Source organism: Sulfitobacter brevis (assembly GCF_900112755.1).
In the GTDB taxonomy this organism is placed as follows: Bacteria; Pseudomonadota; Alphaproteobacteria; order Rhodobacterales; family Rhodobacteraceae; genus Sulfitobacter; species Sulfitobacter brevis.
In genome coordinates this window covers 114,821-171,404 of sequence record NZ_FOMW01000011.1, presented here as the reverse complement: position 1 = coordinate 171,404, position 56,584 = coordinate 114,821, and the positions used below count along the sequence as shown (strand labels likewise).

The following is a 56,584-nucleotide window of genomic DNA, read 5'->3' as shown; positions in this document are numbered from 1 at the left end:
GGGTAGGCCGGATTATCGGTGCCGACCGAATGCGCGAAATGATGTTGACAGGACGGTCCTATGGCGCCGAGGACGGGTTGGCGATGGGGCTGGCGCATTACGCGGTGGAGGAGGGCGCGGCTTTGACGCTGGCTCGAAAACTCGCCCGCAAGGTGGCGGACAATGCGCCGTTTTCGAACTATCTGATGATACAGGCGATCGGGCGAATTGGCGATATGTCCCGCGCCGACGGGCTGTTTACTGAAAGCATGGCAGCGGCGATGGCGCAAACTTCGGAAGGGGCGCAAGAGGGCTTGCGGGCATTTTTGGAAAAGCGCGAGCCGGTGTTTCGCAAATAGGTGCGGGCAGGTGTGTTAGCTCCTTTCGACGAGGCCGGAGCGTGCGATCCCTCACTGCCGCGCCAACTCGCTTTGAGTGATGCCGGGGGTATCGACGATGGCCAGCGCGGCAAGGCCCGTGGTGACAGCCCGTCATTGCCACATTAAGCGCGACAATCTGCTTGTGAAATCACAGAGGCGCGTTGGGAGTGAAAGCCGAACAGCGGGTCGGCGGTCTGTCGGGGCGGAAGGCGAAATCGCTATTGCAGGGCGTGCTGCGGGGATCGGACATCGGTTCTTTGCGGTCTTGCGAAGGCCAACCGTTGACTTGTGAAACAGTTAAATTCTCCACCCTTTTCCGTCTATGGGGGCAGGGGGGAAGGATCAGCCTAACCTGCGGCTGAGACCCTCAAGCATCGTGAGGCAGGCGGAAAGCTGGTCGATCTCAAGGTACTCGTCAGGTTTGTGCGCCTGTTCGATCGAGCCCGGCCCGCAGACCACAGCGGCGATGCCAAGCTGCTGAAAAATGCCGGCCTCGGTCCCGAAGGAGACTACATCGGTGCCATTGGCACCCGTGAGCTCCATCATCAGATCGCGGGCGGCGTTTTCAGGCAACACCTCCAGCCCGCCGGTTTCACCAACGGTCTGGGTGGTGATATCGGCGTCGGGCCAGACGCGGCGCATTTGCGGCAGCAGCACGTCATGCGCAAAGTCGTGCATGGTCGTCTTGATGTGGGTGAAATCTTTGCCTTGCACGGGGCGCATGTCCCAATCGACAGTGGCAAGGCCGGGGATCACATTGTGCGCCACACCACCGTGTAACGCGCCGACATTGATGGTGCTGTGCGGCGGGTCAAAGGCGCTGCCCGCGGGGGCGCGGGTTTTGAGCTCATCTGCCAATTGCATCAGGCGGGTGATATAGCGCACGGCGTACTCAACCGCGTTGACGCCGAGATGCGGCAGCGAGCCGTGGCCTTCGCGTCCCGTGAAATGCGTGGAATATTCGCAGCAACCTTTGTGGCCTTCGATCACCCGCATCTCGGTCGGCTCGCCGATGATCGCGAGGGCAGGGCGGTCGTGGCGCTTGGCCAGTTGCCGCGCCAGTGCTTCGGCCCCGATACAGCCGGTTTCCTCGTCATAGGTGAAGGCAAAATGCAGCGGGCGTCTCACCGCGCGCTTGGCAAAGACCGGCGCCATGGCGACGGCGGCGGCGATGAAGCCTTTCATGTCGCAGGTGCCACGCCCGTAAAGCCGCCCTTGGTGTTCGGTCAGCGCGAAGGGGTTGCCGCCCCAGACCTGATCGGTGATCGGCACCACATCTGTATGGCCCGCCAACAAAATGCCGCCGGCCACATCAGGGCCGAGGGTGGCGTAGAGGTTGGCCTTGGTGCCCGCGTCGTTGTGGTAGATATCGACTCGCGCACCGACCTCGCGCAGGCGCTGCGCGAGGTCGTCGATGATTGCAAGATTGCTGTCGGACGACACCGAAGGATAGGCGATCAGATCGTCAAGGATCGCGGTGGTGGTTTGCAGATCAGTCATGGCTAGTCTTTGACAAAGAGTTTGCGGGGGATGTTGCAGAACGGCTCGGCGGGGCCATCCTCACGGATCAGAATGCTCTCGGTGATCTCGAGGCCCCAATCGTCCATCCACAGGCCAGGCATAAAGTGGAAGGTCATTCCGGGTTTCAGTATGGTCTGGTCTTCGGGGCGCAGGGACATGGTGCGTTCGCCCCAGTCGGGCGGGTAGGACAGGCCGATGGAATAGCCGCAGCGCGCGCCGCGTTCGATGCCCGCCTTGTCCATCACCGCGCCGAGGGCATTGGCGATGTCGCAGGTGCGGTTGCCCGCGCGGGCTTTTTCGAGACCTGCTTCGAGCCCTTCAATCAAGGCGCCTTCACCGCGTTTGATATGTTCAGGGGGCTGGCCCAGCATGACCGAGCGCGACAGCGGCACATGATAGCGGCGGTAGCAGCCGGCGAGTTCAAAAAAGGTCACCTCGCCCTTTTTCATCACGTCGCCGTTCCATGTCAGATGCGGGGCGGCGGCGTCGGTGCCCGAGGGCATCAGCGGCACGATGGCGGGATAATCGCCCCAGATGTCATCGACACCGGTGTAGCCTGCGGCAGTGATTTCGGCGGCGAGTTCGTTCTTGCGCACGCCGGGTTCGGCGCGATCTATGGCAAGTTGGGTAATCTTGTCGCTGATCCGCGCGGCTTTGCGCATGAAGTCGAGTTCTTCGTCGGATTTGATCGCGCGTTGCCAGTTCACCAGTGCGGTGGCGTCGCGAATGTCGCTGTCGGGCAGGGCGGCGACGAGGGTGGTATAGGCCTTGGCGGAGAAATAGTAGTTGTCCATTTCCACGCCGATGCGAGCAGTTTTGATGTCGCGTGCGGCGAGCTTGCGGGCCAGATCCTGCATCGGATGCCGCTCGGTCGATTGGACAAAATCATCGGTATAGAATTCGACGCCGGTGCGGTCGCGGTTGACGGTTCGCACCGCGCCGTTTGAATCCTGCCTGCGGCCCCACCAGAATGGCATCCCCTCCAGCGGCACCACGACCGCCTGATGCACATAGAACGACCAGCCGTCATAGCCGGTGAGCCAAGCCTGATTGGACGGGTCGGTGACGATCAGCGAGTCCAGACCGGCCTGCGCCATGGCAGTACGTGTCAGCGACAAGCGCCGGTCATATTCGGTGTTGGAAAAGGGCGTGGGGTCAGGCGTTGTCATGAACTGCACCTATCATCAGTGGGGGGTTTCCCGAACGCTAGGCGTTGACAGCTTTCGGCACAATACCATACGACTGAGCGCACATGACCAGCGATGGCGTCGCTTAATGGGTCATGCCTTTGGCGCGCTGCGCCGCACCGTCCTGTACGCCCGGATATTTTCTTTGACCTGGATGCCGCAAGGCCTCCGTTCCAATTGAGGATACTTTGGATGAAAGACCTGACAAACCGCCCGCAATTTTTTACCTGCCATAATGGCGACAAGGCCGTGCTGCCTTTTTCGCACGCAGAGTACGAACGCAGGCTCACCCGTTTGCGCCAGATCATGGCGGAGCGGGATATTCCCGCCGTGCTGCTAAGTTCGATGCATAACATCGCCTATTACTCGGGGTTTTTGTATTGTAGCTTTGGGCGGCCCTACGGCTGTGTTGTGACGCAGGAGGCCTGCACCACGGTCAGCGCCAATATCGACGCAGGCCAGCCGTGGCGACGGTCGTATGGCGACAACGTGATTTACACCGACTGGACGCGCAACAATTACTGGCGCGCCGTGGGCGAGTTGATGCAGGGCGCCGGGCGTCTGGGCATTGAGGCCGATCACCTGACACTGGCCGCGCGTGACACGTTGAACGAAATGCTGGGCACGCCGGAACTGGTGGATATCGCGGCTGACACGATGGCGGCGCGGATGATGAAATCAAACGAGGAGATCGGGCTGATCCGCGAAGGGGCGCGGGTGGCGGACCACGGCGGCGAGGCGATCCGCGATGCGATCCGTGAAGGCGCACGCGAGATTGATGTCGCGATGGCGGGGCGTAACGCAATGGAGTTGGAGATTGCCCGCAGTTTCCCCGACAGCGAAATCCGCGATACGTGGGTCTGGTTCCAGTCGGGCCTCAACACCGATGGCGCACATAATCCTGTCACCACGCGGGCCTTGCAGCGCGGCGATATCCTGAGCCTCAATACCTTTCCGATGATCTCGGGCTATTACACGGCGCTGGAGCGTACGCTGTTTCTTGGCGCACCGGATGCGGCTTCGCTCAAGCTTTGGGAGGCCAATGTCGCAGCACACGAATTGGGGATATCGCTGATCAGGCCGGGCGCGACCTGTTCGGGCATTTGCGAGGAGATCAACCGCTTCTTTGCGGGCGAGGGGCTGCTGCAATACCGCTCCTTCGGATACGGCCATTCGTTCGGAATCCTGTCGCACTACTATGGCCGAGAGGCGGGGTTGGAACTGCGCGAGGACATTGATACCGTGCTCGAGCCGGGCATGGTCGTGTCGATGGAGCCGATGCTCTGGGTGCCACAAGGCACTGCCGGGGCAGGCGGGTACCGTGAGCACGACATTCTGGTAGTCGGCAAATACCGCACTGAAAACATTACGAAATTCGCCTACGGACCGGAGGCGAACATCATTGATTAACTGATAAGGATCACGCGCATGCTGACGAATGACGTACTCGACCAATGGGACCGTGAGAACTTCTTTCACCCATCGACACATCTGGCGCAGCATGCGCGCGGCGAAAGTGCTTCGCGGATTATTTCGGGCGCGAAGGACTGCCATATAGAGGACCGCAACGGCAACCGCGTGCTCGATGGCTTCGCAGGGCTTTATTGTGTGAACGCCGGTTACGGGCGGCGCGAGATCACCGATGCCATCGCAAAACAGGCGAGCGAGCTGAGCTATTACCACGCCTATGCCGGCCACGGCACCGAGGCGTCGATCACGCTGGCCAAGATGGTGATGGACCGCGCCCCTGCGCATATGTCCAAAGTCTATTTCGGTCTGGGCGGGTCAGATGCCAACGAGACCAACATCAAGCTGCTTTGGTATTACAACAATATCCTCGGACGGCCCGAAAAGAAGAAGGTGATTAGCCGCTGGCGTGGGTATCACGGATCGGGTCTGATGACCGGATCGCTGACGGGACTGAGCCTGTTTCATGCCAAGTTCGATCTTCCGCTCGACGGGGTGCTGCATACCGTGGCACCGGATTTCTTCCGCCGTGAAAATCTAGAGCAGTCAGAGGCAGAGTTCGTCGCCTATTGTGTCGAGCATCTCGAAGAGATGATTGCCCTTGAGGGCGCGGATACCATCGCGGCCTTTATAGGCGAGCCGGTTCTGGGCACGGGGGGCATTGTGCCGCCGCCCGAAGGCTATTGGGCTGCGATCCAAGCTGTGCTGCAAAAGCACGACATCGCGCTGATCGCAGATGAGGTTGTTACCGGCTTTGGACGTCTGGGCAGCATGTTCGGCTCGGACCACTACGACCTAAAGCCCGATTTCATCACCATCGCCAAGGGGCTGACCTCGGCCTATGCGCCTTTGTCGGGTTCGATCGTGTCGGACAAGGTGTGGAAAGTGCTGGAGCAGGGCGCGGATGAAAACGGTGTCATGGGCCACGGCTGGACCTATGCGGCGCATCCCATCGGGGCGGCGGCAGGGGTCGCGAACCTGCAATTGATCGAAGACCTCGATCTGATCGGCAACGCCCGCGATGTCGGTGCTTATTTGAACCAGCAGATGCGGGCGGCGGTTGGCGACCATCCGCATGTCGGCGATGTGCGCGGCGAAGGGATGCTGTGTGCCGTCGAGTTGGTCAAGGATCGCGAGGGACGCAAATTCTATGATCCGGCGGATAAGATCGGTGTTCAGGTCGTCGCGGCGCTGCTGTCTTCGGGGGTGATTGGCCGCGCGATGCCGCAGGGCGATATCATCGGATTCGCGCCGCCCTTCTGCCTGACCCGCGCCGAAGCAGATGAAATTGTAGAAAAAACCAAAGCTGCAATCCATCAGGTTCTGGGGGCCTGAAGGCCTCGCAAGGGTTAACCCTGCATGAGCCATCGGCCCTGTCCTGACCGCCTGTCGCTGCCTGAAAATGCAGCAGGGCGGTCAGGACGTCCCTGTGCCAACTGCTGTTAGGTTGCAAAGCATTGGGGCTTGTGTTTGGTTATAATTCAACATGCCAAAAAGGCAGAACAACATAACACCTGGGGAGGTGCGATTTGTCAAAGACAGTCACTGACGACGGTTTCGTCGTGTTTGATCGCGTGCAGAAAAGCTACGATGGTGAGACACTCGTCGTCAAAGATTTGAACCTTTCCATCGGCAAGGGCGAATTTCTGACGATGTTGGGCCCATCGGGTTCGGGCAAGACGACGTGCCTTATGATGCTCGCGGGTTTCGAGACAGCGACCCACGGCGACATCTTGTTGGACGGCAAACCGATCAACAACATATCGCCGCACAAGCGTGGCATCGGCATGGTCTTCCAGAACTACGCCCTGTTCCCGCATATGACGATTGCCGAAAACCTCGCCTTCCCTCTGGAAGTGCGCAAGATGAGCAAGTCGGACCGCGAAGCCAAAGTCGCCCGTGCGCTGGATATGGTCCAGATGGGCAGTTTCGGGGGTCGGCGTCCGGCTCAGCTTTCGGGCGGTCAGCAGCAGCGTGTCGCCCTGTCGCGGGCTTTGGTGTTTGAACCCGATCTGGTGTTGATGGACGAACCGCTCGGCGCGCTGGACAAACAGCTGCGCGAACACATGCAGTTCGAGATCAAGCACATCGCCGACAATCTGGGCATCACCGTGGTCTATGTGACCCACGACCAGACCGAAGCTTTGACCATGTCGGACCGTGTCGCGGTGTTTGAAGACGGACGCATCCAGCAGCTTGCGCCACCAGATCAGCTTTACGAAGAACCGCAAAACTCCTTCGTGGCGCAGTTCATCGGTGAAAATAATACGCTGCAAGGTGTGGTCAAAGAGATCAACAAAGGCATCGCGCTGGTGCAGCTTGATGACGGCAGCCTGATCGACGCCAAGCCGGTGAATGTCTCGAAACCCGGCGAGCGCACACAGGTCTCAATCCGCCCCGAGCGGGTCGAGTTTGATATGTCGCGCCTGAATGAGGGTGCTCATACGCTGAAGGCCGAAGTGCTTGAGTTCATCTATATGGGCGATATTTTCCGCACCCGTCTGCGGGTCGCTGGCAATGACAACTTCATTGTGAAAACACGCAACGCCCCCGATCAGGTGCGTTTGCAACCTGGCCAGACCGTCGAGATTGGCTGGCAGGCAGAGGATTGTCGCGCGCTGGATGCATAATCCGGCACGCGTCATATCGTCCGCAATACGCTGCGGATGATCTGAATGGGCCGTGTCAAATCCGGTGTCACAGCCCGAACCTAAAAACCCGGAAAAAATTGGGAGAATCTTAATGAAACTGACCAAAACATTACTGGCCACCTCGGCGCTGACAGTGGCGTCCGGCATGGCATTCGCCGATGCCCACATGGCAAACGAAATGACCATCGTCAGCTGGGGCGGCGCTTACTCCAACTCGCAGCAGAAGGCCTATAACGAGCCCTATGCAGAGAAGACCGGCGTTAAGATCATCAACGACGAATCCTCTGCCGATGCCGTGGCCAAACTGCGCGCCATGAGCGAAGCGGGCAATGTCTCGTGGGATGTGGTCGATGTAACGGCTGCTGACTCCTTCCGTCTGTGCGACGAAGGCCTTGCGATGGAAATTAACTTTGACGAGATGCTCGCCAAAGGTGACGACGGCTCCTCCGCGACAGACGATTTCGGCGGCACGTTGATCAACGATTGCTTTATCCCGCAGATCGTTTTCTCGACCACCTTCGGCTATCGCACCGACATGGTCGGCGACACGCCCCCAACATCGGTCTGCTCGATCTTCGACACCGAAGCCTACCCTGGCAAGCGTGCACTGGAAAAGCGTCCCATCGGCAACATGGAATGGGCTCTGCTCTGTGACGGCGTCGAAAAAGAAGCCATCTATGACTTGCTGGAAACACCAGAAGGTCAGCAGCAGGCGCTTGATAAGCTGGCAACCATCAAAGACGACGTGATCTGGTGGAACGCCGGTGCGGATACGCCCCAGCTTTTGGCAGATGGCGAAGTTGTCATCGGTTCGACATACAACGGGCGTCTTTTCTCGGTCATCGAAGAGCAGGACCAGCCTGTTGCAATGATGTGGGACGGCCAGATGTTCGACATCGACGGCTGGATCATTCCCGCCGGTCTGACCGACGAGCGTAAAGCCCGCGCATTGGATTACATCATGTTCGCCACAGACACACAGCGTCTGGCGGATCAGGCCAAGTACATCTCCTACGGTCCGGCACGTGCGTCTTCGGCACCGCTGGTTGGGAAGCACGCCGATCTGGGCATCGACATGGCACAGCACATGCCAACAGATCCGGCGAACGCGACCAACGTGTTCAACTTCAACTACGAGTTCTGGGCTGACTACCGCGACGACATCGACGCGAAGTTCCAGGCGTGGTTGGTTCAATAAGCGACCCTATCGGAAGGGGCCCTCGCGGCCCCTTCCACCCCCATTGTTTCATCTGAAACTTCATTCATTCCTCCGACCTAATGCAGCGAGCCTGACATGAGCGATGTGAACGACGCCACCACCGCAAAGACCGCGCCGACACCGGATGACGGGCTGAAGATTGCGGACGGACCCGTGCTTGCCGCCGATGGCACGCCGCTGAAAAAATCACTAAGCCGTGCCCTGCGGGTGCAAAAATTGCGCGCCTTGGCGCTGGTGGCTCCGCTGCTGATTTTCGTATTGGTCACCTTTATCGCGCCGATTGCGGATATGTTGTTCCGCTCGGTCGAGAACGAGATCGTTTCAGAAACCCTGCCGCGCACCACGGATTTGCTAGCCGACTGGGATGCCGAGAGCGGCACACCGCCCGGCGCGCCTGTCTTTAAGGCCCTGTTCAAAGATATCTTCGAGGCGCAGGAAGCCAAGCTGCACACACGGCTGGGCTCGCGTCTCAACTATGAATTAACCGGCGTTTCATCCCTGTTCCGTAAATCCGGCCGCAAGGTCGAGGATATGGCGGAAGTCTATCAGGACCAGTTCGAGAAGCTCGACCGGTTCTGGAAGAAGGGTGAAAACTGGAACACCCTGATGGGATCCGACGCATGGAACGCCGACATGGCGGGCTGGGATCCAAAATCGGACGACAAGCAGCCCAAGTTCGAATTGCGCGACGGGATCGACGTTTTTCTGCCCGCAACATCCGAGAGCTTTGCCAATTATGCCAAGTTCACCCAGGTCGAGGACGAAGATAACCTCGCCAAGAAAGACCCTTGGGCTTTGGTCTATTCCTCGCTTTATGACGATTTGCAGCGCGCCGAGCCTGTGACCTTTGCTGGTCTGAAGGTAGCCGGTGCCGCCGAATTGTCAGAAGCTGCCAGTGCGGTCGCGGATTTCGAGACGGTGAACTTCGCTGAAGCCTTTACCAAGATTGACAAGGATTGGCAGGACGTTGAGGTGTGGCGCACCATTCAGGCCTATAGCCCGCGTTATACCAATGGATATTTTCTTAATGCGATCGACATGCAAAAGGGTGCCGACGGCCCCGAAATGCGCCCCGAGAACCAGCAGATTTATCTGACGCTGTTCTGGCGCACGATGGTGATGTCGATAGTGATCACCGTGTCGTGCATTTTGTTGGGCTATCCGGTGGCGTGGCTGCTGGCGAACCTGCCTGCGCGCACTGCAAACCTGTTGATGATCCTCGTGCTGTTGCCGTTCTGGACCTCGCTTCTGGTGCGGACCAGTGCCTGGAAGGTAATGCTGCAGCATCAAGGCGTGGTGAATGAAACGCTGGTCTGGCTGGGGATTGTCGCCACGGATGACCGATTGGCGCTAATCAACAATCAGACCGGTACGATCATTGCGATGACGCATATCCTGCTGCCGTTCATGATTTTGCCGCTCTATTCAGTGATGGCCACCGTACCGCAGACCTATCTGCGTGCCGCGAAAAGCCTTGGGGCGACGAACTGGACCGCCTTCTGGCGGGTGTACTTCCCACAAAGTGTGCCGGGCATCGGGGCGGGGTCGATCCTCGTGTTCATTCTGTCGATTGGCTATTACATCACGCCCGAAATCGTTGGTGGTACTTCCGGTACGTTTATCTCCAACCGTATCGCCTATCACATCTCGAGTTCGCTGAACTGGGGCTTGGGTGCTGCGCTTGGAGCGATCCTGCTGGCGGCGGTGCTGCTGCTTTATTATGCCTATGACAAGATTGTCGGCATCGACAACGTCAAGCTGGGAGGCTGATCTGATGGCCGCACTCACACCGATTTCACGCACAAAACCCGTGTTCTACCTCTCTGTCGTCGCCGCCTTCGGGGCGTTGGCGGGGCTTTTCGTCGGCACCGCGCAAGGCAGCGGGCCACTGGGCATAGTCATTGGCGCTATCGCCATGGCGGCAGTGGCCTTTGTGCTGACCACCGTCATTTCCAATGAGCGGGTAGGGCGATTGGGCCTGATGCTGCTGATGGCGATTGCGGGCTGGATGTTTGGCGGCATACCGGGGATCGTCGTCGGGTTGGCCTTCGGCTGGTTCTTCGCATGGCTCAGCTACTGGCTTTATGAAGGGCGCTACCGCGCCAAGGTGCCGCCCTATCTGACCGGCGGACAGGTGCTGTGGCACTACACTTTCCGTGTTATTTGCGGTGCCATCTTTATATTTCTCATCACGCCGATCCTTGTGGTCATGCCGCTAAGCTTCAACGCCGAGAATTTCTTCACCTTCACGCCAGAGATGCTGCGGTTTGACCCGGCGGGTTATTCGCTTAAGCATTACCGCGATTTCTTTAGCAATCAGGACTGGCAGAACGCGGTGCGCAACTCGATCCGCATCGCCCCGGCAGCAACGCTGTTGTCAGTTGGCTTCGGCACCCTGGCAGCGATTGGTCTGAGCCAGCCGCATATGCCATTCCGCCGTGTAATCATGGCGATCCTGATTTCACCGATGATCGTGCCGCTGATCATTTCGGCGGCGGGGATGTACTTCTTCTACAGTCGGATCGGTTTGCAGGGCACCTACCTTGGGGTGGTTCTGGCACATGCCGCGTTGGGGATTCCCTTTGTGATCATCACGGTCACCGCAACCTTGGTAGGCTTTGACAATTCACTTACCAGGGCGGCGGCGAATATGGGCGCGAGCCCTGTGCGTACCTTCTTCAAGGTGCAGATGCCGCTGATTCTGCCGGGCGTGATCTCGGGCGGTTTGTTTGCCTTTATCACGTCTTTTGATGAGGTTGTGGTGGTGTTGTTCGTAGGCTCGGCGGGTCAAAAGACGCTGCCGTGGCAGATGTTTACCGGCCTGCGTGAGCAGATCAGCCCGACCATTCTGGCCGTGGCGACACTGCTGGTGGGCATCTCGATCTGCTTGCTGACCACGCTAGAGTTTCTGCGCCGCCGGTCAGAGCGGTTGCGCGGGATGTCTCCGTCCTGACAGACGGAGACCCATCGCTTCTTATAGACCGTCGTATTCGTAGTCGACGAGGAACCGCGCCCGCTGGGGGATATCGCGGCGCTCGAGATCAATTGTCTTGAGTTCTGCGTCGGACATTGCATTCAAAACCGATTGCATGCGGGAAACCTGCATGCGCTTGGACATGCGGTGAATGCCTCTGCCAAAGCCCAACAGGACGCCGCCGACTGCGTTTGCGGTGTATGCGGCGAACCGTTTGGACTGAGCCAAAAAGACGGTGCCTTCGTATGTGTCGTTGGTCGTGCTCATTGCCGTTCTCCATATGAGGGTGGCGCGATGCGGGGGATGCTGCACCGCAGTATTTTTCGCTGCAATGCAGAGATAGCCCTCACCCCTGCCGGTTCCAACCCCCAGTTCGGCATAGGTGCTATGCAGTTTGCGAAAGGGTGCCGAGGCGCTAATGCCTTCAAATCGTGCAATAAAAAAAGTGACGCAGGGTAACTGCCGGAAGAATTAGCACTCTGCGGTTGATTGAGGCAGAGGTTGCCCGACCGGAGCGGGTGGCGGCGGCGGATTGGCGCCTTCTGGAAAGCGGAGGAGATCTGAAGAGGTTCGGCTGAGACGGAGCCTGCCCAAAACGCAGGCACGACATTTTCGCATTCTGAGAGGTTCGCTGAATTGAGTGGCAAATAATTTCAATTCTGGCGGCAATTAATTGCCAATCTGAGTGCGCTCTACGAAATATCTGCAATTTCATCGATCACATGCGTGCCAATCTGGACATTCCTATAATTGCGGATTTAGGTACCGGTGCTGACTAATTTGGTTGGCACACGGCGGCGGGCTGTCTGCCGCTTGGCGTAGGATATACTCAAGGGAGGTCCCGAATGGATCGTCGTTCATTCATCAAACGCGCAGGTGTACTGGGCGTTGGCGCATCGGCTGCGACACTCGCCGCACCGGCGCTTGCACAAGACAAAATTACATGGCGCATGGTTACCACCTGGCCAAAGAACTTCCCCGGTCTGGGTGTCGGCGCGCAGCGTCTGGCGGACCGGATCACGGCTGCTTCGGGCGGGCGTCTGACCATTCAGGTCTATTCGGCGGGCGAACTTGTGCCACCGCTGCAATCGCTGGACGCGGTCATCGACGGCACCGCCGAGATGAGCCACGGCGCTGCCTATTACTGGCAGAACAAATCGCCCGCGCTGTCGTTCTTTACCGGCGTGCCCTACGGCATGACCACCTCCGAGCTGACAGCTTGGGTGCGGTATATGGGCGGTCAGGAAATCTGGGACGAGATCTATGACCAGTTCGGCGTTCAGGGCTTTTTGTCGGGCAACACCGGCACGCAGGCGGGCGGTTGGTTCCGCGACGAGTTGAAGAGCGTTGAAGATGTCAAAGGCGTACGTTTCCGGACTCCTGGTCTTGGTGGCCGGGTTTGGGAAAAGCTTGGCGCGACCGTGACCAACATGGCTGCGGGCGAGATTTTCCAAGCACTTCAGTCCGGTACGCTGGACGCGGCAGAGTTCGTCGGCCCCTACAACGATCTGGCGCTTGGCTTCCATCAGGTTGCCAAGAACTACTACATGCCAAGCTTTGTGGAATCCGGTCTGGCGACCGAGCTTGTGGTCGATAAGGCCAAGTATCAGGCGCTGCCCGAGGACCTGCAGGCGATCATTCGTGATGTCAGCCAAGCGGAGTACGATCAGGTTGCGGCGGATTTCTACGCCAACGATCCCCGTGCCCTGCAGACGCTGGTGAACGACCACGGCGTCATCGTGCGCGACTTCCCTGAGGATATTATGGAAGCCGGTGCCAAAGCCTCGATCGAAGTGGTTGAAGAATTGCGGGCGAGCGATGACCCGCTGGTAAAAAAGACCGCCGAGAGCTTTGTCGAGGCGCTCAACCTTGTTCGTACGCGGACCGAGAAGATCGACATGCCCTATCAGATCGCGCGCAACAAGTTCCTCAAGTACTGAGCAACAGCGCCACTTACACAACAAAGGCCCGGTGTTTGCGCACCGGGCCTTTTCTTTTGTGTTTTTGCTGGCGGGGCAATTTAGCCTGCGATCAGCCTTGGCAACCACGTCACGATCTGCGGGAAGGCAAAGAGGATCCCGATGGCGATGACCTGCAGCACGACGAAAGGCAGGATGCCTTTGTAGATCGCCGACGTCGGCAGGTCCGCCGGCGCCACGCCGCGCAGGTAGAAAAGCGCAAAGCCGAAGGGCGGGGTGAGGAAAGATGTTTGGAGGTTCACCCCGACCAGCACGCCCAGCCAGACCGGATCAACATCCAGCGCCAGCAGGATCGGCGCGGTGATCGGGATCACGATGAAGATGATCTCGAAAGTGTCGAGGATGAAGCCGAGCACAAACATGATCAGCATCACCACAGCTACTGCCGCCAGCGTGCCGCCGGGCAGGTTGGACAGGAATTCATGCACCAGATTGTCGCCGCCCATAAGACGGAACACGATGGAGAAGACCGATGCCCCCAGCAGGATCACGAACACCATCGAGGTGATTGTCGCCGTAGCGATGGCGGTTTCCCGCAGGATGGCAAATGACAGCCGCCAGCGCAATGCTGCGAGCACCATCGCGCCGACAGCCCCGACCGAGGCCGCCTCGGTCGGCGTCGCGATGCCGCCGAGGATCGAGCCGAGCACCGACAGGATGAGCAGGAGCGGCGGAACCAGTGAGACGATAACTTCTTTCCAGAGGTCTTTTTTCTCATCTGCAGGGACAGGGGTTGCAGGGCAGCTTTCCGGATCGGTGATCGCTTTGAAGATTGTGTAGAGCAGGTACAGCCCGACCAGCATAAACCCCGGCAATATGGCCCCGGCAAACAGATCGCCGACCGACACCGCCGTGGGGGCAAAGTTGCCCTTGGCCATTTGCACCTGCGAATTGATGCCCGACAGCATATCACCCATGAAGATCAACACGGTTGACGGTGGAATGATCTGCCCCAAGGTGCCGCTGGCGCAGATCACGCCGGTCGCAAGCTTGGGGTCATATCCGGCGCGCAGCATCGCAGGCAGCGAGATCAGCCCCATCGTCACCACTGTCGCGCCGACAACACCGGTCGAGGCGGCAAGCAGCGCCCCGACGATAATTACCGACATGCCAAGCCCGCCGCGCAGGCTACCGAAGAGTTTGCTCATGGTTAGTAGTAACTGCTCGGCGATGTTGGAGCGTTCCAGCATCACCCCCATGAAGATGAACAGCGGCACCGCAACCAAGACCTCGTTGGTCATGAAGCCGATATACCGGTTCGGCAGCGCGCCAAAGTTCGAAGGATCAAACACACCCATCGACATGCCGACCGCACCAAACAGCAGCGACACTCCTGCCAAGGTAAAGGCGACAGGAAAGCCCAACAGCAAAAAGCCGATGATGCCAAAAAACATGAGCCCCGCGAGAAGCTCACCGATCATAACCGGATCCATCAGACGACTCCCTCTTGGTCTTGCAGATCGCTTGGCACGTCATAGCGTTGCGCGGCGGGGAGCAGATCGCTGTGCCCTGCCAGCACGAGGATCGAGCGCAGGATCATCGCGATGCCCTGCAAGCTGAGCAGCACGACGAAGACAATGATGAATGATTTGAGAATAAACAGGCCGGGCATGCCGCCGACATTGGCCGAAGCCTCATGGTAGCCCCAAGCGCGCTGCACGAAGGGCATGCTATAGGCATAAACAATCCAGCAGAACGGTAGCAAAAACAACGCTGCGCCGATCAGGTCAACGACAGCCTTGGTGCGGGGGCGGGCAGGGCGGTAAAAAATATCAACGCGCACGTGATCGCCGCGCATCAGCGCAAAACCGGCAACGGCGGTAAACATCGCGCCGTTCAACCAGATATAGAGGTCCTGCATCCAGACAAAACTGGTGGCAAAAAGATAGCGTTGCACGACCACCGTAAAACAAATGACAACGATACCGAGCGAAAGCCAGGAAAACACCTGTCCCACCACAGCATTCAATCCGCATATCGCCCGGACCACCCACGATAAAGCACGCATGTCGTATCCCCCTAATCTGCCTGCATAGGGCGGATTTGCATGAATTTTGGAAATTCACAAGCTCAGGTTGACGTAGGGAGCTGAGAACCTGCAAGCGAATGCAGAGAACAAGGCGGAGCGAAGGGTTTGGAAGACCCGAGAACGGTCGATTAGGATGCTTGCGTGAGGGGTGTCAGTTTTGCTGTTTGTCCAGTTTGCACACCGCTTCATGCTGGCTCAGGAACACCTCGCCAGAGAGTTCCTCCAAGAAATGGCTGCGCTTGAGACGGTCCATCACCGGCCCTTTCACCTCGCTCAGATGTAAGCGCACACCGGCATGATTGAGCTTGGTATTGATCGCCTCGAGCGATTCAAGCGCGGAGAGGTCAATCTCGTTCACCGCCGGAAACATCAGCACCACATCCGTAAGCTCGGGTTTTTCTGCCGCATAAGAAGAAAGCTGATCTTCGAGGAAACGCGCATTGGGGAAATACAGGCTTTCGTCGATCCGCAGGCTGAGCACGTGCGGCTGGGTTTCGACCGAATGGCGCAGAACGTTTCTGAAATGCTCGGTCCCCGGCACCCGCCCGACAACGGCCATATGAGGGCGCGAGGTCTTATAAAGGTGCACTAGGATCGAGGTGATCACGCCAGCGGTTACGCCGTATTCGACGCCCGCCAGCAGGGTCAAAACGATCGTTGCAATCACGGCGGCGAAGTCCGCATGGCTGAAGGCCCAAGCGCGTTTGACCACCGAGAAATCAACAAGGCTGAGCACCGCGACGATGATCGTGGCAGCGAGAGTGGCCTTGGGCAAATATTCGATCAGCGGCGTGAGATAAAGCGCGGCGATGGCCAGCGCCACGGCGGTATAGGCCCCGGCGGCGGGCGTCTCGGCGCCTGCATCGTAGTTCACAACCGACCGTGAAAATCCGCCGGTGACGGGGAAGCCACCCGTGAATGCCGCGCCGATATTGGCGGCCCCAAGGCCGATGAGTTCTTGATCAGGGTCGATCCGCTGGCGCTTTTTCGCGGCGAGTGTCTGCGCGACCGAGATGCTTTCGACAAAGCCGATGATCGAGATCAGCAGCGCAGGGACCAGCAGTTGCGATACCAGTGCTGGCGAAAGCGACGGCATCGTGAGCGGCGGCAGGCTTTGCGGGATTTCCCCGACAATCGCGACGCCGCGCGTATTAAGCTCCAGCCCCCAAACCGCAAGGGTGGTGGCGACAATCGCCAGAACCGGCCCCGCTTTGGCCAGGATATCCGCTATGCGCGGCCCCATCCCAGTTTTAAGCAACAAGGGCTTTAAGCCGCGGCGCACCCAGAAAAGAAAAGCGATTGCTGCCGCACCCAGCACCAAGGTTATCCAGTTGATCTCGGTGATATGCGCAATGAGTCCGGCGCCGATTTCGATCAGCGTATGGCCCTCACCTTGAATGCCGAGGATGTGGCGCAACTGGCTCGCGGCGATCAGGATGCCGCTCGCGGTGATAAAGCCCGCAATCACCGGATGCGACAGAAAGTTGGCGAGAAACCCCAGCCGGAACAGCCCAAGCGCTAGCAGCATAACACCTGACAGCAGCGCCAGTGTCAGCGCTGCCGCCACGTATCCTGCCGTGCCTGCTTCGACTGTGTTGCCGATGGCGGCAGCGGTCATCAATGACACGACAGCAACAGGCCCAACCGCCAGCGCCCTGCTGGTGCCAAAGATCGCGTAAAGCACAATCGGCGCGATTGAGGCGTAAATCCCCGTTTCAGGCGGCATCCCCGCCAAAAGCGCATAGGCCAGCGATTGCGGGATCAGCATCACGGTGACGATCACCGCGGCCGAAAGATCGCCTGTAAGTTGCGTGCGATTATAGGTGCGGCCCCATTGAAGCACGGGCAAATAGCGAGACAGCGGGGGTAAGGTCATTTTAACTGTCCGGGTCTAGTTAAGGGTGCAAGCCACTGCGCACGTGACCTGAGGACCGCGTGCGCAGGGCGATTAACGCAGATACATCAATCGAACCGGTTCACCGGCAGTTTAAGATAGTGGTTTCCGTCATCCTCGGCAGGGGGCAGACGGCCGCCCCGCAGGTTGATCTGGAGCGCCGCAAGGATCCGATCTGGCAATGAGAGGGTCGCGTCACGTTTTTGGCGGCGCGCGACATAGTCTTCGCGCTTGGTGCCGTCCTTGACGTGGATGTTATGCGCCTTGTGAGCGTCAACCGTGGCTTCCCACTCGGGTTCTTTGCGTTCTTTGGTACCGTAATCATGGCCGATATAAAGACGCGTATTGCCGGGCAGGGCGAGGATGTCCTGAATGGACTCCCAAAGCTCGGCTGTATCACCGCCCGGGAAATCGGACCGTGAGGTGCCTGCGTCAGGCTGCATCAAAGTGTCATGCACAAAGGCCGCGTCACCGCAGACATAGCTGATCGAGCCCAGCGTATGACCGGGGGATAGCATCACGCGCGCTTCAAGGTCGCCGATCTTGAAGGCTTCATCTTCTTCGAACAGATGGTCGAAATCTGTGTCGGGATCAAAAGCATCGGGGAGGTTGTAGAGATCAGCCCAGATTTTCGCGATGTCGGGGACCAATGCGCCGATTGCGTTTGGCGCATCGGTGCGCGCCTTGAGATGCGCCGAAGCCATGACATGATCGGCATGCGGATGGGTATCCAGTACCCATTGCACGGTCAGCCCGTTGTCGCGGACGATCTCCAACACTTGATCCATGCTCTCGGTCGAAAAGCTGTAGTTCTTTGGATTGAAATTCCAGACCACATCAATCAGAGCCGCCTGTTTGGTTTTCGGATCGGCGCAGATGTACTGGATTGAACCGGTATCAGGCTCATAAATGCCCCAGACATCGGGGCTGGTCGGGCCATTGGAGGGCGAATGGCGCACCATGCGGCTCTTTAACGGGTCAGTCATATATGTGCTCCTTTAGTGCGTGTCGGGGTGATGTCTGGCGTGTGCCGTGCCAGCCACATCCCTCCCAACATGAAGGGGACGAAGATTAATGTGCCAGCGGCAGCCATCGGCAGTGCGGTCAACGCTGGACCCGGGCAAAAGCCGCCCAAGCCCCAGCCAACACCGAAAACGACAGCCCCCGTCAGCAGTTTGGGGTCGAGGTCGGTTTTAGTCGGCATGCGAAATTCGCTGTCGAAAAGCGGCGCGGAACGACGGCTTGTGAGCCACGCAAAGCCCGGCGCGGTAACAAGAATTGCACCGCCCATCACAAACGCAAGACTGGGGTCCCATGTTCCGAAGACGTCGAGAAAGTTAAGAACCTTGGCAGGGTCAGACATGCCGGAGATGATCAGGCCGAATCCGAATATCAACCCGCAAAGAAGTGCAGAAATCTGTTTCATGTTCAGGCTCCGATCACGTGGCGGGCGACAAAGACAGTGACAAACGCCGCCGCCATAAACGCCAGTGTGGCTATGATCGAGCGGCCCGAACCGCGGCTGATGCCGCAAACCCCGTGGCCGGACGTACAGCCGTTTCCGTACACCGCGCCAAAACCGACAAGCACACCGGCCACGGCCATCAAAGGCAGGTTAGATGGCACCCATTGCTGCGGCCATTCGCCCGACACGATCAGCCAGATCGGTGCGGCCAACAAAAGACCTAGCACAAACATGATCGACACGCCGCGCGCTTCACCATCGGTCTTGCGGGCAAAGGCCCGCGAGGTCAGCCCGCTGATGCCGGCAATTCGACCATTGGTGGCCATCAGCAGCACAGCAGATGCGCCGATTAACATGCCGCCGCCCAGCGACAGCCAAGGGGTAAACTCTGTTTCCATCTCTAGCCTCCGTTTTAATGTGGCAAGAAACGTGAGCCTTGCCTTGTTCTGGGATTTTATATATTACACTATTTGAATATTCAATAGATCTAATATGACACAGATAGATGATTTCCTCGACGGTGATATCAAGGGGGCTGCGGCGCTGATGCGCTCGCTGGCCTCAGAATCGCGCCTTGAGATCCTCTGTCGCCTGCAAGAGAGCGAGCGGTCGGTCGGAGAATTGGCGCAGGTCTGCGGGTTGTCGCAATCCTCGATGTCCCAACAACTTAAGCTTCTAAAGGACGCGGGGTTGGTCGAAGGGCGGCGCGATCGCCAAACGATCTATTATGCAGTTAAAAGTCGCGAAGTGGCGGCGGTGCTGGAGACGTTGCACCGCTTGTATTGTGCCCGTGATGAGCAGGCGGGGGACCTGCGGGATGCTGCACCCTAGCGTCGTCTACCCCGCCTATCATTAAGGCAAGGCAGACTTCTAATTCATGCAGGGGTGAGTTCAATCCGCGTCTGCGTCGCCTCCGCCACCGCCGCATCACTATAGAGCAGCGGAACGTATTCGCCCTCGGCCCAGACCGGCGCGAGATCGTCGTAATGCGGGTCTTGCGGCAAGCCTGACTGGCCGGGAGCGTTGATCCAGACGCTGTTGTCCCACGCGCCGACATCGACCACCATCCGCACCGAGGCCCCAACTGTCACGCGGTAATCCGACGCATCATAGTGGGCGAGCATCACCGTTGTGCTGTTGCCGCTTTTGGCCAAAGGCCCGACATCAAAGCCCGGCTTGACCGGCGTCAGCGCGTGATCAAACCAGCCTTTGTGCAGATCGCCCCAGCGCCAGTCATCAGGGTTTTCGCCAAAGCGGCTGCTGATGTCTTGCCACGCCTGATCAAGGGTCTGCGCCAAAAATGCATCGCGCGCTGCATCTTCGGCAAGGCCCGCACGGGCGGCAAGGCTGGGATGCGCGCCTTCGAGCAAGCGCACAACAGTCGGAATGTTGCCAGGTTGCAGGTATTTGCGCAGCGAAAGATCAGGCGCGACAAGCTCCAGCAGGCGCGGGCGCAGATGCGATGACAGCCAGACTTCAAAGAGCAGGGCGGCCGCTGAACCGGCGTCGGCGCGCCCGTCCCACTGCCGCAAGAGCGCACGGGCCGGGACCGGAATGCTGTCGGGTAAAAGCGTCACCAGCCGCAGCGCCAAGCTGGAATGCGTATCGGTCTGCAAGGCGCAGTTGGCGGCAATATCGCTCGCGCCCTTGGCGGCGATGACATCGGCAACCCTATCGGCGCGGCCGTCTTCGAACCACTCGAACCCGACGGGAAACTGGGTGTGATCCCAGCTATCAGGCAGGTTCATCTCGTTGGCCGAATGCACAAAGCCGCAATCCGGATTGACGGTTGACGGCAAGTCTGCGGCGGTCAAATAGCCGTCCCATTTGAATTGTCCGTCCCCTGCTACCGGTGTTAATCCGCGCCAGCCGTTGCGGCGTGGCACATAGGCGGCAGCCTGCCAGCAGACATCCCCCGCCACATCGGCATAGATCAGATTGACCGAAGGTGCGCCCCATGTCTCAGCGGCCTTTTGAAAGCCCGCTACGGTCGTACTGCGCATGGTTTTAAGGCTGCACATATAGGGCGCGGTGCCCGCATCGGTGAAGACCGTGCGTAGAGCAACGGCCATTTGGCGCGCCTTGTCTTCGAAAATCACAGGCCCGTGGTGGCTGAACAAAAGCGGCAGGGTCTGGTCGGCCTCGCCTTTCACGGCAAAAACTTCTTCGGTCCGGGTCAATGGCGCAAAACTGTCGCCGTCACGATAGGCGCTGCCGTCAGGGGTGGTCTCAAGGACAAAAAGATCTTCCTGATCGGCGCAGAAAATCGTCAGGCTAAAGGCGGCCTGCCCGTTGTGACCTGCCATGATCCCCGGAGAGCTCGGCTCGCCCGCGCCAATCAGGTCAAGATCGGGGGTTTTGATGTGGGTCATGTAGCGCAAGGACGGCGCGGCATGGGCGCGGTGTGGATCACTCGCCATAATCGCGCGGCCCGATGTGGTGAGCGCGGGGGCTACGATCCAGTTGTTGGAGCCTTCCATCGGCGGCTCGGCGCGGTGCACGGTCTTTCGGGCATCCACGCCCGACCAAAGCGGCGCCTCATCAAGGGTTGCGGCAAGGCGCTGAGGTGAAAAAGTTACTGGGGCGGTGGCGAGATCATAGACCGACAGCGCCCCATCAGGCAGGGCTGTGGTGCTGGTGCTTTGCCATTCCGTTTTTGGAACAGCGGGGGAAAGTGGCTGTCGTAACAGATCAACATCGGGATCAGCGAGGCTGAGGACCTTGGCGCGGGCCATTTCCGATCCGGCGTTGCGCGACAGGCAATGCGTGCGGATGCGCACCACATCTTCGGCAGACCAGCGCGCGGGTTTGGTGCCCAGCTCGGTAAATTCGGGCGGCATCGGCAGCGCACCCGAGAGAACCTGATCAATCCCAGCGTTGATGCCTGCGGCGAAGGCGGTGCAGATCATCTCGGCGTCATCGCCGTAGGCGGCCCATTCCGGTGCCATGTCACCGCGATATAGAAACAGCCGCGCGGCGCGGTCTTGCATCAGATACCCGGGCCCGAAGTCGGCGGCGAGCAGTCCCAACCCGCGCTTGCGCCATAGATCAATCTGCCACAAACGGTCGCGGGCCGCGTTAAAACCCTGAACAAAAAAACCATCGCGGGTGGTTTCGGCGCGAATATGCGCCATGCCCCACGTATCAACCGAAATACTCGCAGGGGCCTCAAGCCCCTTGAGGGTAAAGGCGGTCATATAAAATTCCTTTAATAATAGCTGATGGCGCGGGCGGCTTCCTGGCCCAGCGGCACGACATGGTTGATGTAATCCTCGACCGTCCATTCCGACAGCGAGCCTGCGATATGGATCGCGCCGACCGGATTGCCGTTGGCATCAAGGACGGGAAAGCCTGCGGCAATCTCGCCGGAGACGATTTGGCTGGTGGCGAGCGCAAAGCCGTTGTCGCGGGTCTCGGTGACCTTCTCGATGACTTCTTCCACGGTCGTGATGGTCTCGTTGGTGAAGGGGCGCAGGTCGGTGCGTTCAACAATGTCGCGCACCTGATCATCTTCTAGCTTGGACATGATGGCCCAGCCGCCCGAGCTGCAATAGGTCGGAACGCTATGACCCACGAGGGTCGCGTAGAAGTTCTGGCGCTTGGTTTGCAGGCGCAGCGCATACAAAACTCGCAGGTCGTCGAATAACGACAGATCGACCCGCTCGCGGACCGACTTTCGTAGCTCCAACAGCACGGGTGTCGCGAATCGCACCAGCGGATCGAGCCGCAGGGTGTCCAAGGTGTGATCAAGTATCCGAATTCCCGGGAGAAACCCGTTTTCGCGGGCGTCGCGGCGGATATATCCGAGCGTGCGCAGCGTATGTACCATCCGCTGGGCGCCGCTACGATCCACGCCCGCACGTTGCGCTATTTCGCTCAAGGACAGCGGACCGTCAGCGTGGTGAAAAGCCGATAAAACATTCATAGCCTTTTCGACGGACCTTACAAATAAGGTGTCCGAGCGTTGTTCTTCCGTCAAATCCCTGAGGCCGGATTCGGCGCGGGTGGTGGTCTTAAGCATGGGGATTGCTCCGAAACAACAGCGCCATTGACTTATGATAAATCATGCTTTTGTATATGATGCAATGCAATTGTATTACGATGCAATACAGTGAGGGCCGGTGAGGCATGTCGAGTATGCCAAGGCGGTCGTAGTCGGGGGTCAGTAGTCAGCAATGTCGGTTCGTGTCGCGCTTGCGGGATTTTTGCATGAAACGAATACCTTTGCGCCGACCAAGGCGCTGATGGCGGATTTCCTCCATGGCGGCGGCTACATGCCTCTGGCGCGGGGCGCGGATGTGATCAGCCAAAGCCGTGGCATTAATCTGGGCATTTCCGGGGCTGCCGAATTTGGCGAAGCGGCGAATTGGGAGATGGTGCCGATCCTCTGGGCCGGTGCGATCCCTTCAGCGCATGTAGCGCAGGACGCTTACGACAGTATCACTGGCGAGATTATCGCCGGCATCGTCGCGGCGGGCGCTCTGGACGGAATTTTTATCGACCTGCACGGTGCAATGGTGGCTGAGCATATCGACGACGGTGAGGGCGATTTCCTGATGCGGCTGCGTGCCGCGGTGGGGCCAGATGTCCCGATTGCTGCGGCCTTGGATTTGCACGGCAATATCACCCAGGAAATGGTCTATGCTGCGGATGTGCTGGTCGGTTTTCGCACCTATCCACATATTGATATGTCCGATACCGGACATCGCGCAGCAGCACAGCTCGATGTTTTGATGAGGCGCGGTAAACCTTTTGCCAAAGCTTTTCGCCGCCTGCCGTTTCTGGTGCCTATTGCGTGGCAAAGCACCCGTGAGTTTCCAGCCAAAGGGCTTTATGAATTGGTGTCCGAGGCCGAAGGCGGCGACGTGGCCAGCACTTCGTTCTTCTTTGGCTTCCCTGCCGCCGACTTTCCCGGCTGTGGCCCCACGGTGATTTGCTATGGCACCACCCGAGAGGCGGCGGATCAGGCCGCCGACCGGATTGAGCAGGCGGTGGTGCAGGCCGAACCCGAATTTGTTGGCAAGACATACGACCCGGATGCGGGGGTGATTGAGGCGATGCGGCTGGCGCAGACCGCGCGCCGGCCTGTGGTGATTGCCGATACCCAAGACAACCCCGGCGCGGGGGGCGATTCTAACACGACAGGGATGCTGCGCGCGTTGGTGCGCAATAACGCGCAGGCCGCTGCTCTTGGGAATATGGTCGATCCCGCTGCAGCCAAGGCTGCCCATGCCGCAGGGGAGGGTGCCGAGATTGATCTGGCTTTGGGCGGCGCCTCCGGCGTTGAGGACGACAGCCCGTTTCGGGGGCGCTTTACCGTAGAGACATTGTCGGACGGCAAGCTCATCGCCACGGGGCCGTTCTATGGCGGGGCCGCGCTGGATATGGGGCCGTCAGCCTGTTTGCGGATCGGCGGTGTGCGCGTGGTGGTGACCAGCCAAAAGGCGCAGATGGCCGACCAGCAGATGTACCGCTTTGTCGGGATCGAACCGACAGAGCAGAAAATATTGGTCAACAAAAGCTCGGTTCATTTCCGCGCAGACTTTGACCCGATTGCCGAAACGATCCTGACCTGCACCGCCCCCGGACCGATGCCTGTCAGCCCCGCCAGTCTGCCGTTTCGCAACCTCGCGAAAGGTATGAGAATGGAACCGATGGGCCGCGTCTTCGCGCCGCCCGACCCTGCTTAAACGGTCGGGGCAGGGCGCCACGCGCCCGCTGCCCCGACCCCCGCTTTTTATCCACCGCGTCACAAGAGCCAATAAGGCCGGACGTTTCTACCAACCAACCACGGGAGTATCCAATGCAACTTTCCACCCCCCTGAAATCCAAGTCCCGAGTGATGGGCGGCGCGCTGCGCAGCTCATTATTGGGAGCCACGGTCGCCGGATTAGCGCTGATGGCGGGCCCGAGCTTTGCCCAGACGCTGACAGCGGTCAAACACTCGGCGCTGCGCGTGCTCGATCCAATCATGACCACCGCCTATATGAGCCGCAACCACGGCTATATGATCTTCGACACGCTCTATGCGCTGGATAGCGATCTGAAACCGCAGCCGCAAATGGTCGAAAGCCACACGGTTTCGGACGACGGGCTGACCTATAAATTCACCCTTCGTGAGGGGCTGAAATTCCACGACGGTGCGCCGGTGACAGGTGACGACGTTGCCGCATCCATCGCCCGTTGGGGCGAGCGCGACGGCATGGGGCAGGTCTTGATGTCCTTCGTCGACAATATGTCGAGCGAGGGTGACAACGTTTTCGTCATGACCCTGCGCGAGCCTTACGGGCTGGTGATTGATAGCCTTGCCAAGCCTTCATCGAACGTGCCCTTCATCATGCCAAAGCGTCTGGCCGAGACCCCCTCGACCGAGGCGATCGCCGAGCAAATCGGCTCCGGCCCGTTCAAATGGGTGTCCGAAGAATTCCAGCCCGGCGTGAAGGCTGTCTATGCCAAGTTCGAAGAGTACGTGCCGCGGAGCGAGCCAGCGAGCTGGGCTGCGGGGGGCAAGGTGGTCAACGTGGATCGCGTCGAATGGGTGGTGATGCCCGATGACCAGACCACACTGAACGCCATTCAGGCCGGCGAGATCGACTATTGGGAAAGCCCGCCGTCTGATCTTTTGCCAATCCTTGAGGCCAATCCGGAGATCGAGGTCAAAAACCTCAATGCGATGGGGATGCAGACCATCATGCGGCCAAACGTGCTGAACGCGCCGATGGACAACCCGCTGATCCGCAAGGCGGCGATTGCTGCGGTGAACCAGAAGGACGTTCTGGGTGCCTTGGTTGGCAACCCCGAACTCTATGCGCTTTGTGGTGCGATGTTTGTGTGTAACACGCCACTGGCCTCTGATGTCGGCTCGGAAACGCTGACCCAAGGCAACGGGATGGAGCAGGCGAAAGCGTTGCTGAAAGAAGCCGGATATGATGGCACGCCGATTGTAATCATGCAGCCAACTGATGTGGGCACGCTGCGTACCCAGCCTGTTGTTGTGGCACAAGCGATGCGCGATGCGGGCTTTGTCGTCGATCTGCAAGCGATGGATTGGCAGACCCTTGTGGGTCGTCGCGCCAGCCAAGCGGGCGTGGATGATGGCGGCTGGCACATGTTCATGACCAACTGGGTCGGGGCGGACGTATTCAACCCGCTGGTCAACAACATGGTTAACGGCAAAGGCGCCGAGGGCGGCTGGTTCGGATGGCCTGATGTGCCGAAGCTGGAAGAGTTGCGGATGGCCTATGCCACCGAAACTGACCCGGCCAAGCAAAAAGAGTATGCTGTCGAAATCCAGAAGGTTGCCTATGAGGAAGGCATCTATGCTCCTATCGGCCAGTATTTTGTGCCGACAGCATGGACGTCCAACCTCGAAGGTGTGCTGGACGGACCGGTGCCGTTCTTCTGGAACATCACCAAGAACTGATCTGACAACGGCCCCGCCAACGCGGGGCCGTTTCATTATTTGTACCACCCCGGCCTGCCTGAGGCTGTGGGCAGCTTTGAGAGGTCCGCCGCATGCTCGGCTATATCCTGCAACGCATCCTCGCCGCGATTCCGGTGATGGGATTTGTCGCACTCTTTGTATTCTTGCTGCTGCGGCTGACGCCCGGCGATCCGGCAGCGATCATTGCGGGCGATACCGCCACCCCCGCACAGCTAGAGGCGATCCGGACCTCGCTGGGGCTAAACGACCCGCTGTTTACGCAATTCTTCAGATGGATTGGCCAGCTTTTTCAGGGTGATTTTGGCACCTCTATCATTTCTGGCAAACCGGTAATCGAACTCATCGCCGCACGGATGGAGCCGACTATCAGTCTGGCGCTGACCACTATCGTGCTCTCCGTCGCCATTGCCGTGCCGCTGGGTGTGATCGCGGCGTGGAAACACGGCACATTGATTGACCGCTTTGTTATGCTGCTATCAGTATTGGGCTTTTCGGTGCCGGTCTTTGTGATCGGCTATCTGATGATCTCGCTTTTTTCGATGCAACTGGGCTGGTTTCCGGTGCAGGGGTTCAAGCCCATTGGCGACGGCGTAGGCAAATTCTTCCACACCATCGCGCTGCCGACTTTCACGCTGACGCTGCTTTATATCGCGTTGATCGCTCGGATCACCCGCACTTCGATGCTGGAGATTTTGGGCGATGACTATGTGCGTACGGCGCGGGCCAAAGGACTGCCTGAAAGCCGCGTGTTGATGCGCCATGCGCTGCGCAACTGTTCGGTGCCGATCATCACGGTGATCGGGATCGGGCTGGCGCTGATCATCTCGGGCGTGGTGGTGACCGAAAGCGTGTTCAACCTGCCGGGTCTGGGGCGCCTCACCGTCGATGCCGTGCTGGCGCGGGACTATCCGGTGATTCAGGCGGTGATCCTGCTGGCCTCGCTGATCTATGTGGTCATCAATCTGCTGATCGACATCGCTTATGTAATTCTTGATCCAAGGATCCGTTACGCATGACAGATCAATCAACCCCTCTTGCCCCGCGACAGCGCATCTCTCCGGTGTCGCGTGTGGCCGAGATTGTCACCTCCAGCCCTGTGGTGCTGATCGCCTCGATCATCTTGTTGGTGGTCGTCCTGACGGCACTCTTTGCACCTTGGCTCGTGCCCCATGATCCGGTGCGGTTAACCCCTTCCGTGCGGCTCAAACCCCCGTCAGAGACCTATTGGCTGGGCACCGACGCTTACGGGCGCGATCTGTTTTCGCGGATCTTGATGGGCGGACGGGTGTCCTTGGTCGTGGGTGTGGCGGCCGCGATCTTTGCGGTTTTCTTCGGGCTGATCCTCGGGCTTTTCGCAGGCTACATCCGCTGGATCGACGCGGTGTTGATGCGCATGGTCGACGGGTTGATGGCAATTCCCAGCATCCTTTTGGCGATTGCGATTGTCTCGCTCTGGGGGGCGACGATCTGGACAGTGCTCATCGCGATCACCATTCCCGAAGTGCCCCGCGTGGTGCGTCTGGTCCGCTCGCTGGTGCTTTCGGCGCGGGAGGAGCCTTACGTTGAGGCGGCGATTGCGGCGGGGTCCTCCACTGCGCTGATCATGCGCCGCCATCTGGTGCCCAACACCATCGCGCCGCTGATCATCCAAGGCACCTATATCTGCGCGTCCGCGATCCTGACCGAAGCGATCCTGTCGTTTTTGGGCGCGGGCATCAACCCATCGACACCAAGCTGGGGCAATATCATGGCCGAAGGGCGCATCTATTTCCAGATCAACCCCGGCATCGTACTCTGGCCCGGTCTGGTCGTCTCGGTTGCGATCTTGTCGATCAATCTTTTGGGGGACGCGGTGCGCGACGCACTTGATCCTCGCATGGCCAAGCGGGGGATCGAAAGATGAGCAATGGTTTGTTGGATATTCGCAATCTGCGGATCGCGTTGAACGGCAACAAGGACCAGCAGGTTGTCAAAGGGCTGAATCTGTCGATCGAGCCGGGGCAAACTATGTGTCTGGTCGGCGAAAGCGGCTCCGGTAAATCGCTGAGCGCGCTGGCGACTATGGGGCTGTTGCCGCCGGTTTTGTCGCCGATTGCGGGCTCGATCAAACTCAAGGGGGAGGAGTTGCTCGGGGCCAGTCCCGCGCGGATGCGTGAATTGCGGGCCACCTCGATGTCGATGATCTTTCAGGAGCCGATGACCGCGCTTAATCCGGTTGCCCGCGTCGGCCAACAGATTGAAGAGGTATTGGAGTTTCACACCAACCTGTCACAATCGGCCCGCCGCAAGCGGGTGATGGAGATGATGGAAGGCGTGCATCTGCCCGATGTGGAAAAGATGTATCGCAGCTTCCCGCACCAGCTTTCGGGCGGGCAGCGCCAGCGTATCATGATCGCCATGGCGCTGGTGATGGGGCCGCAACTGCTGATCGCAGACGAGCCGACAACTGCGCTTGATGTCACCACGCAGGCCCAAATCCTCAGCCTGATCCGCGAATTGCGCGAGCAGCAGGGCACGGCAGTTTTGTTCATCACCCACGACATGGGGGTTGTTTCGGAGATTGCCGATGATGTGACAGTGCTGAAGCTTGGCGAAGTGATGGAGACCCAGAACGTCGAAAACCTGCTGCGCCATCCGCAGACCGATTATACGCGCCAGCTTTTACAGGCGGTGCCGAGCCATGTGCCGCGCATGGCCCGTGCAGAGGGCTCGAAGGAGATTGTGCTGAGCACCGACAAACTTTGTAAAACCTACGGCGGCGGCGGGATCTTTACCCGCGCGCGGGAGGTAAAGGCGGCGCAGGATGTCAGCATCAAGTTGATGAAGGGCCGCACGCTGGGGATTGTCGGCGAAAGCGGGTCGGGCAAATCGACCGTGGCACGCTGTATCATGCGGCTGATTGATCCGACCTCGGGCAGCATCATGGTCGGTGGCAGTGATATCGCAACGCTGAAACAGCGCGAGCTGAAACCGCAGCGCAAGAAAATCCAGATCGTCTTTCAAGATCCGATGCGTTCGCTCAACCCGCGCATCGAGGTAGGGCAGTCGATCATCGAAGGGCCGCTAAACTTTGGCGTGCCCCGCGCCAAGGCGATGGCGCGTGCCCGTGAATTGCTCGAGCTTGTGGGCCTTCCCGCCAGCGCCATCGACCGCTTTCCGCACCAGTTCTCCGGCGGCCAGCGCCAGCGCATCGCGATTGCCCGTGCACTGGCAATGGAACCTGACGTGCTGGTCGCGGATGAGGCGGTATCGGCCTTGGACGTTTCTGTGCAGGCGCAGGTGCTGGAGCTTTTGGCAGAGCTGCAACAGCGGCTTGGCCTTGGTATTTTGTTCATCACCCACGACCTCGGCGTGGCCGCGCAAATCTGCGACGAGGTGATCGTGATGCAGTACGGCCGCGTCGTCGAATACGGTCCCGCCGCTCAGGTTTTGGGCGCGCCACAAGAGGATTACACCAAAGCCCTGATCTCTGCCGCACCGGGCCGGGACTGGGATTTCGCCAATTTTCGCCCCTTCTCCGAGGCGCCATTGGCCCCCTGATTTTTCAAACGAGGACACCTGCTATGGCCGTTTTGCCAATTATCGAAGACAGCTCTGACGAGCTGACCGCAATTTTCAAAGATCTACATGCCCACCCCGAGATCGGCTTTCAGGAGGTCCGCACCTCCGCCATTGTGGCAGAAAAGCTCAAGGAATACGGGGTCGACGAGGTTCATACCGGACTCGGGCAGACGGGCGTTGTCGGGATCATCAAGGGTAATCGCGAAGGCTCGCGCCGGATCGGCTTGCGTGCCGATATGGACGCATTGCCGATCCATGAGGAAACCAATCTGGCTTATGCCTCGACCAACGCCGGCGTCATGCATGCCTGCGGTCATGACAGTCACACCACCATGTTGCTCGGGGCGGCCAAACATCTGGCGCAGACCCGTGATTTCGCAGGCACTGCCGTGCTAATTTTCCAACCCGCCGAAGAGGGGCTGGGCGGCGCGCGCGATATGCTCAAAGACGGGTTGTTCGATAAATTTCCCTGCGACGAGATTTACGGCATGCACAACATGCCCAACGGTGCGCCTGGGACGGTCGGCATCTGCAAAGGCGCGGCGATGGCGGGGGCCTCGTTTTTCGACATTAAGGTGAAGGGTAAGGGCAGCCATGCCGCCATGCCTCACCAGTCGCGTGACCCTTTGGTGATTGCCTCGGCGCTGGTCGGGTCGCTGCAAACCATCCTGTCGCGCAATGTGCCGCCCTTGGATACTTGCGTGCTGTCGGTCACCCAGCTTCACGCCGGATCAGCCTATAATATCGTGCCGGACACGGCGACGCTGGCGGGCACCATTCGCTATTTCAAGGACGAGGTGATCCAACTCGCCGAGACACGCATCAAGGAGCTTTGCGCCGGATTTGCCACCGCCTATAGCGTGGAAATTTCGGTTGAAATCCGCAATGTCTTTGACGTGCTGATGAACGATTCCGACCTGTCTGACGCCTATATGGAAGCGGCGAGCGACATTGTCGGCAAGGAAAACATCTCCGGCACCGACGAGCCTGCGACGGGGTCCGAGGACTTCGCCGATATGCTGAAAGTCGTGCCCGGTGCCTATTGCCGTATCGGTCATTCCGGCACTACCGGACTGCATAACCCCAGCTTTTTTCTCGATCCCGACGTCTTGCCTGTGGGTGCCTCGATCATGGCGCGCATTGTCGAACGTCGTTTGTCAGCCTGAAGGATATTTTCATGAACCCGATAGATTTGCCTTTTGACGCCGATGAGATGTTGGCGGGCTTGAAGCCATGGATCGAATGCGAAAGCCCGACCCATGATGCCGCTGCCGTGGACCGGATGATGGATCTGGCCGCTTATGATCTGGCCGCCCACGCGACTGTGGAGCGGATTCCGGGTCGGATGGGCTTTGGCGGTTGTGTGCGGGCGCGCTTTCCGCACCCTGATATGGGCAAAAAGCCCGGCATCCTGATTGCGGGCCATATGGACACCGTGCACCCGATCGGCACGCTGGATGTGCTGCCCTTCAAACGCGAGGGCGATATCTGCTACGGGCCCGGTATCATGGATATGAAGGGCGGGAATTACGCCAGTGTCGAGGCGCTGCGCCAGTTGATCCGTGCAGGGCTGCAAACGCCGCTGCCGGTGACTGTGCTTTTTACCCCCGACGAGGAAGTCGGCACCCCCTCGACCCGCAGCCTGATCGAGGCTGAGGCCGCACGCAACAAATACGTACTGGTGCCCGAACCTGCCCATGAAGATGGCGGTGTCACCATCGGGCGCTATGCGATTGCGCGGTTTAACCTGCGTACCATCGGCCAGCCCAGCCATGCCGGTGCGCGGCTCAAGGATGGCAAATCGGCGATTGCAGCTATGGCACGCAAGATCATCGAGATCGAAGATATGACCGGCCCCGACTGCACCTTCAGCGTCGGCGTTATCCATGCGGGCCAATGGGTCAATTGCGTGTCGTCGGTCTGCCATGCCGAGGCGCTGACCATGGCCAAAAAGCAAGAGGATCTTGATGAAGGCGTGGCGCGGATGATGGCGCTGCAAGGCGTCGCGAATGGCGTGGAATTCGAGGTCACCCGCGGGGTGACGCGGCCAGTTTGGCAGCCGGATCAATCGGGTACGATGCAGATGTTCGACGTCGCCAAGCAGATCGCCAAGGAGATCGGGTTTGAGCTGAACGGTGCCAGCCAAGGGGGCGGCTCGGACGGCAACTTTACCGGTAATATGGGCATCCCGACGCTCGACAGTCTCGGCGTGCGCGGCGACGGTTTGCACACGCTGAATGAACATATCAAGGTCTCTAGCCTCGTAGAACGCGCCCAGTTGATAGCTGGGCTGCTGATGCGGCTCGACTGAGTTTTTGTAACGAGTATCGCCGCGCCGACCTGAGGAGTTTTTCAGGGCGGCGCGGTTTTTCAATCAAGCGCCTTCGCGCGGGCTATCCGCCCGTTTCGCCAAGCGTCGGGCCATGTCGACCATCCGCGCGGAGAACCCCCATTCATTGTCGTACCAGCCAAACACCCTTAGCTGGTGCTGGCCCATCGCCAAAGTCTCGGGCAAGGCGAGGATCAGGGATTCAGGTCGCCCGCGCAGGTCGCGCGATACGCAAGGATCGTTGAGGGAGCCGATCACCCTAGATTGCGCGGCGATGCTTTCCAAAAACGCTTCGGGGGCAATGGTCAGCGCCGCTTTAAATTGCAAAGTCGCGTCGATGGCCGAGACGCTCAGGCAGGGCACCCGCACGGCGGCGACGCTGGTGCGCGCGCCAATCTCGGGCAGGATTTGTGTCAGCTCCTGTGCGGCGCTGGTGGTGGTGGGCACCATCGATTCAGCGCCCGCGCGGCTGCGGGCAAGGTCGCCACGGGCTGCATCCACCATCGGCTGGCTCGCAGTGTAGCAGTGAATCGTGGTGACATGCGCCCGCTCGATCTGTGCCGCTGCATTGATCGCCCGCAGCAATGGTGCAATGGCATTGGTGGTGCAGGAGGAATTCGAAACGATACGGGCATCGCCCAAGGCCGCGTCGTTGGCCCCCGTCACTACCGTAACATCGGCAAAGGCAGAAGGGCCCGAAATCAGCACAGCACGCGCGCCAGCAGCAAGCCCGCGTTCGGCCATCGCGCGGCTGGTGAGCTTGCCGGTACATTCCAACAGCACATCGACGCCGGAGAGATCGGTGCCGGTAATATCCGACGCATGTGAGAACGGCACGCGCGACGCGCCAATTCTAAGCGCGCTGCCGTCGATTTTGACGTCAGCGGGCAGCGGGCCGTAGGTGCTGTCGTACTTCAGCAGATAGGCGCAGGTTTCAAGCGGGGCGATGTCATTGATCAGCGCGATCGTGACGTCAGCCTGTGCCGGCTCAGACAAAATCTGCCGCAGGACCGTGCGGCCAATGCGTCCGAAACCGTTGATGGCAATACGCATCTGCTCTCTCTTCAAACAACTCTGTGTGAGAGACTGTTGTCAAATATTCGCTCCTAAGACCATCACCTTTTTAAGGGGGAGCCCCTGATGCAAGGTGGCATTTGCGCGAGGCCCTGCGCGCACTGAACAGCGCGCGCAGTGGGGCGGTTTAGTCTCGGGTTGCGCCCTCGGCATCGCCGCGCTGCATGCCGGATCTAACCTTGCGGGCAAAGAACAGCGGCAGGATGAAACCGATAATCGCCACGATCCAAAGGCCGATGGCCAGCGGGCTGTCGATCAGGGTCCACCAGTTGCCATTGTCGATGGTGATGGCGCGGCGCAGGTTGTTTTCCATCGCGTTGCCGAGCAGCGTGCCCAAAATAATCGGTACCAGTGGCACGTCAAATTTGCGCAACACCCAGCCCAACAGGCCAAAGCCGATCATCACCAAAAGATCGAAGGATGAGCCGGAGATCCCGTAGATCCCGACAAAGGACACCATCGCGACCACTGGCATCAGCACCCGTGGCGGCACCAGTAAAAGCCGCGTGAAGATGCCGACCATCGGAATGTTCAGCGCCAAGAGCATGAAGTTCGCGATAAAGAGCGCGGCAATCAGCCCCCAGACCACATCAGGATTGTTGGAAAAGAGCAGCGGCCCCGGCGTGATGTTGAGCGACAAGAGCACCGCGAGCAGCACCGCCGTGGTCCCCGATCCGGGCACCCCGAGTGCAAGCATCGGCACCAGTGCGCCGCCTGCTGCGGCGTTATTGCCCGCCTCGGGGGCAGCAACGCCACGCGGATCGCCCGTGCCGAATGTGCCGTCTTTATCGACCATACGTTTTTCCAGCGAGTAGGACAGGAACGAGCCCAGCGAAGCCCCAGCACCCGGTAGAACGCCGGCAAGAAAGCCCACGAAGGACGAGCGTAGCATGGTCGGCGTACAGGCTTTGAGCATCGACATTGGCGGGGTTAGCCGCCCGATGACGATGGTCTTGCCCTTGGCACTGGCCTCGCCGTGACGGTTCTCCAGAAAGATGAACACTTCGGACAGCGCGAAAAGGCCAACAATCGCCACGAGGAAATCAAGCCCGTCATAGAGGTGGACCTCGCCAAAAGTGAAGCGCGGCACGCCGGTTTGCGAGTCGACACCGATCATCGCAAAGCCCAATCCCAAGGCGGCAGCGAAAGCCGATTTGGCCTGATTGGTCGACGACACGCCACCTAAGGTCATAAAGGCCAGCGCGAACAGCGCGAAGTATTCCGCAGGGCCGAACAGCAAAGCGATTTTGACCAACTGCGGGGCTAGCAGGATCAACCCCCATGTCGCAAAAAACGCGCCGACGAAGGACGAGATGCCCGAGAGCGACAGCGCTTCGCCTGCCATGCCTTTTTGCGCCATCGGGTAGCCGTCAATACAGGTCATCATCGCAGGCTCGTCGCCCGGTATGTTGAGCAGGATCGACGAAATACGCCCGCCATACATCGCCCCGTAGTAAACGGAAGTTAGCAAGATCAGCGAAGGTGTCGCTGCCAGACCTAAAGTAAAGGCCAGCGGGATGAGGATCGCCACGCCGTTTGATGGGCCAAGACCGGGCAGCGCGCCCATGATTGTGCCCAGAAAACAGCCCAGCAGGGCGAGACCGATGTTCTGCCATGTCAGCGCGATGACAAATCCATCGGCAAGGCTTGATAATGTATCCATAGTGTTGACCCCTAAAAGCCGAGCGGGCCGCGGGCGAGCGATAGCCCCAGCACCAGATGAAACACCACGTAGATCCCGACAGACGTCCCGACGCCTGTCATACAGGCCCCCAGAATGGACGAGCCGAGACGCCATGACAGGTAGGCGGCGGCAAATGCGGTGGCGATGACAAAGCCCGCCACAGGCAACAATTGCGCATAAAGGATCATTACTACCGCAGCAGCGAGGATCTCGATCAATTGTCCCAGCGGTGGCCAGATCGGCTCGGGGTCGGGGCGCAGCGCGATTACGGCGCTTGAAAGCCCCAGAACAGCGGCGATAATATAGGGGAAGGCCTTGGGGCCAACAGCGTCTGACAGAAAGCTCTCTTTGATCAGGCTGGCCGCGATGGCAAAACCGATAGCGAGAAGCACGCCGAACACGCCGAAAATTCGATCACTCACGGCGATCTCCTTTTTCTAGGGCGAAAATTGGGGGGAGGGGGTGGGGACGCAGAAGAACTGCGCCCCGCAGAGTAACTTTCGATTACTCGATGATGCCGATCTCGCGCGAGATGCCTTCGATCTGCGCGACGGAGTTTGCAACAAACTCCTGGAACGCAGCGCCTTGCAGATCAAGTGGAGCCATACCGTTGGTGGCCATCACTTCTTTCCACGCGTCGCTGGCATAAAGCGTGCCGATCTTTTCGACCCAGCCTTCATAGGCCTCGTCCGACATGCCGCCCGGTGCGTAAAACCCGCGCCAGTTTGCGCCAATCGCATCGACGCCTTGCTCACGCGCTGTCGGGAATTCGGCAAACTCGCCGTCCAGACGCTCGGGCGCGAGCACGGCGAGCACACGGATGTCACCGCTTTCGACAAAACCTTTGGCTTCGGACACGTCACCGGTGAATGCCTGCACGGAGCCCGCCAAAAGCTGGGTGACAGCCTCGCCGCCGCCATCAAAGGCGATATATTTGACCGAACGTACATCGTCGATGCCATAGGCATTTGCCGCGATCAGAACCTTGAGGTGATCCCAGCCACCAACCGCAGAGCCGCCCGCAATGGAGATCGACGTGGGGTCGTTCTTCATCGCATCAAGCAGGCCAGTCAGGTCAGCAATCTCGCTATCTTTCGCAACCGCGATTACGCCGTAGTCGGCACCGATGGAGGCCAGCCAGCGCACTTCGTTCATGTTGTTGCCAGGATAGGCACCCTGCGCCAGACGGGTCGAAGTCGCGGCGGATGCTGCAATGATCAGATCATTGTCATCGTTGCGCTTGTTGACGACCTCGGCAAAGGCCACGCCGCCACCGCCGCCGGCAAGGTTCACGACCTGCATGGTTTTCTCGATCAGGCCTTGGTCCTGCATGGATTTGCCGACCTGACGGCAGGTGAAATCCCAACCGCCACCGGGGTTGGCGGGGGCGATGCACTCAGGGTTTTCTGGAGTGAAGCCTTCGGCAGTTGCCGTGAACGCGGATGCGCCAACCAGCAGGGCAGCCAGAGTGAGGCGGGTTGATTTGAACATATGTGTTTCCTCCACAAAATTTGTTGCGCGCACGCGGGCGCGGTCAGCTGTCGCGCCGCCAATCCATCTGCAATTTACAGAATCCTCCCGGCGGGCTAAGCAAAGGAGGTACCCCTTTAACCTGTCACGAACCTGTCACTTGGGGCATATCGACATTTCAGTTGCTTAATCGGGGGCAAAAACAACGGTGCGAATTCTGATCGTCGAGGATGCTACGGACATGGCTGAGGCCATCGTCACGCGGTTGGCGCGGTCGGGTATGGCCTGCGATCTGGCCGAAAACGTCGCCGAGGCCGAAGGGTATCTGGCGGTCCAGCGCTATGACGCTGTGGTGCTGGATATTAATCTACCGGACGGGCTGGGCACCGATCTGCTGCGCCGTTTGCGCAATCGTGGGGACCGGACGCCGGTGCTGATGCTCACCGCGCTATTCTCAGTAGATGACCGGGTCAGCGCCCTTGATTTGGGCGCCGATGATTACCTTGTGAAGCCTTTCGACCATCGCGAGCTTGAGGCGCGGCTACGGGCCTTATTGCGGCGAGAGACCGATCAGAAAGGCGATGTGCTGAAGGTTGCAGAGCTGTCGTTCTTCCCCGCTACGCTCAGCGCTGATCATTCCGGAAACCGGCTTGAACTGACGCGGCGCGAGGCGGCCCTGTTGGGGGTGCTCTTGCGCCATGCACGGCAGACGATCAGCAAGGAGCGGCTTTATGAAGGGATATATTCCTTTGATGATGTCGACGTCGGGCTGAACGCAATCGAGCTTTATATTGGGCGCTTGCGCCGAAAGATCGCCGGGTCAGGGGCGGTGATCGAGACCCAGCGCGGCATCGGCTACCGGATTATTGAAAGTGAATGACAGCGGGGCCCGCGCGGCGGTGCCGTTTCGCACATCGTTGATGTCGCGGGTCATGCTGGGGGTCTTGGCCCTGTTGACTGCGGGCGGGATGATCGTGGCACTTGCGGCGCTGGCCTATGGCAAACAGGCGGCGCGGCAGTCCTATGATCGCTTGCTGGTCGGTGCGGCCCAAGACATTGCGGAATCCACCAAGATCGTGAACGGCGCGCCAGTCGTGGACCTGCCTGTATCAGCGTTTTCGCTGTTGTCCTTGGCCTTGGATGATCGGATTTCCTATGCGGTGCGCGAGGCCGATGGCACCTTGCTAACGGGTTATGACACTGCACCGATAACTCGCGATGGCGGCGATTTAACCTTGTTTGACGATAAGCTGCACGAGGAGGCCGCTCGTTTCGCAACCGTTGCCCGCCGCTTTGCCGAACGCGACTATTCCGGCACGGTGTATTTCACCGTCGGGCATACGCTCAGGGCCCGCAATGTCATGGCGATCGAGCTGACGAAGACCGCGCTGATGGGGGTTGGTGTTGCGGGGCTGATCCTGATGATCAGCGCGTTTTTCGTGATCCGCTCCACCATGCGGCCGCTGCAGCATATGGCCTCGGACCTGCTCAAGCGCGACCCCTACGACCTGACACCAATGCCCACCCAAGGCCCCGCCGAAGTAACAGTGGCGATTGCCGCGATGAACCAGTTTATGCGGCGTCTGGACCGGCAAGTCAGTGCGATGCGCAACCTGATTTCGGATGCTGCCCACCAGCTGCGCACCCCTGTTGCTGCGATCCGCGCCCATGCCGAACTGGTGGCGGAGCAAGGTGTCTCCGGGGAGCAACAACAGGGTTTGGAGCGGTTGCTAAAGCGCACGCGATCTTTGGGTAGCCTGCTGGATCAGATGCTATCGCGGGCGATGGTGATCCACCGCACCGACAACGCGCCGCCCGAACCTGTCGATCTGCGCGACATCGCTTTGCATGTGATCGAGCTGGAGGATCACATGGTGCTGTCGCCCGAGGCAGTTGTCGAACTGGTTATCGACGGTGATGAGGTGATGGTTTTTGCCGATGAGATCTCGCTGCGCGAAGCGGTGAAGAACATGCTCACCAACGCGCTGAAGCACGGCTCCTCGCCGATCCGCGTGGGCGTGACACGCAAGGGCACTTTGGCGGAAATCTGGGTTGCTGATGCGGGGGTCGGTCCAGCACCGGAGGTGCTGGCGCAGGTAGGTTCGCGGTTTGAACGGTTTGCAGCCTCAAAAGGAGCCAGCGCAGGCTTGGGTCTTTCGATTGTTAACGCGGTCGCCGAGGCGTTTCAGGGCAGCATGCATATCGGGCAGGTCGAGGGCGGTTTTAGGGTGACAATGACTTTCCCCGCGATGGGGGGCGACAATGCGCAATAGCTGGCTTTGGGTGGCCCTGAAATTTGCGCTTTTGGTGCCAGCAACGGTCTCGGCGCAGGAGAAAATGGCACAATTCTCGGCGCCGGAGGCGCAGGCGGAAGTCACGCTCGTGCTGCGCTCCACCACGGATATCGACGTTCTACAGCCGATCATTGAGGCTTTTGTAGTGCAAAACCCCGAAATTGCAGTCACCTACGAACAATGGGGATCAAACGCGCTGTTCGAGAATAGTTTGGCGGCTTGCGCGGGGGATGCGGGCTCGGCCAGTGCGGTGTTTTCGTCGGGCGTGCATCAGATGATTGATCTGGTAAACCGCGCTTGCGCCAGCGCATACCGCTCCGAGCAGACCACCGCTTTGCCCGCCGCGCGGCGCTGGCGCGACGAGCTTTGGGGCATCACCAAAGAGCCCGCTGTGATCATCTACAACACCGATCTGGTCCCCGCCGAAGACGCGCCAAAAACGCGGTTTGCTCTGCTGGATCTTATGCGCCGCCCGACCTCGATCTACCGCGGGAAGATCGCTACCTATAACATCGAGGCGTCCGGCCTCGGCTATCTTTTCGCCTTTATGGACAGCTTGGAGGCCTCGACTTTCGGTGCGCTTCTGGAGGGGTTTTCGCGCACAGATGCGGTCGCTACCTGTTGTTCGTCTGAGATCATCAAGGGGGTGTCAAAAGGCGACTACCTCATCGCCTATAACGTATTAGGGTCCTATGTAGACAGCGCGACCTTTGACAATATCGGCGTTATCCATCCGCAGGATTACACGCTGTTCCTGTCGCGGGCCTATATGATCCCCAAAGACGGGCCGGAAAAGCAGGCCGCAGCGCTGCTCCTCGATTTTATGCTGTCGCCGCGCGGGCAAAGCTTGTTGAAGGCGCGCAACCTGTTTTATGCCGAGAACAGCGATGCCTCCCCCCTGCCGAAAAGCGCCGAGCGCGGCATCGCGATTGAGCCGACTTTGCTGGTGGCGGGCGACAAACATCGCCGCGAGCAATTCGTCAACCTATGGCGCTCGGCCTTTGCGCAGCATGACACGGCGCGCTGAGCGGCCTTGGCACCTCGCATTTAATGCCCCATGAACACGGCAAGTTCGGTCTGGTCGAGCATTGCGCGGGTGGTGCCGCCGAGCACGGTCTGCAACATCCGCGCATGCCCATAAGCGCCCATCACCACAAGATCAGCCCCGAAGCCCTGCGCGTGGTCCTGAATGCATTTGCCGACCCCGTGCCCACCGCTGGGGATTTGTGAAACGGTGACGTGACACCCATGATGGCTGAGCCAAGCCGCCATGTCGGTGCCCGGGTCCGGTCCGTCATGCTGTAGCGTCATGATCGGATCGATGCAGGCGATGACGACTTCTTGGGCCTGTTTGAGGTGAGGTAGAGCGAAATGCACCGCACTTGCGGCCGCTTCGCTGCTGTCCCATGCCACAAAAATGCGTTCGGGATTGAGTGACGGTGGACCGTTAAGCCGGAACCCGATCGGCGAATGGAACAGGATGCCGGAGGCCGCCTCGCGCAGGATATCGGGGGTGTTGCGCAAGTTGTCGGCAAAGTAGGCCTCATCGCTGACCCGCGCCGCACGCGCCACATGATGCTTGATTTCGAGGGTGGGGCAGATTACCGGTTGAACCTCGCCGGAGACGGCGCTTTTGGCCAACAATTTCTCTACCTCATCGGCGCGATCTTGATGGTTCAAGCGGGTCGCGGCGATCAGATCAGTCCAGTTTTCAGCGATGTCCATACCGCCGTAAGGCAGGGCGCTGTAGGCGTAAAGCGGCACAGAATGGGATACCCCGACGATCAGGCAGATCAGATGATCTTCGCGCTCTGCGGCGGCTTCTGCGGCCTCGCTGATTTTGTGGTCAGGGGTATCAGCATTCATCACATAAAGTAGTGTCCGGCGTGTCATCGGCCTCTCCCTCTAGCTGTTTTTCAAGCCCGAATGCGGGCGGGTTCAAACAAGGATGACACGGGCGCGCTGGCCTGAGGTTGACAAAGATCAATGCTAGAACGGAATTCCCGCGATCCTTCGGGGCCTCATTGGCGGTGCAGCCCCTTAGGTTAGATGTGGGGAGGGCGGTGCGGAAATTCAAATCCACGGACAAATTATAGATGTTTGCGCCACGGCCTTCGGTTAGTTTTGTATTGCTTCGAGGTAGTCGAGCAACTCTTCGAAGTCGGTTTCGAGTACTTCGCCATCAGCACCGCCAATTGGGTAGACGTGGCTTAGGCCGATAGCAGAAAAATCGGGCATCGAGGAATCGGGATCGTCTTTTTCAAGCCGTCCCATGACAAAACGCCGGACAAACTCGCGCGGAAAATAGCCGTCGTTGCGCTGCTGCAAGCCCGTGAGGTCGGGGGCCGAGACGCTCATACCCAACGCCGCCGAGCCCGAGCCCTCGCCGTTTGGACCATGGCATTTCGAGCATTCTTTGGTGTAGACGTATTTCCCGCGGTTCTGGGATTTGGCCCCTTCGGGTGCGGTATTGGAACAGGCGGCGAGCAAAATCGTACAGAGGCTGATGTTTAGAAATCTGCGGGGGAGCATGTGGGGTCCTCTAGTGCTGGTTCTATTGGGGGCTGTCTTCTTTGCAATAACCTTAGGGTAGATTCAGCATTGGGACTTGATCTGCGTCAATGGGAGATACCATTTCATGTGAGTTAAAGTTTAGCAGGTAGAATTTGGTACGTTCCAATCGCGCTATGGTATCCAAGCCCAGCAGCACCCCAACTCGGCCGGCTTCGCCGTTACTGATGCCGAAGAAGGAAAATATCGAAATATAAATAACATAATCTATATTACCAGCTTTAGTGGCGTCGCCTGGCGCGCGCTACCCCAACTTGTCAGGAAACAATCTGTTGTTGATGAGAGGAATCGATATGGGCGCCGTATACACCCAACTCACTGCGAAGCAACGTGTCTGCCAAGAGACCATCTACCGCTACATCTACTCCAAAGAAGGCACGAAAGATGAGTTGTGGTGGTATCTGCCGACACAACAATGTCGCGCCGAGCACGCAAGCGCCATCCACCAAAAATTTCACCGCGACGGCAGTATCATGTTCCGCCCGGATGATGTCACATCGACGGGGGCCCAAATAATTCCTAGCAAATGCTTGAACAGAGGCACCAGCCGAGGTGCTTGAGGCAAAAGCCACGGTCTTAGCTCCTGTGCACACTTGCATTCGGAAAGCAGATCAACCTTCCCTTAGCCAATTAAAGCAGGCCACCCCCCTAGATCTGCCGCCATAGTTTGGACAAAACAGCGAGTTATTTTCACCACAAGTAACTGCATAACTCCTTGTATAACCAGCGTGATAGCGCGCGGTACGTGAAAATGCTTTAGGATCAAATGACGTTGATTGAATTTTTTACATATTCATACGACCCGGTTCTGATCGGGATTGCCGCCCTTTGGGGGCTGGCATTTCTTGTCCTGACATGGATCTGGCGCAGCCACGTCTTCGAGGGCAAGAAGTACTTTATTATCTCGTTTTGTGCGATCTTGTGGTGGGTTTTCTCGCTCGGGATGGAAATCGCCTCGACAGGCCTTCAGCCCAAAATGGTCTGGGCGCTGTCCGCATGGCTGGCAATTGCGATCCTTCCGGTGACGTGGTGCCTGCATATTGAGGAATTTGTGCGCGGCCGCGATTTGATGCAAAACCCCATGCTCCGCGTCCTTGTCATCGGCGTGCCTACGGTCATCGGCCTTGTGGCATTGACCGACCCTTGGCACCATCTGATGTTCACCGAGGCCACCGCCCTTTCGCAAGACGGCGCGCGCGTGCACTACGCTCATGGCATTATGTTTTTCGTTTCGGCTTTGGTGCTTTACGGATTTGTCCTGCGGGCAGTCGGGCTGCTTATACGCGGTGTCTTGGGGACAAGCGGCAGTGCCAGTTCTCTGCTGATGACCTTGATCGTGGTGACCTGCGCGCCGCTGACAGCTAATGGGCTTTATGTGTTCGCAGGCATCACCGTTTTTGGCATTGATCCGACGTCGATGATGTTCTCGCTGGGGTTGATCGCCTATAGCTGGATGTTGGTGACTAACCGTGTTCTTGATACCAAGGCGCTGGGTCGCGATGCGTTGTTCGACGTCTCCAGCGATCCGGTTCTAGTGATCGACAAAGACCACAAGCTGATCTCGTGGAATGATGCCGCAGCAGTACAACTGTTTAACGACGACGGCCCCGAGCTGGCTCCGGGGGCACGCCTGAAGTGTGCGGCTTTGGCCTTTATTTCCGATCTCAAACCCTCGGGCGGGACAGTGTTTGGCCAGCAATTCAGCGTTGGTGATCGGGTTTATGAGCCTCGGGCGGTCCATATCGCCTGCCCGATTGATCCCGCTGGCCGCAACATAGGCTGGAGCGTCACCTTTTTCGACGTCACTGAACGGGTGCAATTCGAGCAATCACTGCAATCAGCCCTCACAGCCGCACAGCAAGCCGCGGAAGCAAAGGACAACTTCCTTGCCGTGGTCAGCCATGAATTGCGCACCCCGATGACCTCGCTGAAGGGTGGCGTAGACATGGCGTTGAGCGGCAAGCTTGGTGTGATGCCCGCACCCGTCAACAAGGCGCTGGTGATCGCGCAACGCAACGCCAACCGTCTGTCGCGGCTGATCAATGACGTGCTTGATGTGCAAAAGCTGGAGTTGAACAAGTTCGAGCTGAAGATCGAGCAGATTGACCTCGCCCAGATGTTGAGCAATGCCTTGGAAGAAAATAACCAGATGGCCACATCACGGCGTGTCGAACTGACCCGTCAAGACGATACAGACATTCTGCCCGTTGTGGCCGGTGACCCTTTCCGATTGCGTCAGGTGATCGACAATGTGATCTCGAACGCGATCAAATTCACCCCCGAAGGCGGCGGCTCGATCGAAATCTCGCTTGGCATATACGACGGTCTGGCCCGTGTTTCCGTGCGCGACCATGGGCGCGGTATTCCTGCGGGCAGCGAGAAGATCGTGTTCGGTCGCTTCAGCCAGATTGATGGCAGCAATACGCGCTCGGGCGAAGGCACCGGATTGGGGATGTATATCTCGCACCGGATCATGCAGCAGATGGACGGGCGTTTGCATTATGAAAGCGTCGAGACCCAAGGTTCGGTCTTCCATATCGAATTGCCTTGCCGCAGTGAGGACTGCCTGCAAAACGCTAAATGCGGGTAAGAGTTGGAGGCCCTGAGTGGTCGGCTTCGCGCCAGTTTATCCGACCTTGACCGTATTAATCCTGATCATCGCGCGGACGGCCATGATGGGTTAACGCTTCGACCAGCGCCGCCAACACCCCTTCGCGGCCTGAATTGACGCGCTGTACGACACCAAGCCTGCGATGAATCGGCGGTGCGCCAAAGGGGAACCAGTCAAGCGAAGCGGTGATCATATCCTGCAAGGCAATCTGTGGAATAATGGCAAACCCCAACCCTGCCTGCACACAACCCACCACCGCGAGCATCGTATTTACAGACACGACTTGCCGGGGAGAGGCGCCGAGACGTGCGAATTCGGTGTCGATCTGCCGCGCGAGGGGTACTTGCGTCCGGTAGCGGATATAGGGCACCGCGCGGACCAGATCATCCATCGAAATAGCGCCTGTACCCGGCGGGGTCAGCACAATCAGCGGCTCGGTCACCACAGCCGTCCAGCGCAGGCTGTTGGGCACCGCCACATGATCGGCCACCAGCGCGGCGTCCAGCTGTCCCGAGACGACCTCGCTCATCAATTCTTCCGACATGCCGACGCGGATGCGGAAATTCAGATCGGGAAAGCTGTTTCGCAGCGCGGCAAGTGATCGCGGCACCAGCGAATTTGCCCCTGTCCGCAGCGACCCGAACGCCAAAGTCCCGCGCACTTGCCCTCCCGTTACCGACGCTTTGGTATCGGTGACGATCTGCAGTATCGATTGGGCCGAGCGCACCATCTCCGCGCCCTTGGCAGTCAAAACCGGCGGGCGGCGGCCACGGTCAAACAGTTGTGCCCCCACCTCGGCCTCCAGCGCCGCGATCTGCTGGCTGACTGCCGAAGCCGTCAGGTTCACGGCTTGCGCCGCTGCGGCAAAGCCGCCGTGTTGGCTGATTGCGAGGAGCGTTTCGAGTTGGCGGGTATCCATCCCTTAAAGTAAGGGTTCCTAATCTTAATGGCAAGAATTAGGCGCTTTGCCTGCGTCATTCTTGTGTTATTCGGGTGAAGATTTGTTGCGGTGGTCATCATGATTTCGATCACACGCCCCCTTCCATGTCATCTGAAAGGACTTCCAATGCGCTTGCGTCATGATCCCGTCTATCCTTCGCGCCGCTCCCCGGTGCTCGCTGAAAATGTCGTCGCGACCTCACAGCCGCTGGCCACGCAGGTGGGGCTTTCAATTCTACAACAGGGCGGCAACGCCGTGGATGCGGCCATTGCTACAGCGGCGGTCCTGACAATTGTCGAACCGACCGGCTGCGGACTTGGCTCCGACGCGTTTTGTATTCTGTGGGATGGCAAGGAGCTGCACGGCCTGAACGCCTCGGGTCGCGCGCCTGCTGCATGGACCCCGGACCGCTTTTCCGGTGGGATGCCACAGCACGGTTGGGATTCCGTCACCGTGCCGGGCGCGGTCAGCGCTTGGGTTGAACTGTCGGAGCGGTTCGGGACGCTGGATTTGGCAACCGTGCTGGCCCCCGCGATCCGCTATGCCGAAGACGGGTTCATCGTGTCGCCAGTAGTGGGCACAGCTTGGGCCAAGGGCGCTGCGGTGCTCAAGGACCAACCCGGATTTGCCGAAACCTTTATGCCCAATGGTCATGCGCCCAAACCCGGCGAGCGGTTTCGCAATCCCGGTGCCGCACGCACCCTGCGCGCTATCGCCGAGACCAAGGGCCGTGCGTTCTATGAGGGCGAGATCGCCGAAGAGATTGCCGCCTTCGCCAAGGCCAACGGCGGCGCGATGACGGTCGAAGACCTCGCCGCACATCGCAACGATTGGTGTGGCACGATCAGCCAGACCTTTGATGATGTCGAACTGCACGAAATTCCACCAAACGGTCAGGGCATCGCGGCGCTGATGGCGCTTGGCATTTTGCAGCACACCAAAATTCGCGATTACGGCCCCGATGATCTGGCCGCCGCACACTTGCAGATCGAGGCCGTGAAGCTCGCCTATAGCGATCTACACGCCTATGTCTCGGACCGCGATCATATGGGCGAGGTCGATGAAACTGCCCTGCTCGACCCCGCCTATCTGAAATTCCGTGCCGCGCAGATCGACCCTGATCGGGCGCAGAATTTTGGCGCAGGTGCCCCCAAGCAAGGGGGAACCGTGTTGATGAACGTCGGCGACGCCTCTGGCATGATGGTCAGCTTCATCCAGTCCAATTATGCCGGTTTTGGTTCAGGCGTTGTGGTGCCGGGCACCGGCATTTCGATGCAGAACCGCGGCTTGGGCTTCACCACCGAACAGGGACATCCCAATCAGGTCGCACCGGGCAAGCGCCCGTTTCACACGATAATTCCCGGCTTTGCGATGAAGAATGGCGCGCCGCTGATGGCCTTCGGGATGATGGGCGGACCCATTCAGGCGATGGGCCACATGCAGCTGCTGCTGCGCACGCAATTGTGGGATCAGGACCCGCAAACCGCCGCCGATGCACCGCGCTGGCGGACCATTGAAGGCTTGGACGTTGCTTGCGAGCCGACCATGCTGCCCGAAGTGCTCGACGGTCTTAAAGCCCTCGGCCACAACATCCAGATCGAAGCGCCGGACAACGCCTTTGGCTTTGGCGGTGCGCAACTGGTGCAGCGTTTGGAAGGTGGCGGTTATGCTGCCGGATCAGACCCGCGCAAGGATGGACAAGCAGCTGGATTTTAACGATTGATGCGGGGTGGCCTGCCTGCATGTGTCCCAATTTTGGACATGCGCAGGCAGACCACCAAAGCGCATTTTGAACAACGCAGGCAGACCCCCCGAATGAACTGGATCAAACGCCTCGGCATTGACGCCTATATGCTGTTGCTGGTCGCCACGGTTGCGGCTGGCGTCGTGGTGCCTGCGCAGGGCCTGGCCGCCGAGGGGCTGCGCCATGTCACGTTCTGGGCAGTGTCTTTATTATTCTTCCTCTATGGTGCGAAGCTTGATCCTAGGGCTGTGCGCGCCGGGCTGACCAACTGGCGCCTACAAGGGCTGACCTTTGGCACAACCTATCTGTTGTTTCCCGCAATCGGGCTGGCACTTGCAGCGCTTTTCGGGCCGCTGCTGGGCACCACGATTACCTTGGGGCTGGTGTTTCTCGCGGTACTGCCGTCCACCGTGCAATCGTCAATCGCATTCACCTCTATTGCGGGCGGCAACGTGCCCGCCGCGATCTGTGCCGCCTCGGTTTCAAACCTCATCGGCGTGGTGCTGACGCCGCTTCTTGTGGCTTTGCTGCTGCACCAGGGTGATGGCGGCGTCAGCATGGATGCTGTGGGCAAGATCGGTTTGCAAATTCTGCTGCCCTTTGTGATCGGGCAATTGCTGCGGCCGTGGGTGGGGGGCTTTGTGCTACGTCACAGGGTCCTGACGATGACGGTCGACCGAGGCTCGATCATGCTAATCGTCTACTCCGCGTTCAGCGCGGGCACGGTGTCGGGGCTTTGGTCAGCGATTCCCGTGGCGACACTCGTGATGCTCTTTTTCGTGGTGTGGATTTTCTTGGCGCTGGGAATGGGGGCGATGATCGCATTGGGAAAGGCGACCCGTCTGCCCTATCCGGATCGGGCGGTGTTGTTTTACTGCGGCTCAACCAAAAGCCTCGCCAGCGGCCTGCCGATCGCAACGGCGCTATTCACCCCTGAAATGGTCGGTGCAATCGTCCTGCCGCTGATGATTTATCACATGTCCCAGCTGCTGGTCTGCGCATTCGTTTCGCAAAAGGCCTCGCGCCGGCAGGTCGCGGCGATCTGATCAAACGCCCCGCTGAAGCAGGCTTTTCGCCATCATCATATGCACGCCCTTTTCGCGGTTCACCGTCTGGGTGATGCGCAAATCACCAGCGAGGCTGCACAGCATATAGGCGTCTTCGCGGCTGATCCCCGCCCGCGTTGAAACCAACGTGATCATGTCGCGCAGCGCCATCTCGACACAGCGGTCAAGGTCGGGTGCCATGCCCATCGTGATGAAATGCGTGGGGGTTTCGGCCTGAGGATAGGTGAGGTCACGATCTTTCAGGACCGTCAGACGAAAATGCCCGCGCAGGGCGGTTTCAATCGCCGTGACGCAAACCTCGCCGTCCCCCTGCGCGCCGTGGCCGTCGCCGCATGAAAACAGCGCCCCTTCGGTAAAGATTGGCAGATAAAGCGTGGTGCCTTTAACCAGTTCCTTATTGTCGATATTGCCGCCATGCATCCGGGGTTCAATCGTTGAGATACGCCCCCAGTCGGCTGGCGGGGCCACGCCCATCACACCAAAAAACGGGGCCAGATCCAGCTCGAGCCCCCAAGGCAGCGTTGCGATGTTTTTGTCAGCATCCAGCGGGATGATCGTTTGATGCGCCTGCGGAAAATCCAAAGGCAGGGTGCCCGCCAAAGGCCGGAAGAAGTTAAAGCCCCAGTCCTGCCGCAAAGACACGTCCAGAATATCAATTTGCAGCACATCGCCAGGCATCGCGCCCGTCACAGCAACGGGTCCGGTCAGGATATGCCCCGGCATCGCGGGTACCCCTGCGGCGTGCAGTTCCAACAACTCGGGCGGGATGTGAAAGCCTTCTGGCGGCAGATTTTTCGGCCCGCCCGAAATGGTCTCGATGATCACTTCTCCGCCGCTCTCGATGGTCAGGGCGGGCGCAAGGGTGGCATCGAAAAAGCCCCAATGGCAGGTCTCTACCGAGGCGTTTAGAGTCGCGTGCGTCATCGTAATGTCCTTTTAAATTCAATCCTCAACTTGGCTGGTGATTGCCCAGAATACCTTCAATCAATATCTGCACACGCAGCGCTTCCTCCACCGTGGCCAAACGGTTTGGCTGGCCTGCAAGGAGAAGCGCCAGATCGTCCAGTTGCGCTTTTAAACTGGTTGCCCGCGTATCGGCGGCGGTCTGTTTAACCGCAACAAAGTCATCCCCATAGGAAATGGCATCTTGCGAGAATTCTGAAATCCGGCGGCTGGAGGTAGCGCCTTTGATCGTCACTTCCTGCCGGTCCGGCTGTGCGCCCCCGACGCTGCCCATGATGGTGACCGGAAGGCCATCTTGATTGACAAGCCGCGCCGCAACATGGGTTTCACACAGCTCCCCGCTTGCCGGATAGTCGGCATCGGCACGGACCAACGACAAGGGCCCCAAGATTCGTTCGCTGAAAAACACGAAGTGCGAGATCACCTCGCGTGTCATGCCGCCCTCGTCGCGAAAGCGCAGCCAGTCTGCCGCTTTTTGCCACGCCCGCGGCCAGTTTGCGTAAGTTACAATAATATCGACGCCCAGCAACTCACCAAGCTCGCCTGCCAGCACCGAGGCCTGCACATCCGTCAGGGCCGCACCCGCCGCTTGGGTAAAATTAACCGCTGTGGGCACGCCTGATGCCGTAAGCTTCTCGACCAGATCGCGGCTTTCTGCGATATCAACGCCGAGCGGTTTCTCAAGAAATACGGCTTTGCCCTGCTCTGCCGCCGCCAGCGCGTAAGCCTTGCGGGGCACAGGGGGGCACGCGAGATAGACCAGATCAGCTTGGGCAATTGCCGCCTCTGCGCTGGCGGCCAACGTTGCATCGGGTGCGAGTTTCTGGGCTGCACGGCAGGCGGCAGTATCGGGGTCCCAGAGGGTCACGACCGAAAACTCGGGGTGCAGCGTCATATGCTCCACCATGCGCTGGCCCATAATCCCAAGGCCAATCACTGCGGTTCTGATCGTCATCTGTCTCTCCTGATTTTACGCGCTTAAGCGAGCCGTTTGACGTTAGAAACGACTTTTCGCACCCGATGCCAACCCCACGTCGCAGGGCTCATGCAATGGCCGAGCCGGATGCAGGCTTATTTCTCGCGCTTTTGCAGCAAAAGCGACGCCAGACCCAAGAACGCCGAGACGATGATCAACAGCAACGAGACAGCGTTGAGCACTGGAGTCGATCCGAGCTTGAGTCGGTCAAACATGGTGATGGTCAACGGCGCGTCCGAGCCGACGAGCATCAAGGTGGTGTTGAAATTCTCGAAACTCATCAACACAGCCACGACCCCCGCCGCCCCCATCGCAGGATACAGAAACGGCAGCGTTACGGCGCGCACCGCCCCCCACCGCGTCGCACCAAGGTTCAGCGCCGCTTCCTCCAAGCTGAAGTCGAACTTCTGCAGACGCGCAGAAATGACCAGCGTGGCAAAGGTGGTGATGAAGGAAAACTGCCCCAACACGACCAAGATCAAACCGGGGCGCAGCCCGTCAAACCACAGGCCCGTCGCATCCTCCAGCGTGTTCGCCACCGAGGAGGAAAACACGAGAATCGAGATCCCCAAGATGATTCCGGGGATGATCAGTGGTAACAGCATCAGGATATAAAGGACGCTTTTGCCGCGAAAATCGTAGCGCACGAACAGAAAGGCGTTGCAGGTGCCCACTGCCACTGCCAGCAGCGCCACCCAAAAGGCCACGACCCCCGAAGTCACGATGGATCGCAGGATCGGTCGTTCATGAAACACGCCAATATGCGGAGCGGTGTCGCCGAAAAACCACGCCCAAGTGAAGCCGTTCCACGGCAGCGACGGGAACACGGAATCGTTAAAGGCGAACACACAAACAGTGACGAGCGGCAGCGCCAGAAAAATGAAAAACAGCGCCACATAGGCGCGGTAAGTCCATCTAAACGCGCCGCTTTGGGGGATACCGGTTATCATGTCTGCGCCATCGTTTTACCCAGCGATTGCCGCGATAGTTTGAGCCCGACAAAGACGATCAGCGAGGATAGGCCGAGCAGCAAGAACCCGAAGGCCGAGCCCAGCTCCCAGTTAAACCGCGTGATGAACTGGCTGTAGATCAGCCCGGTGAACCACAGGCTGTCTTTGCCGCCCAGCAAGATCGGCGTGAGGTAGTTGCCAAGGCTGAGCATGAACACCACGATACAGCCCGACACGATACCGGGCATGGCATGGGGAATGACGATCTCGCGCAGGATCGCGAAGCCGCTTGCGCCCAGATCATAGCCCGCTTCAATCAAGCTATCATCAAGGCTGTCCAGCGTCGTGACCAGCGGCACCACCATGAACAGCATCGACGTATAAACTAGCCCGACCATGATCGCGGCGTCGTTATACAGCATTTCGACCGGCGCATCGGCCAGTCCGACATATTGCAGCACGCCCGAAAACACCCCCGTCTCACGCAGCAGGATCATCCAGCCGAACGTCCGCACCAGTTCGCTGACCCAAAATGGAATCAGACACATCAAAAACAGGGTAGTTTTGGTGCGCCCGCGTGTCAGCTTGGCGATGTAATATGAGATCGGAAAACCGATCAGCAGGGTCAAAACCGTTGAGGCAATCGACATATAGGCCGTGCGCGCAAAGGTGTTCCAGTACAGCGGCTCGTTGAAAAACACCGCGTAATTGGCAAAGCTTGTCTCATACTCCCGCACGCCGACTTTTTCGCGCAACGACACGATAAACATGCCTACATGCGGCAGGATGATCAACGTCACGAGCCACAACAGCAGCGGTGCCAGCAGCAGATAGAAGGTGAGTTTCGAGCGATCAGTCACGGGCATAAACCCGCGTTTGTTCAGTCTCCCACCAGAAGTGCACCGCCCCCCCCTTTACCAGATCGCGGTACTCTCCGGTTTGCGGCAGGGCCACATTGATCTCGGCGCCGGAGAGTTGATCCAGCAACATCACTTGCGAGTTGGCCCCGTTGAACAGCACGTTCTGCACAATCCCCTCGCCGCCATTCCCGGCACTTTGCGGTGCGGAGCGCGACAGGCGGACCGCTTCGGGGCGCACAAAAACATGGGCTTTGGTGCCCTTGGCCAGCCCTGCCCCCGCAGCAACTCCCTGCAGGCTGCGTCCGCCTTGGGTGCGCAATGTCACCGCGTTGCCCGCGATGCTTTCAACTGTGGCCACGAACTTGTTCGCCTCGCCGACAAACCCCGCGACAAAGGCGGTTTGCGGCGCGTAGTATAACTCCTTAGGAGTGCCAACCTGTTCGAAAACACCATGGTTCATCACCGCGATCTGGTCCGACATTACCAGCGCTTCGGACTGGTCGTGGGTGATATACACAAAGGTGGTATTGAACTCGGCCTGCAACTGCTTGAGTTCGATTTTCATATGCTCGCGCAGCTTGAGATCCAGTGCGCCGAGCGGCTCATCGAGCAGCAACACATCCGGCTCAAGCACCATACACCGCGCAATCGCAACGCGCTGCTTTTGCCCGCCCGAAAGCGAACTGACGCTGCGATCTGCCACGCCGCCTAGGCCGACCCGCTCCAACACGTGCTCGACCTGTTGCTTGATATCAGACTTGTTGACCCCGCGCTGGCGCAGGCTAAAGCCCACATTGGCGCCAATATTCATCATTGGAAACAAAGCTAGATGTTGAAACACCATCGAGACCTGCCGCTTGTTCGGCGGCACATCCAGCACCGAACGGCCTTTGATCAACAGATCACCGCTCGTCGGTTTCTGGAACCCCGCGATCATCCGCAACAGTGTGGTCTTGCCACAGCCCGACGGCCCGAGAATGGAAAAGAACGTGCCCTGCGGCACGGTAAAGCTGATGTCCTTCACCGCCTTGAAGTCATCAAATGACTTGGAGATTTCGCGGGCTTCGAGGTCGGGGGTACTGGTCATCAATTGGCCTTCATAAAGAAGAGAAGCGCAGATATCCGCGCTTCTCTATCGTCTTGTCGTGTCTGCTTACTTGGCGGCGTTGATCCGGTCCAGTGCCGCACCTTCCAAGGCTTCCAGACCCGCAGGCACAGAGGGATACCATTTGATGTTGTCGATGGCGGCCTGTGGGAAGCTGGCCTGATACTTGGCCTTCAGCGCCTCATCAACATCGGCATCACCACCCTGTGAGGCGGTAAAGTTGCCCGCCGAAGCCGTGATCATCGCGGCAATCTCGGGCTGCATGACAAAGTTGATCCACGCATAGGCGGCCTCATCGGCACGGCCCCGTGCAGGCAGCGCGAAGGTATCGATCCATCCCAGCGCACCGGAGGCAGGGGCAACAAAGGTGATGTCCTTGTTGTCGTCGTTCAGCTGCCAGCCGCCCGTGTCCCACGCCATCGAGGCCACAACCTCACCCGAACGCATCAGGTTCTTCAGCTCGTCGCCGCCGTCCCAATAGGTTTTGACTCCCGCCTTACACTCGACCAGCTTGGCTTCGACCTGATCAATAATGTCTTTATAGGCGGCTTCGTCGCCGTATGCCGCGAAGGGATCAAGACCCATCGCATAGGCGAACCCGATCAGCGTCGGACGCTTGAGGCGGTAAGACACTTTGCCCGCAACATCGGCATTACAAAGGTCGGTGTAGTCCTTCACGCTGCCTGCCATAGCGGTGTTCACGACCAGACCGGAGGTGCCCCAGATGTGCGGCACGGCATAAACCGCGCCATCAACGGTCGTATTGCCTTCGGTGGCCGAAAGCATCGAGGGGATGAACAGCGCGGTATCGATCTTCGCCATATCCAGCGGCTTATAGATGCCAAATTCGGCCTGCGGTCCGGCGATCCGGTCCTGGCTTGGCTGGGCGAGGTCAAACCCGCCGCCATTCGTCGCGCGCAGCTTGGCGATCATCTCTTCGTTGTTGGATTTGGTGACCTCGACAGTGTGGCCGGTTTCGGCCTCGAACTTCGCGATCACATCGTCGGGCGCGTATCCGCCCCATGTCAAAAGGCGCAGTGTTTCGGCCTGCGCGGCGGTGCCAAGCGCCAGAACGGCGACGGTGGATAGAATGATTTTCATGGTCTCGTAACTCCAATTATGCCGACACCGGCAGGGCCGTGTCGGTCTCCCCAGTCCGTATTGATCCCATGTGACAGCAACGTGACACGCGGGCAGATTTGTTTTTTGTGCAAGATCAGCACCGTCTGTCGCGAGAGTCAAAGACTATCACACGGACCGATATGTCCGCCGCCATGCGCTGAACCGATCTTGACGCGATCAAAGGCTGCGCCTGCGTAAAATTAATGCAACAGTCCTGCCAACTGCTCCAGATTGAAAGCCCGCTTCATGCCTGACACTGCTTCGGAAATCATTCTTCACAACTACCCCCAGTCCCCCGTCGCCGAAAAAGCGCGGGTGGCGTTCGGCATCAAGGGTCTGTCGTGGCGCTCGGTCGAGATCCCGCGCCTTGCACCAAAACCGATGCTGACAAAACTAACGGGCGGTTACCGGCGCACGCCCGTCATGCAAATCGGTGCGGACATCTACTGCGATACCCAATGCATCCTGCGCGAGCTGGAACGGCGCCACCCCTCACCGACCTTTTTCCCAAGCGCCGACACAGGGCTGATGTGGTGCCTGAGCCGCTGGACCGACGGCGCAATGTTCGATCTGGCCGTGAAGGTGGTGCTCGGCTCTGCCGGCGACGGGCTGCCGAAGGATTTTGCCGAAGATCGCGGGCGGCTTTATTTCGGCCCCGATTGGGCTGCGGGCCTCAAGGCGGCCAATGCCGACCTACCCCACCTCGCTGCGCAATTTCGCGCGCCGTTGCAGTGGGCCAATACGCAGCTCTCGGATGGCCGCGCCTTTCTGCTGGGCGACAGCGCCGCCGCAATTGATGCGCAGATTTATCATGCGATCTGGTTTCTGCGCGGCCGCTGGGATCGCGGGCCAGCCTTTCTGTCCGAGTTCACCCATCTGGAGCGGTGGGAGGCAAACGTCCGCGACATTGGCCACGGCAGCATGACTGGGATGTCGCCCGAGGCAGCCATCGCGCGAGCCGCAGAATGTAATCCGGTGACTGAACAGGCGACCGACCCTTTTGAGGCTCAGGGTTTGAAACCGGGCATGCTGGTGACAGTCGCCCCCGATCTTGATGGCGGCGAACAGCCAGTCGAGGGCGAGGTCGTAATCGCCGACAGCGACACAATCGCGGTGATGCGCCAAGAGCCGGATATCGGCCGGATTTGCGTGCACTTCCCCCGCGCCGGATACCGCGTGACGATCAGGGACTAACCCGCAGTGGCAAAAATGGCCGGACGCTGTGAAAGCAGTCCGGCCATTTCTTTAAGTACTCAGTCTGCGTTGGCCGCGATGAAGTCCTTGGCGCTTTGCACTAACGCGGCACCGTCCAGACCCTTGCCATCCATCTCGGCAATCCAGTCATTGGTCACCTGCGCGCCGACCTCGATCCAGCGGTCTTTCTCGCTGTCCAACTCGGTGATGGTATTGCCAGCGTCTGTCGCGACCTTGCGACCGACCACATCGGCTGCATCCATTGCCGCGCCAAACAGTGCCGAAACCTCGGGGCCGGAGTTCGCGTCGATCACTGCTTTCAGGTCATCGGGCAAAGCGGCATAGCTGTCCTTGTTCATCGTCATCACGAAGGTCGCGGTATAAAGCCCCGGCTTGGTGGCAAAGCCCGAATGGTGCTTGGTCAGCTCGCTCATCTTGAGCGGTAAAGTGACCTCCCACGGGATAATCGCCCCGTCGATGGCACCTTTGGAAACCGCTTCGGGAACGGCAGGCACCGGCATGCCCACGGGCGTCGCGCCAAGCTTGTCGAGCAGTTGCGCCGTCACGCGGGTTGGCCCGCGCAGCTTCTGGCCTGCAACATCGTCAAGCGTGGTGACATTCTTGTTGCTGTGAATCCAGCCCGACCCGTGCGTGTGCAACACGATGGGATGCGTGTCGCTGAACTCGTCCATGCCATTGGCCAGAACGTATTCGTGAAACGCCTTGGACGACCCCGCGCTGCCGCCGACCATAAAGGGCAACTCAAAGGCTTCGGTTTTCGGGAAACGACCGGGGGTATAGCCGATCACCGTCCATATGATATCGGCCACCCCGTCAGCGGCCTGGTCATAAAGCTCGGGCGGTGAGCCGCCCAACTGCATCGTGGGAAAATGCTCGATCTTGATCCGGCCACCGGATTCCGCCTCGACCTTTTCGATCCATGGGGTGATCGCCTTGGCGGGGATCGTCGCCTGCATCGGCAGCAATTGGTGCAGGTTCAACGTCACCTCTTGCGCCCAAGCCCCTGCGGTAGAGAGCGTCACAAGCGCTGTCGCCAGCGCCGTTTTCTTCAGATGTCCGATCATTTTAATCCTCCCAGATTATTATCGCGCTATTTTAGTGTTACCGGAAAATTCAACGCGCCGCGAAACCCGAACCCGTGAAAGCGCACGGCGGCGGGGTCATGCAGTTGCATAGCGGGAAAGCGCTCGAACAGCCGCGGCAACAAGATATCGGCGAGCATGCGGCGCGCAATGTGTTTGCCCTGACAAAAATGTGGGCCGTTGCCAAATGCCTGATGCGGGCGCTTGGCGCGGGTCGCGTCATAGAGGTGACCGTCAGGCCAGATATCCTCGTCGTGATTGGCCGAGGCCTGAACCGTCATCACCGTCTCGCCCTTGGCAATCGGCAAGCCGCGAATTTCGGTGTCCTCGGTCACCAGCCGTGAGCTGACCTGAATGGGCGCGACCCAGCGCACACCCTCATCAAAGGCATCGCCCCAAGCGCCTTCTTTCAACAGGTAGGCGCGTTGATCGGGGTTGGTTAGTACGCCGTACAGGATGCTTAGCAACGCATCGCGGGGCTCGTTCAAACCGCCACCAATTGCGATCTTGATATTGGCACGGATCTGGCTTTGCTCGATCGGGTCGGCGGTGGCGACCATCGCGCTCAATGCACTAGGGTTAGGCCCGGCCAGATGTAGGGGGCTGACCCGATCCATATAGGCATCCATTTCGGCATTGGCGCGGTCGCTGGCTTCGAACGGCGCTGGAGCCCAGCCAAAATTCCCCGCACCATCGATCAGGGTCTGTGACCAACGCTGCATATCCGCGTCGCTGGCATCCGGCAGGCCAAGCAGTTGCGCCAGACAGCGCGCCGCG

At 59.2% G+C, this 56,584-nt stretch carries 49 protein-coding genes and 1 pseudogene (1 of these 50 only partly in view); 24 read left to right on the top strand and 26 right to left on the bottom strand.

What is annotated here, in order from left to right:
• On the top strand, nt 1-338 hold a 338-nt coding region (locus BM174_RS15705; protein WP_245766399.1), incomplete at its 5' end, for an enoyl-CoA hydratase-related protein.
• A 363-nt stretch (nt 339-701) separates the two neighbouring features.
• Here BM174_RS15705 and argE read toward each other — a convergent pair.
• Together argE and BM174_RS15695 are read right to left on the bottom strand one after the other, a co-directional pair.
• Nucleotides 702-1,859 carry an acetylornithine deacetylase gene (gene argE, locus BM174_RS15700; RefSeq protein ID WP_093924801.1) on the bottom strand — a complete coding sequence of 386 codons (1,158 nt, stop codon included), beginning with the start codon at nt 1,857-1,859 and terminating at the stop codon, nt 702-704.
• Nucleotides 1,860-1,861: 2 nt separating this feature from the next.
• Complete coding sequence (locus BM174_RS15695) at nt 1,862-3,049, bottom strand: M24 family metallopeptidase (RefSeq protein ID WP_093924800.1); 1,188 nt, start codon at nt 3,047-3,049, stop codon at nt 1,862-1,864.
• 210 nt (nt 3,050-3,259) lie between these two features.
• On the opposite strand from BM174_RS15695, the gene BM174_RS15690 reads away from it, so the two are divergent.
• The 6 genes from BM174_RS15690 to BM174_RS15665 all read left to right on the top strand — a co-directional run bounded on the left by BM174_RS15690 (nt 3,260) and on the right by BM174_RS15665 (nt 11,357).
• Nucleotides 3,260-4,477 carry an aminopeptidase P family protein gene (locus BM174_RS15690; RefSeq protein ID WP_177209500.1) on the top strand — a complete coding sequence of 406 codons (1,218 nt, stop codon included), beginning with the start codon at nt 3,260-3,262 and terminating at the stop codon, nt 4,475-4,477.
• Between the two features lie 18 nt (nt 4,478-4,495).
• A complete protein-coding gene (locus BM174_RS15685; protein ID WP_093924799.1) occupies nt 4,496-5,869 on the top strand; it encodes an aspartate aminotransferase family protein in 1,374 nt (457 codons plus the stop codon).
• Nucleotides 5,870-6,063: 194 nt separating this feature from the next.
• Nucleotides 6,064-7,164, top strand: coding sequence for an ABC transporter ATP-binding protein (locus BM174_RS15680; RefSeq protein WP_093924798.1), 1,101 nt, complete (start codon nt 6,064-6,066; stop codon nt 7,162-7,164).
• A 112-nt stretch (nt 7,165-7,276) separates the two neighbouring features.
• Entirely contained in the window at nt 7,277-8,383 is a 1,107-nt protein-coding gene (locus tag BM174_RS15675; protein WP_093924797.1) for an extracellular solute-binding protein, read from the top strand.
• A 96-nt stretch (nt 8,384-8,479) separates the two neighbouring features.
• On the top strand, nt 8,480-10,174 hold the full coding sequence (locus tag BM174_RS15670; protein WP_093924796.1) for an ABC transporter permease: 1,695 nt from the start codon (nt 8,480-8,482) through the stop codon (nt 10,172-10,174).
• Nucleotides 10,175-10,178: 4 nt separating this feature from the next.
• Nucleotides 10,179-11,357: an ABC transporter permease gene (locus BM174_RS15665; RefSeq protein WP_093924795.1), complete on the top strand. Its 1,179-nt coding sequence runs from the start codon at nt 10,179-10,181 to the stop codon at nt 11,355-11,357.
• Nucleotides 11,358-11,378: 21 nt separating this feature from the next.
• Here the strand turns inward: BM174_RS15665 and BM174_RS15660 are convergent, their stop codons facing one another.
• On the bottom strand, nt 11,379-11,645 hold the full coding sequence (locus BM174_RS15660) for a hypothetical protein (protein WP_093924794.1): 267 nt from the start codon (nt 11,643-11,645) through the stop codon (nt 11,379-11,381).
• Between the two features lie 578 nt (nt 11,646-12,223).
• Here BM174_RS15660 and BM174_RS15655 point away from each other — a divergent pair.
• Nucleotides 12,224-13,318: a TRAP transporter substrate-binding protein gene (locus BM174_RS15655; RefSeq protein WP_093924793.1), complete on the top strand. Its 1,095-nt coding sequence runs from the start codon at nt 12,224-12,226 to the stop codon at nt 13,316-13,318.
• Nucleotides 13,319-13,398: 80 nt separating this feature from the next.
• Here BM174_RS15655 and BM174_RS15650 read toward each other — a convergent pair whose 3' ends face one another.
• The 6 genes from BM174_RS15650 to BM174_RS15625 all read right to left on the bottom strand — a co-directional run bounded on the left by BM174_RS15650 (nt 13,399) and on the right by BM174_RS15625 (nt 19,143).
• Nucleotides 13,399-14,790: a TRAP transporter large permease gene (locus BM174_RS15650; RefSeq protein WP_093924792.1), complete on the bottom strand. Its 1,392-nt coding sequence runs from the start codon at nt 14,788-14,790 to the stop codon at nt 13,399-13,401.
• Nucleotides 14,790-15,365 carry a TRAP transporter small permease subunit gene (locus BM174_RS15645; RefSeq protein ID WP_093924791.1) on the bottom strand — a complete coding sequence of 192 codons (576 nt, stop codon included), beginning with the start codon at nt 15,363-15,365 and terminating at the stop codon, nt 14,790-14,792. The genes BM174_RS15650 and BM174_RS15645 overlap by 1 nt, the downstream gene beginning before the upstream one ends.
• A 172-nt stretch (nt 15,366-15,537) precedes the next feature.
• Nucleotides 15,538-17,262 (bottom strand): SulP family inorganic anion transporter, encoded by a 1,725-nt coding sequence (locus BM174_RS15640; protein WP_093924790.1) that lies wholly within the window; start codon nt 17,260-17,262, stop codon nt 15,538-15,540.
• A gap of 86 nt (nt 17,263-17,348) precedes the next feature.
• Nucleotides 17,349-18,266 (bottom strand): MBL fold metallo-hydrolase, encoded by a 918-nt coding sequence (locus tag BM174_RS15635; RefSeq protein ID WP_093924789.1) that lies wholly within the window; start codon nt 18,264-18,266, stop codon nt 17,349-17,351.
• The gene (locus BM174_RS15630) at nt 18,263-18,706 is read right to left on the bottom strand and encodes a YeeE/YedE family protein (RefSeq protein ID WP_093924788.1); all 444 of its coding nucleotides are present in this window, start codon (nt 18,704-18,706) and stop codon (nt 18,263-18,265) included. Before BM174_RS15630 ends, BM174_RS15635 begins: the two co-directional genes overlap by 4 nt.
• A gap of 2 nt (nt 18,707-18,708) precedes the next feature.
• Nucleotides 18,709-19,143 carry a YeeE/YedE family protein gene (locus tag BM174_RS15625; protein ID WP_093924787.1) on the bottom strand — a complete coding sequence of 145 codons (435 nt, stop codon included), beginning with the start codon at nt 19,141-19,143 and terminating at the stop codon, nt 18,709-18,711.
• Between the two features lie 94 nt (nt 19,144-19,237).
• Here BM174_RS15625 and BM174_RS15620 point away from each other — a divergent pair, with 94 nt between their 5' ends.
• On the top strand, nt 19,238-19,576 hold the full coding sequence (locus tag BM174_RS15620; RefSeq protein ID WP_093924786.1) for an ArsR/SmtB family transcription factor: 339 nt from the start codon (nt 19,238-19,240) through the stop codon (nt 19,574-19,576).
• 44 nt (nt 19,577-19,620) lie between these two features.
• On the opposite strand, the gene BM174_RS15615 is transcribed toward BM174_RS15620, so the two are convergent.
• Both BM174_RS15615 and BM174_RS15610 read right to left on the bottom strand, forming a co-directional pair.
• Entirely contained in the window at nt 19,621-21,942 is a 2,322-nt protein-coding gene (locus BM174_RS15615) for a penicillin acylase family protein (RefSeq protein ID WP_093924785.1), read from the bottom strand.
• Between the two features lie 11 nt (nt 21,943-21,953).
• Nucleotides 21,954-22,766 carry an IclR family transcriptional regulator gene (locus BM174_RS15610; RefSeq protein ID WP_093924784.1) on the bottom strand — a complete coding sequence of 271 codons (813 nt, stop codon included), beginning with the start codon at nt 22,764-22,766 and terminating at the stop codon, nt 21,954-21,956.
• A 154-nt stretch (nt 22,767-22,920) separates the two neighbouring features.
• Here BM174_RS15610 and BM174_RS15605 point away from each other — a divergent pair, with 154 nt between their 5' ends.
• The 7 genes from BM174_RS15605 (at nt 22,921) to BM174_RS15575 (ending at nt 32,061) form a co-directional block, all read left to right on the top strand.
• Nucleotides 22,921-24,435 (top strand): M81 family metallopeptidase, encoded by a 1,515-nt coding sequence (locus BM174_RS15605; RefSeq protein WP_093924783.1) that lies wholly within the window; start codon nt 22,921-22,923, stop codon nt 24,433-24,435.
• 113 nt (nt 24,436-24,548) lie between these two features.
• Nucleotides 24,549-26,168: an ABC transporter substrate-binding protein gene (locus tag BM174_RS15600; protein ID WP_245766398.1), complete on the top strand. Its 1,620-nt coding sequence runs from the start codon at nt 24,549-24,551 to the stop codon at nt 26,166-26,168.
• A gap of 92 nt (nt 26,169-26,260) precedes the next feature.
• Nucleotides 26,261-27,205, top strand: a complete 945-nt coding sequence (locus BM174_RS15595; protein WP_093924781.1) for an ABC transporter permease — start codon at nt 26,261-26,263, stop codon at nt 27,203-27,205.
• Entirely contained in the window at nt 27,202-28,092 is an 891-nt protein-coding gene (locus tag BM174_RS15590) for an ABC transporter permease (protein ID WP_093924780.1), read from the top strand. The genes BM174_RS15595 and BM174_RS15590 overlap by 4 nt, the downstream gene beginning before the upstream one ends.
• Nucleotides 28,089-29,729 (top strand): ABC transporter ATP-binding protein, encoded by a 1,641-nt coding sequence (locus tag BM174_RS15585; RefSeq protein ID WP_093924779.1) that lies wholly within the window; start codon nt 28,089-28,091, stop codon nt 29,727-29,729. The genes BM174_RS15590 and BM174_RS15585 overlap by 4 nt, the downstream gene beginning before the upstream one ends.
• 23 nt (nt 29,730-29,752) lie before the next feature.
• A complete protein-coding gene (locus tag BM174_RS15580; RefSeq protein WP_093924778.1) occupies nt 29,753-30,916 on the top strand; it encodes a M20 aminoacylase family protein in 1,164 nt (387 codons plus the stop codon).
• 11 nt (nt 30,917-30,927) lie between these two features.
• On the top strand, nt 30,928-32,061 hold the full coding sequence (locus tag BM174_RS15575; protein WP_093924777.1) for a M20/M25/M40 family metallo-hydrolase: 1,134 nt from the start codon (nt 30,928-30,930) through the stop codon (nt 32,059-32,061).
• A 63-nt stretch (nt 32,062-32,124) separates the two neighbouring features.
• Here BM174_RS15575 and BM174_RS15570 read toward each other — a convergent pair whose 3' ends face one another.
• The 4 genes from BM174_RS15570 to BM174_RS15555 form a co-directional block, all read right to left on the bottom strand.
• On the bottom strand, nt 32,125-33,132 hold the full coding sequence (locus BM174_RS15570; protein ID WP_093924776.1) for a type I glyceraldehyde-3-phosphate dehydrogenase: 1,008 nt from the start codon (nt 33,130-33,132) through the stop codon (nt 32,125-32,127).
• Nucleotides 33,133-33,280: 148 nt separating this feature from the next.
• On the bottom strand, nt 33,281-34,816 hold the full coding sequence (locus BM174_RS15565) for a tripartite tricarboxylate transporter permease (protein ID WP_093924775.1): 1,536 nt from the start codon (nt 34,814-34,816) through the stop codon (nt 33,281-33,283).
• An 11-nt stretch (nt 34,817-34,827) separates the two neighbouring features.
• Nucleotides 34,828-35,259 (bottom strand): tripartite tricarboxylate transporter TctB family protein, encoded by a 432-nt coding sequence (locus BM174_RS15560; RefSeq protein ID WP_093924774.1) that lies wholly within the window; start codon nt 35,257-35,259, stop codon nt 34,828-34,830.
• Nucleotides 35,260-35,341: 82 nt separating this feature from the next.
• On the bottom strand, nt 35,342-36,328 hold the full coding sequence (locus tag BM174_RS15555) for a Bug family tripartite tricarboxylate transporter substrate binding protein (RefSeq protein ID WP_093924773.1): 987 nt from the start codon (nt 36,326-36,328) through the stop codon (nt 35,342-35,344).
• 187 nt (nt 36,329-36,515) lie between these two features.
• On the opposite strand from BM174_RS15555, the gene BM174_RS15550 reads away from it, so the two are divergent.
• From BM174_RS15550 to BM174_RS15540, 3 genes are read left to right on the top strand one after another with little or no spacing between them, the layout of a single operon-like run.
• The gene (locus BM174_RS15550; RefSeq protein ID WP_093924772.1) at nt 36,516-37,187 is read left to right on the top strand and encodes a response regulator; all 672 of its coding nucleotides are present in this window, start codon (nt 36,516-36,518) and stop codon (nt 37,185-37,187) included.
• Complete coding sequence (locus BM174_RS15545; protein WP_245766397.1) at nt 37,180-38,580, top strand: sensor histidine kinase; 1,401 nt, start codon at nt 37,180-37,182, stop codon at nt 38,578-38,580. Before BM174_RS15550 ends, BM174_RS15545 begins: the two co-directional genes overlap by 8 nt.
• A complete protein-coding gene (locus BM174_RS15540; protein WP_177209499.1) occupies nt 38,570-39,628 on the top strand; it encodes an ABC transporter substrate-binding protein in 1,059 nt (352 codons plus the stop codon). The genes BM174_RS15545 and BM174_RS15540 overlap by 11 nt, the downstream gene beginning before the upstream one ends.
• A 20-nt stretch (nt 39,629-39,648) precedes the next feature.
• On the opposite strand, the gene BM174_RS15535 is transcribed toward BM174_RS15540, so the two are convergent.
• Nucleotides 39,649-40,494 carry a universal stress protein gene (locus BM174_RS15535; RefSeq protein WP_093924771.1) on the bottom strand — a complete coding sequence of 282 codons (846 nt, stop codon included), beginning with the start codon at nt 40,492-40,494 and terminating at the stop codon, nt 39,649-39,651.
• A gap of 225 nt (nt 40,495-40,719) precedes the next feature.
• A complete protein-coding gene (locus BM174_RS15530) occupies nt 40,720-41,133 on the bottom strand; it encodes a c-type cytochrome (protein ID WP_093924770.1) in 414 nt (137 codons plus the stop codon).
• 359 nt (nt 41,134-41,492) lie between these two features.
• On the opposite strand from BM174_RS15530, the pseudogene BM174_RS21745 reads away from it, so the two are divergent.
• Both BM174_RS21745 and BM174_RS15520 read left to right on the top strand, forming a co-directional pair.
• Nucleotides 41,493-41,666, top strand: a pseudogene (locus tag BM174_RS21745) (IS30 family transposase); the annotation flags it as partial.
• Nucleotides 41,667-41,944: 278 nt separating this feature from the next.
• Nucleotides 41,945-43,762, top strand: a complete 1,818-nt coding sequence (locus BM174_RS15520; RefSeq protein ID WP_177209498.1) for a sensor histidine kinase — start codon at nt 41,945-41,947, stop codon at nt 43,760-43,762.
• Between the two features lie 55 nt (nt 43,763-43,817).
• Here the strand turns inward: BM174_RS15520 and BM174_RS15515 are convergent, their stop codons facing one another.
• Nucleotides 43,818-44,702, bottom strand: a complete 885-nt coding sequence (locus BM174_RS15515; protein ID WP_093924767.1) for a LysR family transcriptional regulator — start codon at nt 44,700-44,702, stop codon at nt 43,818-43,820.
• Between the two features lie 147 nt (nt 44,703-44,849).
• On the opposite strand from BM174_RS15515, the gene BM174_RS15510 reads away from it, so the two are divergent.
• Nucleotides 44,850-46,439, top strand: a complete 1,590-nt coding sequence (locus tag BM174_RS15510; RefSeq protein WP_093924766.1) for a gamma-glutamyltransferase family protein — start codon at nt 44,850-44,852, stop codon at nt 46,437-46,439.
• Nucleotides 46,440-46,538: 99 nt separating this feature from the next.
• Nucleotides 46,539-47,513 (top strand): bile acid:sodium symporter family protein, encoded by a 975-nt coding sequence (locus tag BM174_RS15505; RefSeq protein WP_093924812.1) that lies wholly within the window; start codon nt 46,539-46,541, stop codon nt 47,511-47,513.
• Here the strand turns inward: BM174_RS15505 and BM174_RS15500 are convergent, their stop codons facing one another.
• The 6 genes from BM174_RS15500 to BM174_RS15475 form a co-directional block, all read right to left on the bottom strand.
• The gene (locus BM174_RS15500) at nt 47,514-48,458 is read right to left on the bottom strand and encodes an acetamidase/formamidase family protein (protein ID WP_093924765.1); all 945 of its coding nucleotides are present in this window, start codon (nt 48,456-48,458) and stop codon (nt 47,514-47,516) included. It lies immediately after the preceding gene.
• A gap of 25 nt (nt 48,459-48,483) precedes the next feature.
• Nucleotides 48,484-49,452: a Gfo/Idh/MocA family protein gene (locus BM174_RS15495; protein WP_093924764.1), complete on the bottom strand. Its 969-nt coding sequence runs from the start codon at nt 49,450-49,452 to the stop codon at nt 48,484-48,486.
• A 116-nt stretch (nt 49,453-49,568) separates the two neighbouring features.
• Entirely contained in the window at nt 49,569-50,423 is an 855-nt protein-coding gene (locus tag BM174_RS15490; protein WP_093924763.1) for an ABC transporter permease, read from the bottom strand.
• Nucleotides 50,420-51,283, bottom strand: a complete 864-nt coding sequence (locus BM174_RS15485; protein ID WP_425442374.1) for an ABC transporter permease — start codon at nt 51,281-51,283, stop codon at nt 50,420-50,422. The genes BM174_RS15490 and BM174_RS15485 overlap by 4 nt, the downstream gene beginning before the upstream one ends.
• Nucleotides 51,276-52,370: an ABC transporter ATP-binding protein gene (locus BM174_RS15480; protein WP_093924761.1), complete on the bottom strand. Its 1,095-nt coding sequence runs from the start codon at nt 52,368-52,370 to the stop codon at nt 51,276-51,278. The genes BM174_RS15485 and BM174_RS15480 overlap by 8 nt, the downstream gene beginning before the upstream one ends.
• Before the next feature lie 66 nt (nt 52,371-52,436).
• Nucleotides 52,437-53,489: an extracellular solute-binding protein gene (locus tag BM174_RS15475; RefSeq protein WP_093924760.1), complete on the bottom strand. Its 1,053-nt coding sequence runs from the start codon at nt 53,487-53,489 to the stop codon at nt 52,437-52,439.
• 267 nt (nt 53,490-53,756) lie between these two features.
• Here BM174_RS15475 and BM174_RS15470 point away from each other — a divergent pair, with 267 nt between their 5' ends.
• A complete protein-coding gene (locus BM174_RS15470; protein ID WP_093924759.1) occupies nt 53,757-54,704 on the top strand; it encodes a glutathione S-transferase family protein in 948 nt (315 codons plus the stop codon).
• Between the two features lie 59 nt (nt 54,705-54,763).
• On the opposite strand, the gene BM174_RS15465 is transcribed toward BM174_RS15470, so the two are convergent.
• On the bottom strand, nt 54,764-55,789 hold the full coding sequence (locus BM174_RS15465; protein ID WP_093924758.1) for a TRAP transporter substrate-binding protein: 1,026 nt from the start codon (nt 55,787-55,789) through the stop codon (nt 54,764-54,766).
• 26 nt (nt 55,790-55,815) lie between these two features.
• Nucleotides 55,816-56,584, bottom strand: partial view of a cytochrome P450 gene (locus tag BM174_RS15460; RefSeq protein WP_093924757.1) — the 3' portion only. The gene runs 407 nt beyond the window's last position; only the last 769 of its 1,176 coding nucleotides appear in the window; the start codon falls outside the window, past its right edge — the gene reads right to left on this strand; the stop codon is at nt 55,816-55,818.

Coding starts and splice junctions, on each gene's coding strand:
- BM174_RS15530 (WP_093924770.1), bottom strand. CDS start 41,133: ATGCTCCCCCGCAGATTTCTAAACATCAGCCTCTGTACGATTTTGCTC.
- BM174_RS15615 (WP_093924785.1), bottom strand. CDS start 21,942: ATGACCGCCTTTACCCTCAAGGGGCTTGAGGCCCCTGCGAGTATTTCG.
- BM174_RS15665 (WP_093924795.1), top strand. CDS start 10,179: ATGGCCGCACTCACACCGATTTCACGCACAAAACCCGTGTTCTACCTC.
- BM174_RS15580 (WP_093924778.1), top strand. CDS start 29,753: ATGGCCGTTTTGCCAATTATCGAAGACAGCTCTGACGAGCTGACCGCA.
- BM174_RS15690 (WP_177209500.1), top strand. CDS start 3,260: ATGAAAGACCTGACAAACCGCCCGCAATTTTTTACCTGCCATAATGGC.
- BM174_RS15655 (WP_093924793.1), top strand. CDS start 12,224: ATGGATCGTCGTTCATTCATCAAACGCGCAGGTGTACTGGGCGTTGGC.
- BM174_RS15570 (WP_093924776.1), bottom strand. CDS start 33,132: ATGCGTATTGCCATCAACGGTTTCGGACGCATTGGCCGCACGGTCCTG.
- argE (WP_093924801.1), bottom strand. CDS start 1,859: ATGACTGATCTGCAAACCACCACCGCGATCCTTGACGATCTGATCGCC.
- BM174_RS15510 (WP_093924766.1), top strand. CDS start 44,850: ATGCGCTTGCGTCATGATCCCGTCTATCCTTCGCGCCGCTCCCCGGTG.
- BM174_RS15515 (WP_093924767.1), bottom strand. CDS start 44,702: ATGGATACCCGCCAACTCGAAACGCTCCTCGCAATCAGCCAACACGGC.
- BM174_RS15645 (WP_093924791.1), bottom strand. CDS start 15,365: ATGCGTGCTTTATCGTGGGTGGTCCGGGCGATATGCGGATTGAATGCT.
- BM174_RS15610 (WP_093924784.1), bottom strand. CDS start 22,766: ATGCTTAAGACCACCACCCGCGCCGAATCCGGCCTCAGGGATTTGACG.
- BM174_RS15590 (WP_093924780.1), top strand. CDS start 27,202: ATGACAGATCAATCAACCCCTCTTGCCCCGCGACAGCGCATCTCTCCG.
- BM174_RS15670 (WP_093924796.1), top strand. CDS start 8,480: ATGAGCGATGTGAACGACGCCACCACCGCAAAGACCGCGCCGACACCG.
- BM174_RS15640 (WP_093924790.1), bottom strand. CDS start 17,262: ATGACCTTACCCCCGCTGTCTCGCTATTTGCCCGTGCTTCAATGGGGC.
- BM174_RS15535 (WP_093924771.1), bottom strand. CDS start 40,494: ATGACACGCCGGACACTACTTTATGTGATGAATGCTGATACCCCTGAC.
- BM174_RS15620 (WP_093924786.1), top strand. CDS start 19,238: ATGACACAGATAGATGATTTCCTCGACGGTGATATCAAGGGGGCTGCG.
- BM174_RS15605 (WP_093924783.1), top strand. CDS start 22,921: ATGTCGGTTCGTGTCGCGCTTGCGGGATTTTTGCATGAAACGAATACC.
- BM174_RS15585 (WP_093924779.1), top strand. CDS start 28,089: ATGAGCAATGGTTTGTTGGATATTCGCAATCTGCGGATCGCGTTGAAC.
- BM174_RS15600 (WP_245766398.1), top strand. CDS start 24,549: ATGCAACTTTCCACCCCCCTGAAATCCAAGTCCCGAGTGATGGGCGGC.
- BM174_RS15685 (WP_093924799.1), top strand. CDS start 4,496: ATGCTGACGAATGACGTACTCGACCAATGGGACCGTGAGAACTTCTTT.
- BM174_RS15480 (WP_093924761.1), bottom strand. CDS start 52,370: ATGACCAGTACCCCCGACCTCGAAGCCCGCGAAATCTCCAAGTCATTT.
- BM174_RS15595 (WP_093924781.1), top strand. CDS start 26,261: ATGCTCGGCTATATCCTGCAACGCATCCTCGCCGCGATTCCGGTGATG.
- BM174_RS15555 (WP_093924773.1), bottom strand. CDS start 36,328: ATGTTCAAATCAACCCGCCTCACTCTGGCTGCCCTGCTGGTTGGCGCA.
- BM174_RS15675 (WP_093924797.1), top strand. CDS start 7,277: ATGAAACTGACCAAAACATTACTGGCCACCTCGGCGCTGACAGTGGCG.
- BM174_RS15630 (WP_093924788.1), bottom strand. CDS start 18,706: ATGAAACAGATTTCTGCACTTCTTTGCGGGTTGATATTCGGATTCGGC.
- BM174_RS15490 (WP_093924763.1), bottom strand. CDS start 50,423: ATGATAACCGGTATCCCCCAAAGCGGCGCGTTTAGATGGACTTACCGC.
- BM174_RS15540 (WP_177209499.1), top strand. CDS start 38,570: ATGCGCAATAGCTGGCTTTGGGTGGCCCTGAAATTTGCGCTTTTGGTG.
- BM174_RS15650 (WP_093924792.1), bottom strand. CDS start 14,790: ATGGATCCGGTTATGATCGGTGAGCTTCTCGCGGGGCTCATGTTTTTT.
- BM174_RS15695 (WP_093924800.1), bottom strand. CDS start 3,049: ATGACAACGCCTGACCCCACGCCCTTTTCCAACACCGAATATGACCGG.
- BM174_RS15475 (WP_093924760.1), bottom strand. CDS start 53,489: ATGAAAATCATTCTATCCACCGTCGCCGTTCTGGCGCTTGGCACCGCC.
- BM174_RS15495 (WP_093924764.1), bottom strand. CDS start 49,452: ATGACGATCAGAACCGCAGTGATTGGCCTTGGGATTATGGGCCAGCGC.
- BM174_RS15625 (WP_093924787.1), bottom strand. CDS start 19,143: ATGGAAACAGAGTTTACCCCTTGGCTGTCGCTGGGCGGCGGCATGTTA.
- BM174_RS15660 (WP_093924794.1), bottom strand. CDS start 11,645: ATGAGCACGACCAACGACACATACGAAGGCACCGTCTTTTTGGCTCAG.
- BM174_RS15465 (WP_093924758.1), bottom strand. CDS start 55,789: ATGATCGGACATCTGAAGAAAACGGCGCTGGCGACAGCGCTTGTGACG.
- BM174_RS15635 (WP_093924789.1), bottom strand. CDS start 18,266: ATGACTGACCCGTTAAAGAGCCGCATGGTGCGCCATTCGCCCTCCAAT.
- BM174_RS15500 (WP_093924765.1), bottom strand. CDS start 48,458: ATGACGCACGCGACTCTAAACGCCTCGGTAGAGACCTGCCATTGGGGC.
- BM174_RS15575 (WP_093924777.1), top strand. CDS start 30,928: ATGAACCCGATAGATTTGCCTTTTGACGCCGATGAGATGTTGGCGGGC.
- BM174_RS15505 (WP_093924812.1), top strand. CDS start 46,539: ATGAACTGGATCAAACGCCTCGGCATTGACGCCTATATGCTGTTGCTG.
- BM174_RS15565 (WP_093924775.1), bottom strand. CDS start 34,816: ATGGATACATTATCAAGCCTTGCCGATGGATTTGTCATCGCGCTGACA.
- BM174_RS15470 (WP_093924759.1), top strand. CDS start 53,757: ATGCCTGACACTGCTTCGGAAATCATTCTTCACAACTACCCCCAGTCC.